The sequence below is a fragment of the Bradyrhizobium sp. BR13661 genome (assembly GCF_029892425.1).
GTDB lineage: Bacteria > Pseudomonadota > Alphaproteobacteria > Rhizobiales > Xanthobacteraceae > Bradyrhizobium.
This window is the reverse complement of the sequence record NZ_JARXWB010000029.1, coordinates 1-55285: the sequence shown is the minus strand read 5'-3', so window position 1 is coordinate 55285 and position 55285 is coordinate 1. Positions and strand designations below refer to the sequence as shown.

The 55285-nt window shown below is 64.3% G+C and carries 56 protein-coding genes; 29 read left to right on the top strand and 27 right to left on the bottom strand.

Features of this window, described 5'->3' with window-relative positions:
• The first annotated feature begins 14 nt into the window (after window positions 1-14).
• The gene (locus M2427_RS33320; protein ID WP_280711053.1) at window positions 15-608 is read left to right on the top strand and encodes a DUF4337 domain-containing protein; all 594 of its coding nucleotides are present in this window, start codon (window positions 15-17) and stop codon (window positions 606-608) included.
• 184 nt (window positions 609-792) lie between these two features.
• Here M2427_RS33320 and M2427_RS33315 read toward each other — a convergent pair whose 3' ends face one another.
• The 12 genes from M2427_RS33315 to M2427_RS33260 form a co-directional block, all read right to left on the bottom strand.
• On the bottom strand, window positions 793-1323 hold the full coding sequence (locus tag M2427_RS33315) for a hypothetical protein (protein ID WP_280711052.1): 531 nt from the start codon (window positions 1321-1323) through the stop codon (window positions 793-795).
• A gap of 34 nt (window positions 1324-1357) precedes the next feature.
• Complete coding sequence (gene lpdA, locus M2427_RS33310; RefSeq protein ID WP_280711051.1) at window positions 1358-2758, bottom strand: dihydrolipoyl dehydrogenase; 1401 nt, start codon at window positions 2756-2758, stop codon at window positions 1358-1360.
• 57 nt (window positions 2759-2815) lie between these two features.
• Entirely contained in the window at window positions 2816-3577 is a 762-nt protein-coding gene (locus tag M2427_RS33305; RefSeq protein WP_280711050.1) for an SDR family oxidoreductase, read from the bottom strand.
• A 55-nt stretch (window positions 3578-3632) separates the two neighbouring features.
• A complete protein-coding gene (odhB, locus tag M2427_RS33300) occupies window positions 3633-4868 on the bottom strand; it encodes a 2-oxoglutarate dehydrogenase complex dihydrolipoyllysine-residue succinyltransferase (RefSeq protein ID WP_280711049.1) in 1236 nt (411 codons plus the stop codon).
• A 180-nt stretch (window positions 4869-5048) separates the two neighbouring features.
• Window positions 5049-8006 carry a 2-oxoglutarate dehydrogenase E1 component gene (locus tag M2427_RS33295; protein ID WP_280711048.1) on the bottom strand — a complete coding sequence of 986 codons (2958 nt, stop codon included), beginning with the start codon at window positions 8004-8006 and terminating at the stop codon, window positions 5049-5051.
• Between the two features lie 136 nt (window positions 8007-8142).
• On the bottom strand, window positions 8143-9027 hold the full coding sequence (gene sucD, locus M2427_RS33290) for a succinate--CoA ligase subunit alpha (protein WP_280711046.1): 885 nt from the start codon (window positions 9025-9027) through the stop codon (window positions 8143-8145).
• A gap of 33 nt (window positions 9028-9060) precedes the next feature.
• Window positions 9061-9540 (bottom strand): DUF1579 family protein, encoded by a 480-nt coding sequence (locus M2427_RS33285; RefSeq protein ID WP_280711045.1) that lies wholly within the window; start codon window positions 9538-9540, stop codon window positions 9061-9063.
• A gap of 4 nt (window positions 9541-9544) precedes the next feature.
• Window positions 9545-10741, bottom strand: a complete 1197-nt coding sequence (gene sucC, locus M2427_RS33280) for an ADP-forming succinate--CoA ligase subunit beta (RefSeq protein ID WP_280711044.1) — start codon at window positions 10739-10741, stop codon at window positions 9545-9547.
• 200 nt (window positions 10742-10941) lie between these two features.
• A complete protein-coding gene (gene mdh / locus M2427_RS33275; protein WP_008145224.1) occupies window positions 10942-11910 on the bottom strand; it encodes a malate dehydrogenase in 969 nt (322 codons plus the stop codon).
• Window positions 11911-12157: 247 nt separating this feature from the next.
• Window positions 12158-13342 carry a cell division protein ZapE gene (zapE, locus tag M2427_RS33270; RefSeq protein ID WP_280711043.1) on the bottom strand — a complete coding sequence of 395 codons (1185 nt, stop codon included), beginning with the start codon at window positions 13340-13342 and terminating at the stop codon, window positions 12158-12160.
• 210 nt (window positions 13343-13552) lie between these two features.
• The gene (gene thpR / locus M2427_RS33265) at window positions 13553-14089 is read right to left on the bottom strand and encodes an RNA 2',3'-cyclic phosphodiesterase (protein ID WP_280711042.1); all 537 of its coding nucleotides are present in this window, start codon (window positions 14087-14089) and stop codon (window positions 13553-13555) included.
• Between the two features lie 173 nt (window positions 14090-14262).
• Entirely contained in the window at window positions 14263-14898 is a 636-nt protein-coding gene (locus M2427_RS33260; RefSeq protein WP_280711098.1) for an arylesterase, read from the bottom strand.
• A 55-nt stretch (window positions 14899-14953) separates the two neighbouring features.
• On the opposite strand from M2427_RS33260, the gene M2427_RS33255 reads away from it, so the two are divergent.
• The 4 genes from M2427_RS33255 to M2427_RS33240 all read left to right on the top strand — a co-directional run bounded on the left by M2427_RS33255 (window position 14954) and on the right by M2427_RS33240 (window position 20086).
• Window positions 14954-15676 carry an ABC transporter ATP-binding protein gene (locus M2427_RS33255; RefSeq protein ID WP_280711040.1) on the top strand — a complete coding sequence of 241 codons (723 nt, stop codon included), beginning with the start codon at window positions 14954-14956 and terminating at the stop codon, window positions 15674-15676.
• Complete coding sequence (locus tag M2427_RS33250) at window positions 15673-18273, top strand: FtsX-like permease family protein (RefSeq protein ID WP_280711039.1); 2601 nt, start codon at window positions 15673-15675, stop codon at window positions 18271-18273. Before M2427_RS33255 ends, M2427_RS33250 begins: the two co-directional genes overlap by 4 nt.
• Before the next feature lie 283 nt (window positions 18274-18556).
• Window positions 18557-19348 carry a Bax inhibitor-1/YccA family protein gene (locus M2427_RS33245; protein ID WP_280711037.1) on the top strand — a complete coding sequence of 264 codons (792 nt, stop codon included), beginning with the start codon at window positions 18557-18559 and terminating at the stop codon, window positions 19346-19348.
• Between the two features lie 207 nt (window positions 19349-19555).
• Window positions 19556-20086 carry an N-acetyltransferase family protein gene (locus M2427_RS33240; protein ID WP_280711097.1) on the top strand — a complete coding sequence of 177 codons (531 nt, stop codon included), beginning with the start codon at window positions 19556-19558 and terminating at the stop codon, window positions 20084-20086.
• Window positions 20087-20092: 6 nt separating this feature from the next.
• On the opposite strand, the gene M2427_RS33235 is transcribed toward M2427_RS33240, so the two are convergent.
• The 3 genes from M2427_RS33235 to acnA all read right to left on the bottom strand — a co-directional run bounded on the left by M2427_RS33235 (window position 20093) and on the right by acnA (window position 24808).
• Entirely contained in the window at window positions 20093-20464 is a 372-nt protein-coding gene (locus tag M2427_RS33235; RefSeq protein WP_280711036.1) for a DUF2794 domain-containing protein, read from the bottom strand.
• Between the two features lie 624 nt (window positions 20465-21088).
• Window positions 21089-21868 carry a DUF1223 domain-containing protein gene (locus tag M2427_RS33230; RefSeq protein WP_280711035.1) on the bottom strand — a complete coding sequence of 260 codons (780 nt, stop codon included), beginning with the start codon at window positions 21866-21868 and terminating at the stop codon, window positions 21089-21091.
• Between the two features lie 219 nt (window positions 21869-22087).
• Window positions 22088-24808, bottom strand: coding sequence for an aconitate hydratase AcnA (acnA, locus tag M2427_RS33225; RefSeq protein WP_280711034.1), 2721 nt, complete (start codon window positions 24806-24808; stop codon window positions 22088-22090).
• A 243-nt stretch (window positions 24809-25051) separates the two neighbouring features.
• On the opposite strand from acnA, the gene ccmA reads away from it, so the two are divergent.
• From ccmA to M2427_RS33200, 5 genes are all read left to right on the top strand, one after another.
• Entirely contained in the window at window positions 25052-25654 is a 603-nt protein-coding gene (gene ccmA / locus M2427_RS33220; RefSeq protein WP_280711033.1) for a heme ABC exporter ATP-binding protein CcmA, read from the top strand.
• A gap of 85 nt (window positions 25655-25739) precedes the next feature.
• Window positions 25740-26408: a heme exporter protein CcmB gene (ccmB, locus tag M2427_RS33215; RefSeq protein ID WP_280711032.1), complete on the top strand. Its 669-nt coding sequence runs from the start codon at window positions 25740-25742 to the stop codon at window positions 26406-26408.
• 77 nt (window positions 26409-26485) lie between these two features.
• Window positions 26486-27217 (top strand): heme ABC transporter permease, encoded by a 732-nt coding sequence (locus tag M2427_RS33210; RefSeq protein ID WP_280711031.1) that lies wholly within the window; start codon window positions 26486-26488, stop codon window positions 27215-27217.
• On the top strand, window positions 27214-27399 hold the full coding sequence (ccmD, locus tag M2427_RS33205) for a heme exporter protein CcmD (RefSeq protein WP_280711030.1): 186 nt from the start codon (window positions 27214-27216) through the stop codon (window positions 27397-27399). Before M2427_RS33210 ends, ccmD begins: the two co-directional genes overlap by 4 nt.
• Window positions 27396-27989: a DsbE family thiol:disulfide interchange protein gene (locus tag M2427_RS33200; protein ID WP_280711029.1), complete on the top strand. Its 594-nt coding sequence runs from the start codon at window positions 27396-27398 to the stop codon at window positions 27987-27989. The genes ccmD and M2427_RS33200 overlap by 4 nt, the downstream gene beginning before the upstream one ends.
• Window positions 27990-28023: 34 nt before the next feature.
• On the opposite strand, the gene M2427_RS33195 is transcribed toward M2427_RS33200, so the two are convergent.
• The 3 genes from M2427_RS33195 to ftsY all read right to left on the bottom strand — a co-directional run bounded on the left by M2427_RS33195 (window position 28024) and on the right by ftsY (window position 30997).
• Window positions 28024-29223 carry a hypothetical protein gene (locus tag M2427_RS33195; RefSeq protein ID WP_280711027.1) on the bottom strand — a complete coding sequence of 400 codons (1200 nt, stop codon included), beginning with the start codon at window positions 29221-29223 and terminating at the stop codon, window positions 28024-28026.
• Window positions 29224-29443: 220 nt separating this feature from the next.
• Complete coding sequence (locus tag M2427_RS33190) at window positions 29444-30046, bottom strand: septation protein A (protein ID WP_280711026.1); 603 nt, start codon at window positions 30044-30046, stop codon at window positions 29444-29446.
• Window positions 30047-30049: 3 nt separating this feature from the next.
• Entirely contained in the window at window positions 30050-30997 is a 948-nt protein-coding gene (gene ftsY / locus M2427_RS33185) for a signal recognition particle-docking protein FtsY (protein WP_280711025.1), read from the bottom strand.
• Between the two features lie 60 nt (window positions 30998-31057).
• On the opposite strand from ftsY, the gene M2427_RS33180 reads away from it, so the two are divergent.
• Together M2427_RS33180 and M2427_RS33175 are read left to right on the top strand one after the other, a co-directional pair.
• Window positions 31058-31759: an RNA pseudouridine synthase gene (locus tag M2427_RS33180; protein WP_280711024.1), complete on the top strand. Its 702-nt coding sequence runs from the start codon at window positions 31058-31060 to the stop codon at window positions 31757-31759.
• Between the two features lie 104 nt (window positions 31760-31863).
• Window positions 31864-32973, top strand: a complete 1110-nt coding sequence (locus M2427_RS33175) for a DUF2336 domain-containing protein (RefSeq protein ID WP_280711023.1) — start codon at window positions 31864-31866, stop codon at window positions 32971-32973.
• Between the two features lie 181 nt (window positions 32974-33154).
• Here M2427_RS33175 and mtaB read toward each other — a convergent pair whose 3' ends face one another.
• The gene (mtaB, locus tag M2427_RS33170; RefSeq protein WP_280711022.1) at window positions 33155-34411 is read right to left on the bottom strand and encodes a tRNA (N(6)-L-threonylcarbamoyladenosine(37)-C(2))-methylthiotransferase MtaB; all 1257 of its coding nucleotides are present in this window, start codon (window positions 34409-34411) and stop codon (window positions 33155-33157) included.
• Window positions 34411-35286, bottom strand: a complete 876-nt coding sequence (gene dapF, locus M2427_RS33165) for a diaminopimelate epimerase (protein WP_280711021.1) — start codon at window positions 35284-35286, stop codon at window positions 34411-34413. The genes mtaB and dapF overlap by 1 nt, the downstream gene beginning before the upstream one ends.
• A 218-nt stretch (window positions 35287-35504) precedes the next feature.
• On the opposite strand from dapF, the gene M2427_RS33160 reads away from it, so the two are divergent.
• Both M2427_RS33160 and M2427_RS33155 read left to right on the top strand, forming a co-directional pair.
• Window positions 35505-36272: a GyrI-like domain-containing protein gene (locus tag M2427_RS33160; protein WP_280711020.1), complete on the top strand. Its 768-nt coding sequence runs from the start codon at window positions 35505-35507 to the stop codon at window positions 36270-36272.
• Between the two features lie 5 nt (window positions 36273-36277).
• On the top strand, window positions 36278-36979 hold the full coding sequence (locus M2427_RS33155; protein WP_280711019.1) for an SIMPL domain-containing protein: 702 nt from the start codon (window positions 36278-36280) through the stop codon (window positions 36977-36979).
• A 163-nt stretch (window positions 36980-37142) separates the two neighbouring features.
• Here the strand turns inward: M2427_RS33155 and M2427_RS33150 are convergent, their stop codons facing one another.
• Window positions 37143-38123: an MBL fold metallo-hydrolase gene (locus tag M2427_RS33150; RefSeq protein WP_280711018.1), complete on the bottom strand. Its 981-nt coding sequence runs from the start codon at window positions 38121-38123 to the stop codon at window positions 37143-37145.
• Window positions 38124-38437: 314 nt separating this feature from the next.
• Between M2427_RS33150 and ffh the strand changes: the two genes are divergently transcribed.
• The 7 genes from ffh (at window position 38438) to M2427_RS33115 (ending at window position 44255) form a co-directional block, all read left to right on the top strand.
• Window positions 38438-39985 carry a signal recognition particle protein gene (gene ffh, locus M2427_RS33145; protein ID WP_280711017.1) on the top strand — a complete coding sequence of 516 codons (1548 nt, stop codon included), beginning with the start codon at window positions 38438-38440 and terminating at the stop codon, window positions 39983-39985.
• Between the two features lie 86 nt (window positions 39986-40071).
• Window positions 40072-40404: a 30S ribosomal protein S16 gene (gene rpsP / locus M2427_RS33140; protein WP_212082134.1), complete on the top strand. Its 333-nt coding sequence runs from the start codon at window positions 40072-40074 to the stop codon at window positions 40402-40404.
• A 9-nt stretch (window positions 40405-40413) separates the two neighbouring features.
• A complete protein-coding gene (rimM, locus tag M2427_RS33135) occupies window positions 40414-40947 on the top strand; it encodes a ribosome maturation factor RimM (protein WP_280711016.1) in 534 nt (177 codons plus the stop codon).
• Window positions 40948-40980: 33 nt separating this feature from the next.
• The gene (trmD, locus tag M2427_RS33130) at window positions 40981-41736 is read left to right on the top strand and encodes a tRNA (guanosine(37)-N1)-methyltransferase TrmD (RefSeq protein WP_280711015.1); all 756 of its coding nucleotides are present in this window, start codon (window positions 40981-40983) and stop codon (window positions 41734-41736) included.
• A gap of 110 nt (window positions 41737-41846) precedes the next feature.
• Window positions 41847-42230 carry a 50S ribosomal protein L19 gene (gene rplS, locus M2427_RS33125; RefSeq protein WP_280711014.1) on the top strand — a complete coding sequence of 128 codons (384 nt, stop codon included), beginning with the start codon at window positions 41847-41849 and terminating at the stop codon, window positions 42228-42230.
• A gap of 325 nt (window positions 42231-42555) precedes the next feature.
• Window positions 42556-43962: a 3-isopropylmalate dehydratase large subunit gene (leuC, locus tag M2427_RS33120; protein ID WP_280711013.1), complete on the top strand. Its 1407-nt coding sequence runs from the start codon at window positions 42556-42558 to the stop codon at window positions 43960-43962.
• 83 nt (window positions 43963-44045) lie between these two features.
• Entirely contained in the window at window positions 44046-44255 is a 210-nt protein-coding gene (locus M2427_RS33115; protein ID WP_280711012.1) for a hypothetical protein, read from the top strand.
• Between the two features lie 52 nt (window positions 44256-44307).
• Here M2427_RS33115 and M2427_RS33110 read toward each other — a convergent pair whose 3' ends face one another.
• Both M2427_RS33110 and M2427_RS33105 read right to left on the bottom strand, forming a co-directional pair.
• Window positions 44308-44844: a hypothetical protein gene (locus M2427_RS33110; protein WP_280711011.1), complete on the bottom strand. Its 537-nt coding sequence runs from the start codon at window positions 44842-44844 to the stop codon at window positions 44308-44310.
• Window positions 44845-44932: 88 nt separating this feature from the next.
• Window positions 44933-45193, bottom strand: a complete 261-nt coding sequence (locus M2427_RS33105; protein WP_280711010.1) for a hypothetical protein — start codon at window positions 45191-45193, stop codon at window positions 44933-44935.
• 227 nt (window positions 45194-45420) lie between these two features.
• On the opposite strand from M2427_RS33105, the gene M2427_RS33100 reads away from it, so the two are divergent.
• Window positions 45421-45630 carry a hypothetical protein gene (locus M2427_RS33100; RefSeq protein ID WP_280711009.1) on the top strand — a complete coding sequence of 70 codons (210 nt, stop codon included), beginning with the start codon at window positions 45421-45423 and terminating at the stop codon, window positions 45628-45630.
• 8 nt (window positions 45631-45638) lie between these two features.
• On the opposite strand, the gene M2427_RS33095 is transcribed toward M2427_RS33100, so the two are convergent.
• A complete protein-coding gene (locus M2427_RS33095) occupies window positions 45639-45917 on the bottom strand; it encodes a hypothetical protein (protein ID WP_280711008.1) in 279 nt (92 codons plus the stop codon).
• Window positions 45918-46083: 166 nt separating this feature from the next.
• Here M2427_RS33095 and M2427_RS33090 point away from each other — a divergent pair, with 166 nt between their 5' ends.
• A complete protein-coding gene (locus tag M2427_RS33090; protein WP_280711007.1) occupies window positions 46084-46482 on the top strand; it encodes a metallopeptidase family protein in 399 nt (132 codons plus the stop codon).
• Here M2427_RS33090 and M2427_RS33085 read toward each other — a convergent pair.
• Entirely contained in the window at window positions 46470-47288 is an 819-nt protein-coding gene (locus M2427_RS33085; RefSeq protein ID WP_280711006.1) for a helix-turn-helix transcriptional regulator, read from the bottom strand. The two genes, M2427_RS33090 and M2427_RS33085, sit on opposite strands and share 13 nt — an antisense overlap.
• An 88-nt stretch (window positions 47289-47376) precedes the next feature.
• On the opposite strand from M2427_RS33085, the gene M2427_RS33080 reads away from it, so the two are divergent.
• The 4 genes from M2427_RS33080 to M2427_RS33065 all read left to right on the top strand — a co-directional run bounded on the left by M2427_RS33080 (window position 47377) and on the right by M2427_RS33065 (window position 50233).
• Window positions 47377-47946, top strand: a complete 570-nt coding sequence (locus tag M2427_RS33080; protein ID WP_280711005.1) for a pyridoxamine 5'-phosphate oxidase family protein — start codon at window positions 47377-47379, stop codon at window positions 47944-47946.
• An 86-nt stretch (window positions 47947-48032) separates the two neighbouring features.
• On the top strand, window positions 48033-48638 hold the full coding sequence (gene leuD / locus M2427_RS33075) for a 3-isopropylmalate dehydratase small subunit (protein ID WP_280711004.1): 606 nt from the start codon (window positions 48033-48035) through the stop codon (window positions 48636-48638).
• A gap of 81 nt (window positions 48639-48719) precedes the next feature.
• Complete coding sequence (locus tag M2427_RS33070; RefSeq protein ID WP_280711003.1) at window positions 48720-49505, top strand: hypothetical protein; 786 nt, start codon at window positions 48720-48722, stop codon at window positions 49503-49505.
• Between the two features lie 308 nt (window positions 49506-49813).
• Entirely contained in the window at window positions 49814-50233 is a 420-nt protein-coding gene (locus tag M2427_RS33065) for a hypothetical protein (protein ID WP_280711002.1), read from the top strand.
• A gap of 27 nt (window positions 50234-50260) precedes the next feature.
• Here the strand turns inward: M2427_RS33065 and M2427_RS33060 are convergent, their stop codons facing one another.
• Entirely contained in the window at window positions 50261-51937 is a 1677-nt protein-coding gene (locus tag M2427_RS33060) for a PAS domain-containing methyl-accepting chemotaxis protein (protein ID WP_280711001.1), read from the bottom strand.
• A 521-nt stretch (window positions 51938-52458) separates the two neighbouring features.
• Here M2427_RS33060 and M2427_RS33055 point away from each other — a divergent pair.
• Complete coding sequence (locus tag M2427_RS33055; RefSeq protein WP_280711000.1) at window positions 52459-53430, top strand: AraC family transcriptional regulator; 972 nt, start codon at window positions 52459-52461, stop codon at window positions 53428-53430.
• Between the two features lie 73 nt (window positions 53431-53503).
• On the opposite strand, the gene M2427_RS33050 is transcribed toward M2427_RS33055, so the two are convergent.
• Window positions 53504-54385 carry a CoA ester lyase gene (locus tag M2427_RS33050; protein ID WP_280710999.1) on the bottom strand — a complete coding sequence of 294 codons (882 nt, stop codon included), beginning with the start codon at window positions 54383-54385 and terminating at the stop codon, window positions 53504-53506.
• Window positions 54386-54494: 109 nt separating this feature from the next.
• Here M2427_RS33050 and M2427_RS33045 point away from each other — a divergent pair, with 109 nt between their 5' ends.
• Entirely contained in the window at window positions 54495-55139 is a 645-nt protein-coding gene (locus M2427_RS33045; RefSeq protein WP_280710998.1) for a carbonic anhydrase, read from the top strand.
• The last annotated feature ends 146 nt before the right edge of the window (window positions 55140-55285 follow it).

The following is a 55285-nucleotide window of genomic DNA, read 5'->3' as shown; positions in this document are numbered from 1 at the left end:
ACAGGAGGGGATTCATGAGCGCACACGAAAGCATGGAGCACGCCGAGCATGCCGAGCACGCATCGGGCGAGAACAAGAAGATCGCACTTCTGATCGCGGTGCTGGCGCTGTTCCTGGCGATCTCGGAAACGCTCGGCAAGGGCGCTCAGACCGAGTCCATCAGCAAGAACGTCGAGGCCTCCAATCTCTGGGCGTTCTTCCAGGCCAAGAGCATTCGCCGCACGGTGGTCCAGACCGCGGCCGACCAGGGCAAGCTGACGCTGGGCAGCGCCACCGACGAGGCCACCAAGGCCGCGGTGCAAAAGCAGATCGACGACTGGACGAAGACCGCGGCGCGCTACCGCTCCGAACCCGAGACCGGCGAAGGCACCGAGCAGCTCGCCGAGAAGGCCAAGCATGCCGAGCACGAGCGCGACGAGGCGACCGCGAAATACCACCACTTCGAGCTGGCATCGGCCGCATTCCAGATTGGCATCGTGCTGGCATCGGCGACGATCATCACCGGCATGCTGCCGCTCGCTTGGGTCGCGGGGCTCTTGACGCTCGCCGGACTTGGCATGACCGTGCTGGGTGCGTGGGCTCCGCATCTGTTGCATCTGCACGGGTGAGGCAGCTGTTGTTCTCAGCCGTCGTCCCGGCGAAGGCCGGGACCCATACCGCGTGATCTATCAATTGCGATAGGTAGCAGTACAGAACGACGAGTCTTCGCCAAACTTCTCCCTGGGGTTATGGGTCCCGGCCTTCGCCGGGACGACACCTGAGGGTTGGCGCGAGTGGCGCCAAACAACAACGCTACCGCGCCTCGTGCACGCTCTTGCGGAAGCGCTGGATCAGGCGGAGCGTGCGCGAGGACCAGCCTTCGCCGTTGCCCTTGATCAGCTCGCGGATGCGCTGCTTGACGGGTTCGACGAGCTCGGTCGCCTTGGCGCGCAGCCGCAGCACCCACTCATAGAGCCGCTCGAACCAGTGCATCTCCAGCAGCTTGTCGCGCGTGACATCGAACAGGAATGCGGTGACGCCGACGCCGAGCATCTTGGCGAACAGGAAGGTGGAGACGCCGGTCAGCCAGTATTCGTGGGTGAGCAGCCAGAGGCCGACCAGCTTCAGCGGAAACAGCGGAATGATCGGCACGGCGAAGACGATCAACGTCATCGCCGGCGACAGCGCATCGACACGGTCCGCCAGCCATTCCTTCAAGCGCGCGAGCGGGATGAGTGCGACCACCCACGCGACAACAGGCTCAAGATGGTCCCACAGCCAGGCTTCGATCAGGAAGATGATCGCCAGCAGGACCCAGACCGGTTGAAGAAGGCGGCGCAGCATGTGATGTCCCGCCCGATTCGGCTTTGGGCGCGCCCTACATATGGATGGCCCGCTTGCCGACTGCAAGCGCGGCTTCCTTGACGGCCTCCGAGCGGGTCGGGTGCGCGTGGCAGGTGCGGGCGAGATCCTCCGCACTGCCACCAAACTCCATCAGCACGCAGGCCTCGTGGATCATCTCGCCGGCCTCGATTCCGATGATGTGCACGCCGAGCACGCGATCGGTCTTCGCATCTGCGAGAATCTTCACGAAGCCGTCAGTGGTCTGGTTGACCTTGGAGCGGCCGTTGGCGGTAAAGGGAAACTTCCCGACGGTGTAGGCGACGCCGGCCTGCTTCAGCTCTTCCTCGGTCTTGCCGACGGAGGACACTTCCGGCGTTGTATACACGACGCCTGGGATAATGTCGTAGTTCACGTGGCCGGCCTGGCCTGCGATGATCTCCGCAACGGCCACGCCTTCATCTTCGGCCTTGTGCGCGAGCATGGGACCGGCGACGACGTCGCCGATGGCATAGACGCCCTTCAGGCTGGTGGCGAAATGCGGGTCGATCTGCACGCGGCCGCGGGGATCGAGCGCGACGCCGGCTTCCTTCAAGCCGAGCCCGTCGGTGTAGGGCACGCGGCCGATGCAGACCAGCACGACATCGGCCTCGAGCGTCTCGGCGGCGCCGCCGGCCGCGGGCTCGATCGTCGCCTTCAGCGTCTTGCCTGAGGTATCAACGGCCGTGACCTTGGCCCCTAGCTTGAACGCAAAACCCTGCTTCTCGAGGATGCGCTGGAATTGCTTTGCAATTTCGCCGTCCATGCCGGGCAGGATGCGATCGAGGAATTCGACGACGACGACTTCGGCGCCGAGACGCTTCCACACCGAGCCGAGCTCGAGGCCGATCACGCCGGCGCCGACGATCAGGAGCTTGCCGGGGACCTTGTCCAGCGACAGCGCGCCAGTGGACGAGACGATGCGCTTCTCGTCGATCTCGATGCCCTTGAGGCGCGCGATGTCGGAGCCCGTGGCGATGACGATGTTCTTCGTTTCGATCACCTGCGACTTGCCGTCGACGGAGACTTCGACCTTGCCGGTGCCCAAGATCTTGCCGGCGCCCTTGAGCACGTCGACCTTGTTCTTCTTCATCAGGAACTCGACGCCCTTGACGTTGCCGTCGATGCCCTGTTGCTTGAAGTTCATCATCGCCGGCAATTCGAGCTTCGGCGCGGAGACGCTGATGCCCATCTTGGCGAAGGAATGCGCGGCTTCCTCGAACATTTCGGAGGCATGCAGCAGCGCCTTCGAGGGCATGCAGCCGACATTGAGACAGGTGCCGCCGAGCGTGGCGTTCTTTTCGACCACGGCGACTTTCATGCCGAGCTGGCTGGCGCGCACCGCGCAGACATAACCGCCAGGTCCGGTGCCGATGACAACGAGATCGTAGGTAGCCATGAGAGAAAGTCCCGTAGGTTTAGCGTTGTGAGGATGTGTCAGCGTCCGCGCGGCGCGTCAGCGTCCACCGGACACATCGAGCGTGGCTGCAGTCACGTAAGAGGCCTCGTCCGACATCAGCCAGACGATGGCATTGGCGATTTCATCGGCGGTGCCGACGCGCTTCATCGGCACCATGTGGGCCAGTCGATGATGCCGGTCGGGCTCGCCGCCGGAGGCATGAATTTCGGTATCGATCAGGCCGGGGCGAATGCCTGCGACGCGAATGCCCTCGCCCGCAACCTCATAGCCGAGGCCGGTGGTGAAGGAATCGATCGCGCCCTTCGACGCAGCGTAGTCGACATAGGTATTGGGCGCGCCGAGCTTGGCAGCAACCGATGACAGATTGACGATGACGCCGCCCTTGCCGCCATGCCTGGTCGACATGCGCTTCACCGCCTCGCGCGCGCAGAGGATGGAGCCGGTGACGTTGACCGCCAGCACGCGCTGGATACGCTCGGCCGACATCTCGTCAACACGCACACCACTCTTGCCGACGATGCCGCCATTGTTGACGAGCGCGGCCAGCGTGCCGAACTTGTCGGCCGCCTTGAACAGGTCGATGATGTCGCGTTCCTCGGCGACGTCGCATTTCACCGCAATCGCCTTGCCGTTGCCGGCCTCGATCTGGCTGACCACCTCGTCGGCGGCTTGCTTGTTGCTGGCATACCCGACCACGACGCGATAGCCGCGCGCAGCCGCCGCAAGCGCGGTTGCCCGCCCGATGCCACGGCTGCCGCCGGTGATGACAACGACTTTATCGGTCACGCGCCCCTCCATGGTTCGACAGGCGCCGTCGCACCTGAGGGCGACGGCGCTGGCAGAGCATCAGCGATCAGAGATCGAGCACCAGACGCGCCGGATCTTCCAGGCTCTCCTTGACGCGAACCAGGAAGGTGACGGCTTCCTTGCCGTCGATCACGCGGTGATCGTAGGACAGCGCCAGATACATCATCGGGCGCACCTCGATCTTGCCGCCGACCACCATCGGACGATCCTGGATCTTGTGCATGCCGAGGATGCCGGATTGCGGCGCGTTCAGGATCGGGGTCGACATCAGCGAGCCGTAGATGCCGCCATTGGTGATGGTGAAGGTGCCGCCCTGCATCTCGTCGATCTTGAGCTGGCCGTCGCGGGCGCGGCGACCGAAATCGGCGATGCCCTTCTCGATATCGGCGATCGACTTGTGGTCGCAGTCGCGCACGACGGGCACGACGAGGCCCTTGTCGGTGCCGACGGCGACGCCGATGTGATAGTAGTTCTTGTAGATCAAATCGGTGCCGTCGATCTCGGCGTTGACGGCCGGGATGTCCTTCAGCGCCTGCACGACGGCCTTGGTGAAGAAGCCCATGAAGCCGAGCTTGGAGCCGTGCTTCTTCTCGAACGCATCCTTGTAGTGGGCCCGCAGCGCCATCACGTTGGTCATGTCGACCTCGTTGAAGGTCGTCAGCATCGCCGCGGTGTTCTGCACGTCCTTGAGACGGCGCGCGATGGTCTGGCGCAGGCGGGTCATCTTGACGCGCTCTTCGCGGGCGGCGTCATCGGCCGGCGACGGCGCACGGACCTGCACGGCAGCGGCAGGCTGGTTGACCGGGGTCGGCGCGGAGGCCGCACGCTCGATCGCAGCGAGCATGTCGCCCTTGGTAACCCGGCCATCCTTGCCTGAACCCGGAACGGTCGAAGCATCGATGCCGCTTTCGGCCGAAATCTTGCGCACGGAGGGAGCGAGCGGCGCGTCGGCCGGCGGTGCCTTCGTCGCAGCAGCCGGGGCAGCGGCGGCGGCCGCCGGAGCAGCAGCGGGTTTGGCGGGCGCGGCGGCAGGCTTGGCAGCGCCGGCACCGTCGGTGATCTGGCCAAGCAGCGCGCCCACAGCGACAGTCGCGCCATCGGCGGCGATGATCTCGCTCAGCGTGCCGGCGGAGGGCGCCGGGACCTCGATCGTGACCTTGTCGGTTTCGAGCTCCACCAAGGGCTCGTCGACGGCGACCGGGTCGCCGGCCTTCTTGAACCAGCGGCCGATGGTGGCCTCGGTGACGGATTCGCCGAGCGTCGGCACACGAATTTCAGTCATGGTCTTTTCCTTAAGGGATCGCCAATGCGGTCATGAATTCCTGATGTCACGGCCAGCGAAAAGCAGGCCACCCAGCAAGCCGGGACGCATCGCATTCACGAGGACGTCACGTCTGACCGGATGCTCCGCCCTCGTGCGCAAGAGCGCACTGGGGCGGGGCATGACGCAGTTCGAAGAAGTTCAGCTCAGTGCTTCGTCCAGGAACGCCTTCAGCTGAGCCTGATGCTTGGACATCAGGCCAGTCGCGGTCGCAGCGGAAGCGGCGCGGCCGACATAACGCGGACGCCGGCTCACGCCGTTCACCTGGTTCAGCACCCATTCCAGATAGGGCTCGATGAAGTGCCAGGCACCCATGTTGCGGGGCTCTTCCTGGCACCAGATCACTTCCGCCTTCTTGAAGCGGGACAGCTCGGCCACCAGCGCCTTCAGCGGCACCGGATAGAGCTGCTCGACACGCATCAGGTAGATGTCGTCGATGCCGCGCTTCTCGCGTTCCTCGTAGAGGTCGTAATAGACCTTGCCCGAGCACAGCACGATGCGGCGGATCTTCTCGTCCGGAACGAGCTTGATCGGCTCGTTCGGCAGCATCTGGGCGTCATCATAGAGGATGCGGTGGAAGGTCGTGCCCTTGGCGAGCTCCTCCAGACGCGAGACCGCCCGCTTGTGACGCAGCAGCGACTTCGGCGTCATCAGGATCAGCGGCTTGCGGATCTCACGATGCAGCTGGCGGCGCAGCACGTGGAAGTAGTTCGCCGGCGTCGTCGGATAGACCACCTGCATGTTGTCTTCGGCGGACATCTGCAGGTAGCGCTCCAGACGCGCCGAGGAATGCTCGGGTCCCTGGCCCTCATAGCCGTGCGGCAGCAAGCAGACGAGACCGGACATGCGCAGCCATTTGCGTTCGCCCGAGGAGATGAATTGGTCGAACACGACCTGCGCACCGTTGGCGAAGTCGCCGAACTGGGCTTCCCACAAGGTCAGCGTGTTCGGTTCGGCGAGCGAGTAACCGTATTCGAAGCCGAGCACGGCTTCTTCCGACAGCAGCGAGTTGATGACCTCGTAATGGCCCTGCTCGCTGCCGAGATGGTTGAACGGCGTGTAGCGGCTCTCGTCCTCCTGGTCGATCAGGACCGAGTGGCGCTGCGAGAAGGTGCCGCGCTCGGAGTCCTGTCCGGACAGACGGACGTGATGGTTTTCAGCGAGCAGCGTGCAGAACGCCAGCGCCTCACCGGTCGCCCAGTCGATGCCGGCGCCAGTGTCGATCGCCTTCGCGCGGTTGTCGAGGAAGCGCTGGATGGTGCGGTGGACGCGAAAACCGTCCGGCACCTTGGTGATCTTGCGGCCGATGTCCTTCAGCTCGGCGACGTCGACGCCGGTGACGCCGCGACGCGCATCCTCTTCCTGGTCGGCGATCTTGAAGCCCGCCCACTTGCCATCGAGCCAGTCGGCCTTGTTCGGCTTGTAGCTGGTGCCGGCCTCGAACTCGGCATCGAGACGCGCGCGCCAGTCGGCCTTCAGCTTGTCGACCTCACCCTCGGTGACGACGCCTTCGGCGATCAGGCGCTTGGAATAGAGCGTGAGGGTCGAGGGATGGGCCGCAATCCGCTTGTACATTACCGGCTGGGTGAAGGCCGGCTCGTCGCCCTCATTGTGGCCGTAGCGGCGATAGCACCACATGTCGATGACGACGGGCTTGTGGAACTTCTGCCGGAATTCGGTCGCGACCTTCGCGGCGAACACCACCGCTTCCGGATCGTCGCCGTTCACGTGGAAGATCGGCGCGTCGATCATCTTCGCCACGTCGGACGGATAGGGCGAGGAGCGCGAGTAGCGCGGATAGGTGGTGAAGCCGATCTGGTTGTTGACGATGAAGTGCACGGAGCCGCCGGTGCGGTAGCCCTTCAGGTCCGACAGACCGAAGCATTCCGCGACCACGCCCTGGCCCGCGAACGCCGCGTCGCCATGCATGAGCAGCGGCATCACCGAGATGCGCTGGTCCGGCGGATCGCCATGCTGGTCCTGCTTGGCGCGAACCTTGCCGAGCACGACGGGATCGACGATCTCGAGATGCGAGGGGTTGGCGGTCAGCGACAGATGGATGCGGTTGCCGTCGAACTCGCGGTCCGAGGAGGCGCCGAGGTGGTACTTGACGTCGCCGGAGCCTTCGACGGCATCAGGGTTGGCCGAGCCGCCCTTGAACTCGTGAAACAGCGCGCGATGGGCCTTGCCCATCACCTGCGTCAGCACATTGAGGCGGCCGCGATGCGGCATGCCGACCACGATTTCCTTCACGCCGAGATTGCCACCGCGCTTGATGATCTGCTCGAGCGCGGGGATCAGCGCTTCACCGCCGTCGAGGCCGAAACGCTTGGTGCCGGTAAACTTGGTGTCGCAGAACTTTTCGAAGCCTTCGGCCTCGACCAGCTTCATCAGGATGGCGCGGCGGCCTTCGCGGGTGAACGAGATTTCCTTGTCCGGGCCCTCGATGCGCTCCTGGATCCACGCCTTCTGCGCGGCATTGCTGATATGCATGAACTCGACGCCGAGCGTCTGGCAGTAGGTGCGCTCGCAGATCGCGGTGATCTCGCGCAGGCTGCCATATTCGAGGCCGAGCACGTGATCGAGGAAGATTTTTCGGTCGAAATCGGCTTCGCTGAAGCCGTAGGTGCGCGGGTCGAGCTCTTCACGGTTGCGCTGGGCTTCGATGCCGAGCGGATCGAGCTTGGCGTGGAAGTGGCCGCGCATGCGGTAGGAGCGGATCAGCATCAACGCACGGACGGAATCGCGCGTGGCCTGGAGCAGGTCGGCGGAGGAGATGTCGGCTCCCTTGGCTTGCGCCTTGGCCGCAATCTTGGTGCCGACCGCCTTCTCGACTTCGGCCCAGTTGCCGTCGAGCGCCGAGGTCAGGTCGTCCTTCGGGGTCAACGGCCAGTTATCGCGCTCCCAGGACGGGCCCTCGGCGTTCTTCCGGACGTCAGCGGGCTGGTCGTTGAGGCTCTTGAAGAACTCCTGCCACTCGGCGTCGACCGAGGACGGGTCCTTCTCGTAGCGGGCGTAGATTTCGTCGATATAGGTGGCGTTGGTGCCCTGCAAAAACGAAGAAAGGGCAAAGGCTGCGTTCGCGTCCTGGCGAGACATACTGGGTTCCTGGCGATTTCGGTTCGCGCATAACAAACGGCGCTGGCGTCGGGCTCCCCGGCAGAGGCCCGACGCGATTGGCACCATTTACCCTATTTGCCGCGAAACTTCGCCCGGAAAAGCACGAAGAAGTGAATTACGCCTTCAACTTTTCGGCAAGCGTATGGCCGAGGCGCGCCGGCGACGGGGACACTGTAATCCCAGCGGATTTCATCGCCTCGGTCTTGGAACCGGCGTCGCCCTTGCCACCCGAGATGATCGCGCCGGCATGGCCCATGCGGCGGCCGGGAGGTGCGGTGACGCCGGCGATGAAACCGACCATCGGCTTCTTGCGGCCGCGGTTGGCTTCGTCCTTGAGGAACTGGGCGGCGTCCTCCTCGGCGGAACCGCCGATCTCGCCGATCATGATGATCGACTCGGTCTTGGGGTCGGCCAGCAGCATTTCCAGCACGTCGATGAACTCGGTGCCCTTGACCGGGTCGCCGCCGATGCCGACCGCGGTGGTCTGGCCGAGGCCTTCCTGGGAGGTCTGGAACACGGCTTCATAGGTCAGCGTGCCGGACCGGGAGACGATGCCGACCGAGCCGGTCTTGAAGATGTTGGCGGGCATGATGCCGATCTTGCACTCGCCGGCGGTCATGACGCCCGGGCAGTTCGGTCCGATCAGGCGCGACTTGGAAGCGGCGAGCGAACGCTTCACGCGCACCATGTCGAGGACGGGAATGCCCTCGGTGATGCAGACGATCAGCGGGATCTCGGCGTCGATGGCTTCGCAGATCGCATCCGCCGCGCCCGGCGGCGGCACGTAGATCACCGACGCGTCGGCGCCGGTCTTCTCGCGCGCCTCACGGACGGTGTCGAACACCGGCAGGTTCAGATGGGTCGAACCGCCTTTGCCGGGCGAGGTGCCGCCGACCATCTTGGTGCCGTAGGCAATGGCGGCCTCCGAGTGGAAGGTGCCGTTCTTGCCGGTAAAACCCTGGCAGATGACCTTGGTGTTCTTGTCGATCAGGATGGACATGAGGTCTGCTTTCGCGAACTAGCTAGTGAGAGGTCAGTGGATGCGGCGGTAGACGCCGGTGAGCACGTCAGCCCAGCCTTCCGCGTCCGGAGAAAACTGGATCTTCAACGAGTAGGAGGCGTCGTCGATGATCTCGTAGACGTGGCGCGCATTGCCGCGGAGCGAGCCGCGCACCAGCGTGAGCGTGTTGCCGACCCACCCGCCGGAGGCGGGCGAGGGCGGCGTGTAGCCGAGCGAATCGTACCAGAACAATTTGTAGGTCCGGTCCTCGCGATCGTAGGTGAAGAGGCCGTGGGTGGCGAAGACCTGCTTGCCGTCGCGCATCTGGACCGAGTCCTGGATCAGATAGAACCCGTTGAGATCCATGCGCGCGACGGTGCGCGAGGTGGCCGGCCCGCCCGCAGTCCAGCGCGACGGGAAGACCATCTCTTCACCATTCCATTCGCCGGCGAACGCGGCGAGGCGCGCATGCTCTGCAAGTGGGGATGATGCGGCGAGATGGTCCTGGGCCATGGCCTTAGCCTCCCTTGACGGCCTTCACGATCTTCTGCGCGGCGTCATCGAGATTGTCGGCCGGCACCACGTTCAGACCGGATTCACGGATGATCTTCTTGCCGAGCTCGACATTGGTGCCCTCGAGACGGACCACCAGCGGCACGCTGAGGCCGACTTCACGAACCGCAGCCGTGACGCCTTCGGCGATCACGTCGCACTTCATGATACCACCGAAGATGTTGACCAGGATGCCCTTCACGTTGGGATCCGCGGTGATGATCTTGAACGCGGCCGCGACCTTCTCCTTGCTGGCGCTGCCGCCGACGTCGAGGAAGTTCGCCGGCGCCATGCCGTAGAGCTTGATGATGTCCATCGTCGCCATGGCAAGACCGGCGCCGTTGACCATGCAGCCGATATTGCCGTCGAGGGTGACGTAGTTGAGGTCGTACTTCGACGCCTCGATTTCCTTTGCGTCTTCCTCAGTCTCGTCGCGCAGCGTGAGCACCTCGGGGTGACGGAACAGGGCGTTGTCGTCGAACGACACCTTGGCGTCGAGCACGCGGAGCTGGCCCTGCTTGGTCACGACCAGCGGGTTGATCTCCAGCATCGACATGTCCTTGGCGACGAAGGCCGCAAAGAGCTGCGCGGTGAGTTTTTCAGCCTGCTTGGCGAGATCACCTGATAGCTTCAGCGCGTTGGCGACGGTGCGGCCGTGATGGCCCATGATGCCGGTCGCGGGATCGACCGAGAAGGTCACGATTTTCTCAGGCGTGTTGTGCGCGACGTCCTCGATGTTGACGCCGCCTTCGGTCGAGACGACGAAGGAGACGCGCGAGGTCTCGCGGTCGACCAGGATCGAGAGATAGAACTCCTTGTCGATGTCGGAGCCGTCCTCGATGTAGAGGCGGTTGACCTGCTTGCCGGCGGGGCCGGTCTGGATGGTCACCAGCGTGGCGCCGAGCATCTGCTTGGCGAATTCGGCGACCTCCGCGGGCGACTTGGCGATGCGGACACCGCCCTTGTCGCCGGCCGAGGCTTCCTTGAACTTGCCCTTGCCGCGGCCGCCGGCATGGATCTGGCTCTTCACCACATAGACCGGACCCGGCAGCGCCTTGGCGGCGGCGTCAGCGTCGCTCGCCTTGAGGACCGGTACGCCCTTGGAGATCGGCACGCCGAACTCGCCCAGCAGCGCTTTGGCCTGATATTCATGGATATTCATATGGTCGCTCCCTGAACCCGCGGGCGGTGACCCCTCAGGGCCCACCTCAGTCTTGTGGCTGGCATACCATATACCACAGGAACTGCAACCCGGATTCGTTGACATCGAGATCTTGGACCCGGAACCCGCCCCGGTCAGCCGGGGTCCGGAAATGAAACCGCCGAAGACCGGGTTTCGATCTTCGGCGGGGATTGCTTGCCTTAGCGGCCGAGAAGATCGGGTGCGATCTTCTTGCAGGCGTCGACCAGGCCCTGCACCGCGCCGACCGACTTGTCGAAGGCCTCGCGGTCCTTGCCGGCGAGCTCGATCTCGACGACGCGCTCGACGCCCTTGGAGCCGATCACGACGGGCACGCCGACATACATGTCCTTCACGCCGTATTCGCCGTTGAGGTAGGCGGCCGACGGCAGCACGCGCTTCTTGTCACGCAGATAGCTCTCGGCCATTGCGATCGCCGAGGCAGCCGGGGCGTAGAAGGCGGAGCCGGTCTTGAGCAGGTTGACGATCTCGGCGCCGCCGTTGCGGGTGCGATCGACGATCTCGTCGAGGCGCGCCTGCGAGGTCCAGCCCATCTTGACGAGGTCGGGCAGCGGGATGCCGGCGACGGTCGAGTACTTCACCAGCGGCACCATGGTGTCGCCATGGCCGCCCAGCACGAAGGCGGTGACGTCCTCGACGGAGACGTTGAACTCGTCGGCCAGGAAGTAGCGGAAGCGGGCGGAGTCGAGCACGCCGGCCATGCCGACGACCTTCTTGTGCGGCAGGCCGGAGGCCTTCTGCAGCGCCCAGACCATCGCGTCGAGCGGGTTGGTGATGCAGATGACGAAGGCGTCGGGGGCGTACTTCTTGATGCCGGCACCGACCTGCTCCATGACCTTGAGGTTGATGGAGAGGAGGTCGTCGCGGCTCATGCCGGGCTTGCGCGGCACGCCGGCGGTGACGATGCAGACCTTGGCGTTGTCGAGAGCCTCGTAGGAGTTGGCGCCGGTATAGTGCGCGTCGAAACCGTCGACCGGCGAGGACTGCGCGATGTCGAGCGCCTTGCCCTGCGGCACGCCCTCGGCGATGTCGAACATCACGACGTCGCCCAGTTCTTTCAGCCCGATGAGGTGAGCCAGCGTTCCGCCGATCTGGCCGGAGCCAATCAAAGCAATCTTGTCGCGCGCCATGTGAACCTGTCCTTTAGACACGTGAGGAGGGAAAACTGATGGGTGGTTATCCCTTTCGCTTCCCCCGTTCAAGTCGGTGGATGCCCAATTGTCGGGCTTGACGAGAAAGCAGCCAGCATACCCGCTCCGTCATTCCGGGATGCGCCGGCAGGCGCAGGCCCGGAATCCATCGGGCGGCAGAGTTGGTGGCGCGATGGATTCCGGGCTCGCGCTCCGCGCGCCCCGGAATGACGGGCAGAGATAGGACTTAAGTCTCGACCAGGCCTTTGGTCGAGCCGCTGGCGGTGGAATCCTTGCGGCCGTGAGGCAGCGCCAGATAGGATTCCGAACTCATCTCGATCAGGCGCGACGAGGTCCGCTTGAACTCCATCGCCTCGGTGCCCTCATGGGCGAGGTACAGCGAGATAGGGTTGGCATCGGCCGAGGCCATCAGCTTCACGGCATTGTCATAGAGCGTGTCGATCAGCGTGATGAAGCGCTTGGCGGCGTTGCGCTGGGAGAAGTCCATCACTGGAATATGGTCGACCAGGATGGTGTGATAGTCGTGCGCCAGCCTGAGGTAATCGGATGCACCAAGCGGCTTCTCGCAGAGATCGGCAAAGCCGAAGCGCGCGACACCATGGGCCGAGCACGGCACGTGCAGGGTGCGCCCCTTGATCTGGATGTCGCGCGACTTGCACTTGGCGTTGCCGGTCATCTTCACCCAGGCCTTGTTGAGCGCAGCGTCGGCATCGCCATCCGCAGGCGTCAACCACATCGGTACGCCCTGAAGTTTTTCCAGCCGGAAGTCGGTGCGCGCATCGAGACGCGAGACGTCCATGTGGTCGGTGATCTGCTTGATGAAGGGCAGGAACAGCGCGCGGTTCAAACCGCCCTTGTAGAGATCGTCGGGCGCGACGTTGGAGGTTGCGACCACGACGGTGCCAAGCTCGAACAGCTTTGCGAACAGGCGGCCGAGGATCATCGCGTCGGCAATGTCGGTGACGTGGAATTCGTCGAAGCAGAGCAGCCAGCTCTCCTCGAAGATCGCATGCGCCGTCAGCGCGATGACATCGCCATCCGGAATCTGTCCGCGGGCAATGCCCTGGCGATAGTCGTAGATGCGCTCATGCACATCGGCCATGAATTCGTGGAAATGCGCGCGGCGCTTGTGCTCGACATTGGAGTGCTGGAAGAACAGGTCCATCAGCATGGTCTTGCCGCGGCCGACCTCGCCGTGGATGTAGAGTCCGCGCGGCGCCTCATCCTTGTCGCCGCTGAACAGGCGGGCGAGCAGGCCCTGCTTGCGCTTGGGGCTGTAGTTGGCGAGCCGCAAATCGAGCGCCGCATAGGCCTCGGCCACTTCGGCCTGCGCAGCATCGGGCTCGATCGCGCCGGAGGCGATCTGGGCTTGGTAGGCTTCGCTGAAGGAGGAATTTGGGGTGGAGAGCATCGCCCTTTACCGCCAGAGACCGGCGGAAATTGCAAGCCGTCAATTGGTGGACGGGCTATGCGTTCCGTGTCCCCGGACGCGCCGCAGCGTGTAACGCTGCTGCGCAGAGCCGGGACCCACTGTTTCGTACATCACCATCGTGGAGAGATGGGTCCCGGCTCTGCAGCGCAACGCTTCGCGCTGCGCAGCGTCCGGGACACGAGAACCAGGCTACTCACACAGCTCGTACGCGTCCTCGACCACGTACGGGCCGCCGCCGGTCGACGCGCGCGACGAGAACAGGACGAAACGCTCCGCCATGAAGGCTTTGCTCGGGAAGTAGCCGCGGATCGAGAGGTAGTCGGCGACATCGCGGTCGGTGGCGTCATACAGCCGGGCCAGCGTGACATGCGGAATGAATTTGCGGCCTTCCGGATCAAGGCCGATCCGCTGCATCATGCGTTCGAGCTCGGCCTGCAAATCCATCAGCGGCTTGCTCGGCGCGATGGTGGCGACCACCGCGCGCGGCTTGCGGCCGCCGAAGCTCTGCAACCCCTGCACCTTCACCTCGAACGGCTTGCGATCGACGCGAAACAGCATCGATGCGATCTCGTTGGCGGAGGCGCCATCGATGTTGCCGATGAAGCGTAACGTGACGTGATAATTTTCGGGATCGATCCACCGGGCGCCGGGAAGGCCGCCCCTCAAGTTGGAAAGCGACTGGCCGATCTCGGCCGGAATTTCCAGACCAGTGAACAAACGCGGCATCGTTTCGCACTCCCGATGCTTGGGTACAGTCCTCGAGAAAGGACCCTATCCAAATTAGAGCCGGCGTCGAATCACCGGTACTCTGATTCCTATCGCAGTTGTGTGACTCTGCGAAGCGTGCCCAAAGCTACACCGGGAAAACCCCGGTTGTTAGGGTTAGCATTGCCTGCTTTTCAACGGCGTTGCTCGCCGATCGTGCGCACGAATGCCTCCACCGTGGGCAGCATCCTGCCAACGACGATGTCGACGCCTTCAGCGGTCGGATGAATGCCGTCGGCCTGGTTGAGCCTGGCGTCGGCGGCGACGCCGTCGAGGAAGAACGGATAGAGCGGGACATCGAACTGTTTCGCCAGATCCGGATAAATCGAATTGAAGCGCGCGCCATAGTCCGCGCCGAAATTCGGCGGCGCCAGCATGCCACACAGCATCACGGCGATCTTGCGCGCCTTGAGACGTTGAACGATGTCGGTCAGCGCCGCCCGCGTCAAGTCGGGGTCGATGCCGCGCATCGCATCGTTGGCGCCGAGCTCGATGATGACGCCCTCGGTTCCGTCGGACACCGACCAGTCGAGCCGGTCGCGGCCGCCGGACGAGGTGTCGCCCGACACCCCGGCGTTGATCATATCGGCCTCTATACCTTTGGTTTGCAAGGCTTTTTGGAGTTTCGCGGGAAACGCGTCCTGAGCCGGGAGGCCAAGACCCGCACTCAAGCTATCGCCCAGAACGACAAGCTTGATCGGCTTCGTCGCCTGCGCCCACGCCGGATTTACGACCGTCATCAAAGCGAGCATCAACACGGCTATGTGCATGAACATTCCGTAACGCCTCTCGACCGCGCGTGCGGAGTTGCCATATGACCGGACCATGGACATCAGCATCTCTCCCTCTTCGCTCGCCGGCACCACGCCGGACACCATCGCCATCTCCAACGTCAATCTCTCCTTGGGGTCGGGGGCGGCACGCGTTCACATCCTCAAGGATATCAGCTTGCGCATCGGCTCGGGCGAGACGATCGGCCTGATCGGCCCGTCAGGTTCGGGCAAATCCACGCTGCTGATGGTCATGGCGGGGCTGGAGCGTCCTGATAGTGGAGAGGTGGTGGTGTCAGGCACGCCTTTCAATGCCCTCGACGAGGACGCGCTCGCGCGCTTCCGCGGCCGCCAGGTCGGCATCGTGTTCCAGTCCTTCCATCTGATCCCGACCATGACCGCGCTGGAGAATGTCGCGGTGCCGCTCGAGCTCGCCGGCAACCCCGATGCCAACAAGCGCGCGGCTGAAGAGCTGCAATCGGTCGGGCTCGGCGATCGCCTGCATCATTATCCGACGCAGCTCTCCGGCGGCGAGCAGCAGCGCGTTGCGCTCGCGCGCGCGCTGGCACCCGATCCCGCCATCCTCGTCGCCGACGAGCCGACCGGCAATCTCGACGAGACCACGGGAAAACAGATCGTCGACCTGCTCTTCACCAAGCATGCCGAGCGCGGCATGACGCTGGTGCTGGTGACGCACGATTCCTCGCTCGCGCATCGCTGCGATCGCGTCATCCGCCTGCGCTCCGGGCGCATCGACACGCAGACGACCAACGCATGAGCCTCGCTGTCGAACCGTTTGCCAAGCCTCACTTTGCCAAGCCTCACTTTGCAAAGCCGAACGGCATCGCGCTGTCGCTCCGTTACGCTTTGCGCGAATTGCGCGGCGGCCTGCGCGGCTTCTACGTCTTCATCGCCTGCATCGCACTCGGCGTGATGGCGATTTCCGGCGTCGGCTCAGTGTCGGCGAGCTTGAGCGAGGGTCTTGCGCGCGAAGGTCGCACGCTGCTCGGCGGCGACGTCTCCTTCGTGCTGTTCCAGCGCGAGGCGAAGCCGGAGGAAGTCACCTTCCTGCGTTCGCGCGGCACCGTCTCCGTGGCCTCGACCCTGCGCGGCATGGCGCGCTCGGCCGAGGGCAAGCTGGCACTGGTCGAGATGAAGGCGGTCGACGACACCTATCCGATGCTGGGACAGTTGACGCTGGCGCCGCCGCTGCCGATGTCCGATCTGGTCGCGGAGCGTGACGGTGCCTTCGGCGCGGCTGCCGATCCGACGCTGCTGGCGCGGCTGTCGCTGAAGATCGGCGACCGTGTCACCATTGGCTCTGCGACCTTCCAGATCCGCAGCTCCGTCGAGGCCGAGCCCGACAAGCTCGCCGGCGGCCTCGGTTTCGGCCCGCGCTTCCTGATCAGCGAGGCGGCCTTGCGTGCCACCGGTCTCATTCAGCCCGGCAGCCTGGTGCGCTGGGTCTATCGCGTGAAGCTGCCCGACACCGCCAATAGCGACCGCGCCACCGACGCCTTCATTGCGGATGCGCGCGACGCCGCGCCGCAGGCCGGCTGGGAGGTCCGCAGCCGCTCCAACGCCTCGCCGCAGCTCGAGCGCAATATCAGCCGCTTCACGCAGTTCCTGACGCTGGTCGGCCTCGCCGCGCTTCTGGTCGGCGGCGTCGGAGTCGCCAATGCCGTGAAGAGCCATATCGACCGCCGGCTCGAGGTGATCGCGGCCTTCAAGGCCGTCGGCGCCACGGGGCGCGACGTGTTCGGCATTTATCTCGCGCAAGTCGTCCTGCTCGCCGCGATCGGATCGGTGATTGGCCTCGCGCTCGGCGCGGCGATGCCGTTCGCCATCGTCGGCGTCTTCGGCAAGCTGCTGCCGCTGCCGGTGGTGCCGGCCGTGCATGCCGACGAGCTCGCGCTGTCCTTCCTCTATGGCCTGCTCACCGCGCTCGCTTTCGGCCTGTGGCCGCTCGGGCGCGTGCATGACGTGCCGGTGGCGGCATTGTTCCGCGACACCGTAGCTGCCGAATGGCACCGGCCGCGCGTGGGCTATCTCGCCTTCATGGGCGTCGTCGTCGCTTTGCTGGTCGCCGTCGTGATCGGCCTGTCCTTCGACAAGCGCATTGCCGCGGTGTTCGTCGCCTCCTCCGTCGTCGTGTTCGCGGTGCTGCGCGGCGTTGCCGCCGTGCTGATGGCCATCGCGCGAAAGCTGCCGCGCACGCGCTTCACCATGCTGCGGCTGGCGATCGCCAACATCCACCGGCCGGGCGCGCTGACACCGTCCGTCGTGCTCTCGCTCGGCCTGGGCCTCGCCGTGCTCGTCACCATCACCCAGATCGACGGCAATCTGCGCCGGCAGTTTCTCGCCGCGCTGCCCGACCGGGCGCCGTCGTTCTATTTCATCGACATTCCGAGCACGCAGGCCGCGCCCTTCGACGATTATCTGCGCCAGATCGCCCCTGGCGCGAAGATCGAGGACGTGCCGATGCTGCGCGGGCGTATCGTCGCCGCCCGCGGCGTTCGCGCCGAGGACCTCAAGCCATCAACCGATTCCGAATGGGTCCTGCAGAGCGACCGCGGCCTGACCTATACCGGCGAATTGCCCAAGGGATCCAAGGTGGTCGAGGGCGAATGGTGGGGCGCCGATTATTCCGGCCCGCCGCAGGTGTCGATGGAAAAGAAAATCGCCGACGGGCTTGGCTTGAAGCTCGGCGACGAGGTCGTGGTCAACGTGCTCGGCCGCGACATCCCGGCGAAAATCGGCAATCTGCGCACCATCGACTGGCAGGGGCTCGGCATCAATTTCGTGCTGGTGTTCTCGCCGAACGCGTTCAAGGGCGCGCCGCACACCCATATCGCAACGCTAACCGAGGCTGGCGGTGATGCAACCGGCGACGGCAAGATCATCAAGCAGGTCGCGGACGCTTACCCAATGGTGACGAGTGTGCGCGTGCGCGAGGTGATGGAGACGGTCGGTGCGGTGGTGACCAATCTCGCGCTCGCCATTCGCGGCGCCAGTGCCGTGACGCTGATCTCGGCAATCCTGGTGCTGGGCGGCGCGCTCGCCGCCGGTCATCGCCACCGGGTCTATGATGCGGTGATCCTGAAGACGCTCGGCGCGACACGGCTGCGGCTGCTCGGCGCCTATGCACTCGAGTACCTGCTGATCGGCCTTGCCACTGCCGTGTTCGGCGTGATCGCCGGCAGCATCGCAGCCTGGATGATCGTGACGCGGCTGATGACGCTGACTTTCGTCTGGCAAGCCGGCAGCGCAGCCGGCGTGGTTGCGGCCGCCCTGGTCGTCACCGTCGGGCTCGGGCTCGCCGGCACGCTGCTGGCGTTGAACAAAAAGCCCGCCACGGTGTTGCGGAATTTGTGACAAAAGGTAGCGGTTGATAGCGCCGGACCGGAATCGCGGGATTTCCGGGATTAACCACGTTTATTTGTCAGGCTCGCGTCAGGAATGTGCGACAAGGGCGACATTCAGCCGCGCGTGGACCGTTGCACCGAATGTGTTAGTTTCCCACATATCGGATGGGTTCGGAGCCCCGATTGTTATGCAAATTTAATGTCGGCAGACGTCGGTATCCGAGATAGAATTTGACGAACCGGCGGCATGGCGACCCTCATGCCGGACCGGACCAACCAACGGGAATTCGACCATGTCGGACCTAGACCGCAATTACGCTTCTCCTTTCGGCAGGGCCGCCGGGCGTGTTGACGCCGCGACGGTCGACGCCGGTCTGCGCGCCTACATGCTGCGCATCTACAATTACATGAGCATTGGCCTGGCCATCACCGGCCTGGCCGCACTCGGTGTCTACATGGCTGCCGTCACTGACGTTCCGACCCCGGAAGCCGTCCGCGTCGGCAAGCTGTTCCTGACTCCGTTCGGCTATGCGATGTTCGTGAGCCCGCTGAAATATCTGTTCATGCTGGCACCTCTCGCCATGGTGTTCGTGATCTCGGCCGGCATCAACCGTCTGGCACCCTCGACCGCCCAGATCCTGTTCTGGGTGTTCTCGGCGCTGATGGGCATCTCGCTGTCGACCATCTTCCTGGTCTACACGCATGACTCGATCGTGCGGGTGTTTTTCATCACTGCAGCGACCTTCGGCGCGCTGAGCCTCTACGGCTACACCACCAAGCGCGACATGAGCGGCATGGGCTCGTTCCTGTTCATGGGCCTGATCGGCATCATCATCGCAAGCCTGGTGAACCTGTTCCTGGCAAGCTCGGTGCTGCAGTTCGTGGTGTCCGTGGTCGGTGTTCTCGTGTTCGCGGGCCTCACCGCTTGGGATACCCAGCGCCTGAAGAACGACTACATCTACGGCTACGCTTCGGCCGGCGGTGACATCGCAGAGCGTGCGGCGATCTCGGGTGCGCTCTCGCTCTACCTGAACTTCATCAACCTTTTCACGCTGCTGCTGCAGCTCCTCGGCCAGCGCGACTAAGCGCCAGACCAGAGGAAACGGACACGAACCCCGGCCGCGAGGCCGGGGTTTTTGCTTTCAAGGGGTATCCGTCCCGGGCTTGTCCCGGGCATCCACGAACTTTGCAACTACATATGCGCAAGAACGTGGATGGCCGGGACAAGCCCGGCCATGACGCATGCGGAAATGGCGTTGCTCGCAACAAGGTCCCTGCTAATCTTCTCCCCTATGTCCGCACCCGAAATCAGGCCCACGACCGCGGCCGACCTTCCCGCCATCACCGCCATCTACCAGCAGGCTGTCCGCGAGGGCACCGCGACGTTCGAGCTGGATCCGCCCGATCTCGCCGAGATGACGCGCCGCTACCGCGCTCTCGTCGACGGTGGTTTCCCCTATTTCGTCGCGATCATCGACGGCCGCATCGCCGGCTATGCCTATGCCGGGGCCTACCGGCCGCGGCCGGCTTACCGCTTCACGGTCGAGAACTCGATCTATCTCGATCCCTCGTTCCACCGCCGCGGCATCGGCTCGTTATTGCTGGAGCGGTTAATCAGCGAATGCGAGGCGCGCGGCTACCGGCAGATGATCGCGGTCATCGGCGATTCCGCCAATGCCGGCTCGATCGGCGTGCACGCCAGGGGCGGCTTCAAGATGATCGGCACGCATCCGAATGTCGGCCTGAAATTCGGCCGCTGGCTGGATACGGTGATGATGCAGCGCGACCTTGGCGAGGGCGCGAAGAGCGTGCCTGCGAAGTAATCGCCGCTAAACCACCGCCAGCTTCCTGTCGATCACCAGCAGCACGCGCTCGAGCTCGTGGCCGCGGCGCAGGATCAGGCCGGTCGCGGAGATCACGCTGTACATGCCTTGCTTGCGCGCTAATCGCGGATCTTTCTCGATGCGATAGATCGGCACTTCCGAGGCGCGGCGATAGACCGAGAACACCGCGCGGTCTTTCAGGAAGTCGATCGCATAATCGCGCCATTCGCCGTCGGCGACCATGCGGCCATAGAGATTGAGAATTCGGTGCAGCTCGAGCCGGTTGAAGGTCACCCGGCCGGGCTGTGCATTCGCAGCGGCGGGGCGCGCCGCCGCGCGCTGCTCGCTCGGATCGGCATCCTCCGACGTCAAACTCATGGGGCGCCTCCTCTTCGCATCAAGCATGACCCCCGTCCGCGAAGACCGTCCCCGGAGCCGCGGATCATGACATCTGTATGATTGCGCCAACTGTTCCCCGCTGCAAGAGGCTCGTCACGGAGCCCTGGAGGACTCTGGGCCGCCTTGCCAATCGGATCCGATTCATGACACACGCAACGGTGGAACTTCTCAGCGGCAATCCGTCACGGGATCGTTAGCAGGAATCACAGGATCGCCGCTTTTCCGCCCACCGCGTGCCGCCCTGCATTGCGAAAAGATGTGTGTGCGTTGACCCGGTCCTTTCGGTTCCGGATTCCTCAGCCCCCAGCCCCCCGGGGTCGAACAGGATCGGGTCTGTACGCATGACAAGGAGGGCCAACGCGAGTTGGTCCTTTTTTGTTTGTGTCGGGGTGTTTCTGGCGGCTGGACGAACGCCTCTCAGAACATCTGCGCGAAAACTCTCGCCCCTCATCCTGAGGGCCGCGCTCTTGGGCGCGGCGTCTCGAAGGATGCGAGGCCGAGCTACGCACCAGCGGGGCCTGCATGGTTCGAGACGCGCGCAAGGGCACGCTCCTCACCATGAGGAGTTAGAGCGAGTACGACGCCTATAGAGAGAAAAACGAATTAGTGCAGCGACGTGTACGCCGCGCCCAGCATTGGACCGGGCTTCTCGCGGCTGCCGTCCTGGACATAGACCACCGCGCCGTCGACGCCCTCGCGCGAGGTCAGATTCTCGATCGGCACCGTCCAGGTTTCCTGACGTCCGTTCCAGTCGCCGACCTTGAGCAGATTGCGCACGACGTTGTGGTAGGTGATCTGCTGTCCACGGTTCTCGCCGCGGCTGATCTCGATCGGCACCGATTTCATGATGGAGCAGATCCAGACCTCGCCATGCGAGACCGCCGGCTCAGTGCTCGCGGCCACCGACACGTTGATCTGCTTGCCTGCGATCGACATCGTTACCGGCACGCTCATCACGCCCGTGCTCGTGTCGGTCTTGTCGATGGCGTTTTCGATGCCGGGCCGGTCGCTGCCGATGACATGCGCGGCGCCGTTGACCACGACTTGCGGCGTATAGATCTCGCGGTCACCGCGCATGCGCGAATAGGCGCGCTGCCGCGCCGAGAAGCGTGAGTCCGCCAGCGTGTCCTTCCAGCCGAGATAATCCCAATAGTCGATCGGCATGCTCAGCGCGATGATCGAGGGATCCTTGGCGAGGTCGCCGATGACCTTGTCGGCGGGCGGGCAGGAGGAGCAGCCCTGCGAGGTGAAGAGCTCGACCACGGCACGAGGATCGGCCTCAGCAGGACGGATAACGGCGACGATCGCGCAGATGCCGAGTGCTCCCGACCAGAGCGCCCCGGACCAGCGCGAAACGAAATTAGAAGCCATCAATGCAGTCATGTCGATCGTCACACATGGTAGCGCGTTGGGGGGAGATCTTATCGCCTGATGGTCACCGTAGTCTTACGGGCGCGGTACATTCAACCGTCCGGAGCGAGGTCTCTGCCGGGCGGGCCCATCCGAAACATACCGCAAACGAGCGAAGGCGGCCTTGTGATAGGCCGCCTTCGCTTAACCTTCTACTCACGTCGCGGTGAGCCACTGTTCACAAATTCGCGCTTACGCGGCCAGCTTGCGCAGCACATAGTGCAGGATACCGCCGTTCCGGTAGTAATCGAGCTCGTCCAGCGTATCGATGCGGCAAAGCAGCGAAACGCGCTGCAACTTACCGTCGCCCGACACGATCTCCGCGGTCAGCTTCTGGCGCGGCTTGAGGTCGCCGACCAGGCCACGCAGCGTGACCTTCTCGTCGCCCTTGAGGCCGAGCGACGACCATGAGGTGCCGTCCTCGAAGATCAGCGGCAGCACGCCCATGCCGACCAGGTTGGAGCGATGGATGCGCTCGAAGCTCTGGCAGATCACGGCGCGCACGCCGAGCAGACGGGTGCCCTTCGCAGCCCAGTCGCGCGAGGAGCCGTTGCCGTATTCGGCGCCGGCGAACACGACCAGCGGCACCTGCTCCTGCTGGTACTTCATCGCGGCGTCGTAGATCGACATCTGCTCGCCATCGGGCCAGTGTTTTGTCAGACCGCCTTCGGGGATATTTCCATCCGCGCCCTTGAGCATGAAATTCTTGATGCGGATGTTGGCGAAGGTGCCGCGCATCATCACTTCATGGTTGCCGCGGCGCGTGCCGTACTGGTTGAAGTCGGCCGGACGCACCTGGTGCTCGCTGAGATATTTGCCGGCGGGCGAGGTGAGCTTGATCGAACCGGCCGGCGAGATGTGGTCGGTGGTGATCTTGTCGCCGAACATGGCGAGGATGCGCGCCTCGACGATGTCGGTAACCGGCTCCGGCTCCTTCTTCATGCCTTCGAAATAGGGCGGGTTCTGCACATAGGTCGAAGACATGTTCCAGCGATAGGTCTCGCTCTCGACCGTCTTGATCTTGCGCCAGTTGGTGTCGCCCTTGAACACGTCGGCATACTTCTTCTTGAAGATCGACGCGGTCACGAACTTCTTCATGAAGGCGTTGATTTCCTTCGTCGTCGGCCAGATGTCCTTGAGGTACACCGGCTTGCCGTCCTTGCCTTCGCCGAGCGGCTCGACGGCGAGATTCTTGGTGACGCTGCCCGCGAGCGCGTGCGCGACGACCAGCGGCGGCGAAGCGAGATAGTTCGCCTGCACGTCCGGCGAGACGCGGCCTTCGAAGTTGCGGTTACCTGACAGCACGGCGGCGGCGACGATGCCGTTCTCGTTGATCGACTTCGAGATCTCTTCCGGAAGCGGACCGGAATTGCCGATGCAGGTGGTGCAGCCGAAGCCGACCAGGTTGAAACCGACCTTGTCGAGATCGGCCTGCAGGCCGGAATCGGCGAGATAGCCCGCGACGACCTGGCTGCCCGGAGCGAGCGAGGTCTTCACCCACGGTTTTGCCTTCAAGCCCTTCGCGGCGGCGTTACGTGCGAGCAGACCCGCGCCGATCAGCACGCTCGGGTTCGAGGTGTTGGTGCAGGAGGTGATGGCGGCGATGACGACGTCGCCATGGCCGATCTCGTACTTCTTGCCTTCGACGGGGAAGCGCTTGTTGGGCTCCTCGGCCTTCTTGTACTCGGTGCCGAGTGCGAGCGAGAAACCTTCGGCGACCGACGGCAGCGCGATGCGGCCTTCGGGACGCTTCGGACCGGCCATCGACGGCACGACGTCGGCGAGGTCGAGGGTCAGCGTTTCCGTGAACACGGGGTCAGCCGACTTGGCGGTGCGGAACAGGCCCTGCGCCTTGGCATAGGCCTGCACCAGCGCGACGCGCGCCGGGGCGCGGCCGGAGGTCTTGAGATAGTCGAGCGCGGCGGCGTCGACCGGGAAGAAGCCGCAGGTCGCGCCATATTCGGGCGCCATGTTGGCGATGGTCGCCTTGTCGGCGACGGAGAGATTGTCGAGGCCGGGGCCGAAGAACTCGACAAATTTGCCGACCACGCCGAGCTTGCGCAGCATTTGCGTGACGGTCAGCACGAGGTCGGTCGCGGTGACGCCTTCCTTCATCGCACCCTTCAGCTTGAAGCCGACGACGGTGGGCAGCAGCATCGACAGCGGCTGGCCGAGCATGCAGGCTTCCGCCTCGATGCCGCCGACGCCCCAGCCGAGCACGGCAAGACCGTTGACCATGGTGGTGTGGGAGTCGGTGCCGACCAGCGAGTCAGGGTAGGCGACCTCGAAAGTGCCGGTCTTCTTGCCGACCGTCATCTTCTCCTTCTTGGTCCACACCGTCTGGGAGAGATATTCGAGATTGACCTGGTGGCAGATGCCGGTGCCGGGCGGCACGACCGAGAAGTTCGAGAACGCCTTCTGGCCCCACTTCAGGAACTCGTAGCGCTCCTGGTTCTGCTTGTATTCTTCCGCGACGTTCTTGCCGAAGGCCTTGTTGTCGCCGAAGAAGTTCACGATCACCGAGTGGTCGATGACGAGATCGACCGGGACCAGCGGGTTGATCTTCTCGGCATCGCCGCCGAGCTTCTGCATCGCGTTGCGCATCGCGGCGAGGTCGACGACGGCAGGAACGCCGGTGAAATCCTGCATCAGCACGCGGGCCGGGCGGAACGCGATCTCATGCTCCAGCGACTTCTTGCGCAGCCACTTCGAGACCGCCGCGATGTCTTCCTTCTTGACCGTGCGGCCGTCCTCGTTGCGCAGGAGGTTCTCGAGCAGGACCTTCATCGAATAGGGAAGTTTCGAAATTCCCTTCAGACCATTCTTCTCGGCCGTGGGCAGGCTGTAATAGACATAGGTCTTGGCGCCGACCTTGAGGGTCTTTTTGCATTTGAAGCTGTCGAGCGAGGTCATGTAGGAATCCCAATTGTTAGTTATACCCGGCACAGGGTATTTTAACACCGTCAGCGAGTCCGGCTGGGGGTCGCTTGCAGGGGCAGGTTGAGTTGCTGCATCAAGTAGTTCCGGGCTTATAGAAGCTTTCTAACCGCGCCGCCACAGCCACAACAGTACCGAGCAAGTCGCGAGCCAAAAATTCTGATGCGCTACCCCAAGATTTCCTGAGGCCCGGCTGTGAACGTGACGGTACCAGGCCAGATGCAGCTGACCGGACACGCGGTGACTTGCGTGCGCGGCGGCCGCGAGGTGTTTTCCGGGCTCGATTTCGAGGCAGCCTCCGGCGAAGCCGTCGCGGTCGTCGGCCGCAACGGATCGGGCAAGACCTCGCTGCTGCGGCTGATTGCGGGCCTGCTCATTCCGGCTGGCGGCACGATCGTACTGGACGGGGGCGACGCCGACATGACGCTGCCCGAGCAGTGCCACTATCTCGGTCATCGCGATGCCCTGAAGCCGGCGCTGAGCGTGGCGGAAAATCTATCATTCTGGGCTGATTTCTTGGGCGGCGAGCGTTTTGACGCGGCCGAAAGCCTGGCCACAGTCGGCCTCGACCACGCCGCTCATTTACCCGCTGCCTTCCTGTCCGCCGGCCAGCGCCGCCGGCTCTCGCTGGCCCGGCTGCTGACGGTCCGCCGCCCGGTCTGGCTGCTGGACGAGCCGACCACGGCGCTGGACGTCGCCGGCCAGGACATGTTTGGCGGGCTCATGCGGGAGCATCTTACGCGTGGCGGGATGATCATCGCGGCCACCCACGGGCCGTTGGGGGTCGAATCGCGGGAGCTGCGGATCGGGGGTGTGGCGTGAGAGAGTCCGACCCTCAGTTTTCCAAGCGGCTGGGCTCCGCTCTCTCCGTTCCCTCCCCCCTCTTGTCCGCCGAAAGGGCCTCCCCATGACCGCCCTCGCCGCCCTGATCCGCCGGGACTTCAGGATCGCGCTCCGCGTCGGCGGCGGGGCGTTGATCGGCGTGCTGTTCTTCCTGACCGTGGTGGTGCTGATGCCGTTCGCGGTCGGGCCGGACCTGGCGCTGCTGTCGCGGCTGGGGCCGGCGATCCTGTGGCTGGGCGCGCTGCTGGCGAGCCTGCTGACGCTGGACCGGCTGTTCATGGCCGACCATGAGGATGGCTCGCTCGACCTGATCACGATGAGCCGGACGCCGCTGGAACTGGCCTGCGCCGCCAAGGCGCTGGCGCATTGGCTGGCAGCCGGCCTGCCGCTCATCGTCGCAACCCCCGTGCTCGGCCTGCTGCTCAACCTCGATATGGTCGCAACCGGCGCGGTGGCGCTGACGCTGCTGGCCGGCACCCCGGCGCTGACCTTCACCGGCATGATCGGCGCGGCACTGGCCGTGACGTTGCACCGGGGCGGGCTGCTGATGGCCGTGCTGGTGCTGCCGCTGTCGATTCCCGTCCTGATCTTCGGGGTCGCCGCCTCGCAGGCCGCGATCACCGGGCCGCTGTCGTTCGGCGCGCCGTTCTCGATCCTGTGCGCGCTGTCGCTGGTCAGCCTCGTGATCGGCCCGTTTGCGGCGGCGGCGAGCCTGAAACATGGCTTGGATTGACCTTGACCCCGATCAACTTTCGCTGCGCGCTTTCATGTTGATTGCGTGAGCAGTCCCCGGTGATTATCAGGATACCAATGTCGCTGATCGACCTCGCCAACCCCACACGGTTCCTCGCGCTCTCGGCGCGGGTGCTGCCGTGGCTTGCGGCCGCGACACTCATCCTGCTCGCGATCGGCCTCTATCAATCCGCTGTTGCGCCCGACGATTATCAGCAGGGTGCGACCGTGAAGATCATGTTCATCCACGTGCCCAATGCGTGGCTGTCGATGTTCGTGTGGGGCGTGATGAGCGTCGCCTCGCTCGGCACGCTGGTGTGGCGGCATCCGCTCGCCGACGTCGCGGCGAAGGCGGCGGCCCCGATCGGCGCCAGCTTCACCTTCCTCGCGTTGCTGACGGGCTCGCTGTGGGGCCGGCCGATGTGGGGCACCTATTGGGAATGGGATGCGCGGCTGACGTCGGTGCTGATCCTGTTCCTGATGTATCTCGGCCTGATGGCGCTGTGGCGCGCGGTGGAGGATCCCACGCGCGCGGCGCGTGCGGCTGCGGTGCTGACATTGGTCGGCGCGCTCAATCTTCCCATCATCAAATTCTCGGTCGACTGGTGGAACACGCTGCATCAGCCGGCCTCGGTGATGCGCATGGGCGGCTCGACGCTCGACAAGGCGTTCCTGATTCCGCTGCTGGTGATGGCCGTCGCCTTCACGCTGCTGTTCGTCACGCTTCATTTGGCTGCCATGCGCAACGAGATTTTGCGCCGGCGCGTGCGATCCCTGCAGATGATGCAGGCAGGTCAGAAAGCTGCATGACGATGTCGTTCGGTCCCTATGCGTCCTTCATCGTGGCGTCCTATGCCGCAGCAGCCATCGTGGTCGTGATGTTGATCGGCTGGGTCATCATCGACTATCGCAACCAGACGGAGCGCTTGCGTGAGCTCGAGCGCAGCGGCGTTACGCGCCGCTCGGGCCGCAGCGCCGTGGATACACAATGAGCGATCAAACGACCTCCGCGCCGACCCAACGCCGCACCTTCCTGATGGTGCTGCCACTGCTCGCCTTCATCGGGCTTGCCGCGCTGTTCTGGTTCGGGCTCAGCGGCGGCGACCACTCGCGCATTCCCTCCGCACTGATCGGAAAGCCCGCGCCGCAGATCACGCTGCCGCCGCTCCAGGGATTGCAGGCCGGCGGCGCGCAGGTGCCCGGCCTCGATCCCGCCGCGTTCAAGGGCAAGGTCAGCCTCGTCAATGTCTGGGCGTCCTGGTGCGTGCCCTGTCACGACGAAGCGCCGCTGCTGACCGAGCTCGCCGCGGACAAGCGCTTCCAGATGGTCGGCATCAACTACAAGGATGCGCCCGACAATGCGCGGCGTTTCCTCGGCCGCTACGGCAACCCGTTCGGCCGCGTCGGCACCGACGCCAACGGCCGCGCCTCGATCGAATGGGGCGTCTACGGCGTGCCGGAGACGTTCGTCGTCGGCCCCGAAGGCACCATCGTCTACAAGCTGGTCGGCCCGATCACGCCGGACAATTTCAAAGCCGTGCTCTTGCCCGAACTCGCCAAGGCGCTCAGGGCGGGCAGCTGACGATGGCGCGGACGAATTCCTCCGCGAACTGAGGTCACGATACGTTGTCGCGACGATGGGTCGTGTCGATGTTGCCTGCAAGCAAGCCGGTCACGACGTCCCAGCCCTTCTCGAACATATGGCCGACCTTGTGGCTGAAGGAATGGTCCGGGCGCAACCGCGGCGATTCCAGAATGTGCGTCAAGTGCCGGTGATCGCTCGGAATGCTGCTGATCTCCGCGTCGATGGCGATCCGGACGGCGCTCATCAGGTCGTCCAGCTGCCGGGCCCAGTCGGACCCTTTGAGCTCGATCTGAGTCCGCAGCGCCTCCTCGATCCGGTAGATTTCGGCAACGATCTCCTTGGCCCGCACCGGACGGTTGTTCCTGAGCGCAAAGAGCAGGAGGAGATGCTTCTCCTCGATCTGATCGAGCACCATCGAAACCGCAATCGCGAAGGGAGACGCCGCGATCCGCGCCGCACTCCGGTCGTCGGCCGGACCGGTCGCGACGGATAGCAGCTCCCAAGGCATTTCCAGACGCTTTGCGACGATCGTGAGCGCGAACGGCACGACATCGACGCACTTGGTCTTGAGCGCGCACAAGAGGCGGAGGACATTGTCGAGGCTGACGCCCTCGAGTCGGGCAATCTTCGGCGGGAGCGTACGGCCAAACTCCTCAAGCTCCCGCTGCATGTCGAGGCAGCGCAGCATCTTCTTGAGGTCGTCGAACGTCGCATGCGAACTGGTATAGGCCATCAGCCCGTTCCGAACATTGGCGGCGCCTTCGGCAGAATCAAGCAGGCCGCTGAGTGAGATCACGACCTTCTTCTGGAACGCTCGGGCCATCTGCCGCGCCTCGGGCTGCTTATCGGCGGAGATGGCCTTGGTCGCATTGGCGATGTAGTCGGCGGCCATGCTGCGCAGCAATTGCTCGGTCACGAGGCTCCAGATCGGCGCGAGCGATCCACGGGCGATCTGGCCGCTATTGGCTCGCTCCGGCGCCTTATCGACCATGACCGGCTCGAGAGGCTCGAAGAAGTAGCGTGAGGGATTTCCGACGCGATAATGATTCTGCCCCGTGTTGCGGAACTCGGCGCGGAGCGCCGCGATCAATGGTTCGGAATGCGGAATATCCTCGCCGAGGAGATGCAGCCGTTCCAACTCGGCAAGCAGGCGGCGCCGGACCTGCGGAGCGAGCTGCCGGAGGTACTGAATCAGGTGTTCAGCAGTGTGGTCCTGTTTGTTCGCGCTCACCACCGTGCCCTCCGGCGTGCCACCATGCCTTGACGGGAAAGGCTACCGCCTTCGACCCTTCAGGTCAGGTAAAGCGCTGAATAATTTCAGCTTGCAGTTACAGAGCCGTGAAGAAGCTGATCGGATCCGCCGCCCGATCCGACCATGACGCGCGCGCGAAGTGCACTGCAGCGTGAATAGGCTTGATCGGCGTTGGCAGGCGGGAACCACAAGCCGGGCGTCACCCCTTCCTGATATCCCCCGCCTCGGCCTCACTGGTCTCCAGCGACACCGGCTCGGCGCCATAGCGCTTGGTCAGCGGCATCTGGGCGATGGCGAAGATCATGGTGATGGGCGTGACGCCGAACACCTTGAAGTTCACCCAGAAGTCCGTGCTCTGGGTGCGCCAGACAATCTCGTTCAGCACCGCCATGCCGGCGAAAAACAGCGCCCAGCGCAGGGTGAGGATACGCCAGCCCTGCGGCGTCAGATTGAACATCTGGTCGAACATGACAGCGATGAAGGAACGGCCGAACAACAGGCCGCCGCCGAGGATCGCAGCGAACAGGCCGTAGATGATGGTCGGCTTGACCTTGATGAAGGTCTCGTCGTGCAGCACCAGGGTCAGCGTGCCGAACACCAGCACGATCACGCCCGTGACGATCGCCATGATCGGAATGTGGCGCGTCACCACATAGGAGGCGATCATCGCCGCCACGATCGCGACCATGAAGGCGCCGGTCGCGGCGAACAGATTGAACTTCGCATTGACGAAGAAGAACACGAGCAGCGGACCGAGCTCGGTCGCAAGCTTGAACAGCGGATGCGGCTGGGTCTTGTCCATACTCTAGCTTTCGATTCCGGCAATGGCGCGGGCGAAATCGCGCGCGGTGAACGGCGCGAGATCGTCGACGCCTTCGCCGACGCCGATGAAATGCACCGGCAGTTTGAACTTTTCCGCGAGCGCCACCAGAATGCCGCCGCGCGCGGTGCCGTCGAGCTTGGTCATCACCAGGCCCGTGACCCCTGCCGCCCGATGGAAGGCCTCGACCTGCGACAGCGCGTTCTGGCCGACGGTGGCGTCGAGCACGAGGAGCACCGCATGCGGTGCCGACGCGTCGACCTTGCGGATGACACGGACGACCTTCTCGAGCTCGTTCATCAGCTCCGACTTGTTCTGCAGGCGGCCGGCGGTGTCGATCAGGAGCACATCGATGGTCTGCTCTTTCGCCGCGGTCAGCGCATTGAAGGCGAGGCTCGCTGAATCCGATCCCTGCGCGCCCGAGATCACAGGCGTTCTGGTGCGCTCGCCCCAGACCTTGAGCTGCTCGATGGCGGCCGCGCGAAACGTGTCGCCGGCGGCCAGCATCACCTTGCGGCCTTCGGAGGCAAATTTCTGCGAGAGTTTTCCAATCGTCGTGGTCTTGCCGGAGCCGTTGACGCCGACCACGAGGATCACGAACGGCTTCTTGCTGGCGTCGATCTCGAGCGGCTTGGCGACAGGGGCCAGCACCTTCTCGACCTCGGTCGCGACCACGTCCTTGACCTCGTCGGCCGAGATCGCCTTGTCATAGCGCCCGGTGCCGACGGCATCCGCAATCCGCACAGCGACTGACGTGCCGAGATCGGCGCGCAGCAGCACGTCCTCGATGTCGTCGAGCATGGCGCGGTCGAGCTTGCGCTTGGTGACGAGGTCGGCAACTGCGGTCCCCAGCGAGGACGAGGTGCGCTTCAGCCCGTTGGACAGGCGGCGCCACCAGCTCAGCTTGGGGGGATCTGACGTGGTATCGTTCATGGCGGGGGTGTGTTAGCCGTTCCCGCCCCCAAACGAAAGTCTTGTCCGAAAGTCCTGCAATTGCTCGATGTTCCCGAATTGACCGCCGAGGAGATCCAGGCGCGTGTGCTCCACCGCGACGGATTGATGCTGATCATCGACAAGCCCTCCGGGCTGCCGGTGCATCGCGGCCCCAAGGGCGGCGCCAATCTGGAGGACTCCTTCACGGCGCTCTGCTTCGGCCTGCCGCGGCCGCCGGTGCTGGCCCACCGGCTGGACAAGGACACTTCCGGCTGCCTCGTGCTCGGCCGCCATCGCAAGGCGACCGCCTCGCTCGGCCTCCTGTTCAAGCACGGCAAGATCGGCAAGACCTACTGGACCGTGGTCGAGGGCGGCCCAGCCGAGGACGAAGGCACCATCGACATGCCGCTCGGCCGGCTCAATGCCGAACGCGGCTGGTGGCAGAAGCCCGACCCCGAGGGCCAGAAGGCGGTCACCAACTGGAAGGTGATGGGCCGGGGGGAGGGTTTTACCTGGCTCGCCATGGAACCGGTCACCGGGCGGACCCATCAATTGCGCGTGCATTCCTCAGCGACCGGCTGGCCGATCTTCGGCGATAACATTTACGGCAACGGCCCGCGCTTCGGCGAGCCGAAGCTGCATTTGCATTCCCGCGAGATCGTGGTGCCGATTTCGAGGAACAGGGAGCCGATTCGCGTCGTCGCGCCGGCCCCGCCCCACATGCACGAGAAGCTCCGCGCCTGCGGCTGGAACGGGGAATAGTGGCCTCAAGGAGGCATGGTTTACGAAACGTTCAGTGCTCGCCTCTAATGATAGCGCCTGCTTAGAAGAAGCATCCATCATCCGCTCAGGACGAGCCGCGCGTCATGTCTACCGCCCAGCTATCGATCATCGACGAGGTCGAATCCGCGATCCGGACCGGCTCGGCGGAAAAGGGGCTGGAGACCGCCCGGCGCGTCACGGACCTGTTCCTCTCCTCCGCCGGCAGCTTCAACGACGAGCAGATCGCGCTGTTCGATGACGTGCTCGAGCGCCTGATCGGCACCATCGAGCTGCGCGCCATCGCCGACATGGGCGCGCGCATTGCGCTCGCCGAAATCAGCGCCCAGCTCGCGCCGATCACGCAGGCGCCGCCTTCGGTGATCCGCCGCCTCGCCAACAATGACGAGATCCGCATTGCCGGTCCGGTGCTGCAGGAATCCGCGCGGCTCGACGACGGCGATCTGGTGAAGATCGCCTCCAGCAAGGGCGAGCCGCATCTGCTCGCCGTTGCCGGCCGCTGGTGGCTGAAGGAGATCGTGACCGACGCGCTGCTGGCGCGCCGCTATCCCAGTGTCAGCCGGCGCCTTGCTGCCAATCCCGGCGCGCGCGTCTCGGGCAACGGCTTTGCCATCATCGTCGGCCAGGCAGAAAGCGATCCGGAGCTCGCCGTCAGCGTCGGCGTGCGCGTCGACCTGCCGTCGGAGCTGCGCCGCAAATTGCTGCGCTCGGCGACGGACGCGGTCCGCACGCGATTGCTGTCGCGCGCGCCGCCGCATCTGTTCGAGGAAATCCAGAGCGCGATCGCCGCCGTCACCGTCGGCGTCGAGCGCGAGATGTCGGGTGTGCGCGATTTCGAGGGCGCCAAGCGGGCGATCGCGAACCTCAAGGCATCGGGCCAGCTCACCGAAGCGACGCTGCTCAATTTCGCAAAACACCGGCGCTACGAAGAGGCGGTGGCCGCGCTGGCGGCGCTGTCAGGATCGACCGTGGAAGTGATACGTCCGCTGATGCAGAGCCTGCGCGAAGACGGCCTGCTGGTGCCGTGCAAGGCGGCACAGCTGAGCTGGGAAACGACCGCCGCCGTGCTCGAAAGCCGCTTTGCGAGTGGAGCGATGAAGCCGGCGGATGTCGCGAGAGCGAAAAACAATTTTGCACGCATGTCGCCGGAGAACGCGCGACGGACGTTGCGCTTCTGGCAGGTGCGGGCGTCGTAGGATCGCGCAATTTAAGCACTCTAAATCCACACCCTCGGTGTCGTCCCGGCGAAGGCCGGGACCCTTAACCACAGGGTGTAGTTTAGCGAAGACTCGCAGTTGCTCAGCTCGGCTGGGGCAAGCACCGCGCGCGACCGATAGATCACGCGGTATGGGTCCCGGCCTTCGCCGGGACGACAGTTCAGTGTGTGATCAGCCGCTCGCCATCATTACCAACAATCCTTCGCGGCACGACGCTACCGACGCGCTCGCCTGCGATCGCGACCGGGAGATAGTGCTCGGTGCGCCCCTGACCATCGCTCTCGATCAGCACATCGCGCGTCGCGCCGATCTCGGCCTGCAGCCGTTGTCGTAACGCCACTTCTCCAGCCGCACGCAACCGCTTCGCGCGTTCCTTGATCGCGCCACCCGCCACCTGCGGCATCTTTGCGGCTGGCGTGCCCGGGCGCGGTGAATAGGGGAAGACGTGCAGGAACGTCAGGCCGCATTCCTCGACGAGATCGAGCGAGCGCGCAAACATCTCCTCGGTCTCGGTCGGAAAGCCCGCGATGATGTCGGCGCCGAAGGCGATATCCGGGCGCAGGCGCCGCACCTGATCGCAAAATGCAATCGAATCGCTGCGCGAATGCCGCCGCTTCATCCGCTTCAGGATCATGTCGTCGCCGGACTGCAGCGACAGATGCAGATGCGGCATCAGCCTGATATCGTCGGCAATGGCATCCAACAGATCGCTGTCCGCCTCGATCGAATCGATCGAGGAGATGCGCAGCCGCTTCAGCTCCGGCACGTGTCGCAAGATCTGCCTGGTCAGCAGGCCAAGCTTTGGCGCGCCCGGCAGGTCAGCGCCATAGCTGGTGAGATCGACGCCTGTCAGCACGATCTCGGCATGGCCGCGCTCCACCAGCGTCCGCACCTGATCCACCACAGCGCCCATCGGCACCGAGCGGGAATTGCCGCGGCCATAGGGAATGATGCAGAAGGTGCAGCGGTGGTCGCAGCCGTTCTGCACCTGCACGAACACGCGCGGCAGGCCGCTGGCATAGCCGTCGATCAGATGCGGCGCCATGTCCTTCACGGCCATGATGTCGCTGACGGCGATCTTCTCGCTGGCGCCGAGATCGAAGGCATCGCGGGCCGCGCGCCAGGCATCACCGCGCATCTTGTCGTCATTGCCGACGACGCGATCGACCTCGGCCATGTCGGCGAACATCGCGCTCTGCGTCTGCGCCGCGCAGCCGGTGACGACGATGCGCGCTTCCGGCCGCTCGCGCTTCAATTTTCGGATCGACTGCCGTGCCTGCGCCACCGCCTCGTTGGTGACGGCACAGCTGTTGATGACGATGGTATCGGAAAGGCCGGCACCTTCCGCCTCGCGGCGGATCACCTCGGCCTCGAAAGCGTTGAGGCGGCAGCCGAAGGTGACGATGTCGACGGCCATCAGCCCACCGGCGCGAACAGCGCCGGATCGAAATGGCCTTCATATTCGAAGGTCGCGGTGCCTGTCATCAGCACGTGATCGTCGCGCTCGCGCCATTCGATGCCGAGCTTGCCGCCCGGCAGCGTCATCTCGACCTTGCGCTCGGTGCGCTTCAGCCGCGCCGCTGCAACGGCCGTCGCGCAGGCCGCCGAGCCGCACGCACGGGTGAGCCCCGCACCGCGCTCCCAGGTGCGCATCGTGATGTGCTCGCGGTCGACGATATGGGCGAGCGTGATGTTGGCGCGCTCAGGGAAGATCGGATGATTTTCCAAGAGCGGCCCGAAGCGCTCGAGATCATACGCGCTGACGTCGTCGACCCAGAAGATCGCATGCGGATTGCCCATGCTGACCACCGACGGCGAATGCAGGATCGGATTGTCGATCGGCCCGATCTGCAATTCGATGTAGCGGGTGTCGCGAAACTCCTCCGCCAGCGGAATGTCCTGCCAGCCGAACTTCGGCGCGCCCATGTCGACGGTGTAGAGATCAGGCGCCGGACCCTGCCAGGCATTGAGCAGGCCGGCTGCGGTCTGGAAGGTCGCCGTGGCCTGTCCGGTTTTTTCGAAGATGCGGCGAACCACGCAACGCATGCCGTTGCCGCAGGCGCCGGCTTCCGAACCGTCGCTGTTGTAGATGCTGATGAAGGCTTCGGTGCCATCGAGCCGCGGCTTCTGCAGCACCATGAGCTGGTCATAGGGCACACCGCCATCCGCGGACGCCACCGCGCGGGCATCACCAGGCGTGACCTTGCCCGCGGAATCGCGCATGTCGACAACGACAATCTCGTTGCCGATGCCGTTCATCTTGGCAAATGCGTGGTTGGCCAGCGCGCTCATGAAAATTCCTGAATTTCGCCTGCCTTATATGGCGATCCTTGGCGGCTTGGCCAGTGATTTGGCATCCGAGGCCTGGGCGTCTGCCATGACGCATCTGTCATGGGACGAATTTGGCGCTCGCGTGTTAGAACGGCGCAGTTCGCGCGATCCGGGATGCGCGGCCGGATTTGGGCCTGGGCGCTCAGGCCTTGATGCGGAAGTTTCTTGGGGAGAATAAAATGATCGGGTTTCGTCGTCTTGCTCTGGCCGCGCTGATCCCGGCAGCGGCCCTGTCGTTCGGCCTGTCAGGCGCTCTCGCGCAGACGCCGAGCCCGGCGCCGGCGGCCTCAGCGAGCCCCTCGCCTGCCCCGTCGGCCTCGCCCTCCCCGGCCGCGAGCGCTTCGCCCGCGCCAGTGGCAACGCCGTCTCCGGCAGCCAGCGCATCGCCGGCGCCTGCCACAACGCCTTCACCCGCAGCCAGCGCCTCGCCGAGCCCGGCGGCACCGCCCCCGGCGGCGGCCGCCACCCCTGCTCCGGTTCAGACCGCCGATCCCTTTGGCCTGGAAACCACGCTCGAAGCCAAGAAGGTCGTGATGGTCAAGGGCACCGCCAACTGGGACTCGGCCTTCGACACCCTGGTCGACGCCTTCAAGGCGTTGAACACGCTGCTCGACAAGCAGGGCATCAAGCATGCCGGCAATTCGATGATCGTCTACACCTCGACTGACGACACCGGCTTCACCTTCCTCGCCGAGATCCCGGTCGAGCAGGACCCGAAGAACCTGAGCAAGGACATGAGCATCGGCAAATCGCCGGAGGGCAAGGCGCTGAAATTCGTCCATCGCGGCTCTTACGACAACATGGACAACACCTATGAGGCGATCACCAATCACCTCGACGACAAGAAGCTGGAAGCCAAGGACACCTTCATCGAGGAGTACCTCACCGATCCGCTCAAGACGGCCGAGGACAAGCTCGTGATCAACGTGTTCGTGCCGCTGAAGTGAGACCGATGAAGAAGCCTGTCGCCGTTGTTGCCCTTTTCGCCGCCACGCTGCTGGCGACGCCCGCGCTCGCCGAGGATTTTCCGTCCGCCATCTCGGTGAGCGGCGAGGCGACGGTCTCGGCGGCGCCTGATCTGGCGCAGATCGATGCCGGTGTTGCCAACGACGCCAAATCGGCGAAGGAAGCGTCTGACGCCAACAACGCTGCGATGGGCAAGGTGCTGCTGGCGCTGAAGGGCGCAGGCATCCCGGAGAAGGACTACCAGACCTCGCGCCTGTCGTTGCAGCCGCAATATGCGCCGAACCGCTCGAGCGGTGCCTCGCCAGTGGTCGGCTTCCGTGCCTCCAACCGCGTCACGGTGAAGATCCGCGACGTGACCAAGGTCGCCGGCATCATCGACACGCTGGTCAGCGCCGGTGCGAACGACATCGGCAACATCTCGTTCGAAGTGACGCAGGCCTCAAAGCTGCTCGACGATGCGCGCGAGCAGGCGGTCGCGGACGCGCGGCGCAAGGCCGAGATCTATGCCAAGGCCAACGGCGTCACGCTGGGCGCGCCGCTCAGCGTCTCTGAGGGTGGCGCGCCGATGCCTCTGTTCAAAGGCCGCATGGCTGCAGCGCCGATGGCAGCCCCTGCCGCGGTTGCGCCGGGCGAGGAAACGCTGTCGGTGACGGTGAATGTGAGTTGGGCGATCAAGCAGGGGCAGTAAGTCTTGTGTCCCGGACACGCTGCAACGCGCCAGCGTTGCTGCGCAGAGCCGGGACCCAGCAAGCAACACGGCACACCACTGCGACATGGGCCCCGGCTCTGCAGCGCACCGCTAAAGTAGCGCTGCGCTGCGTCCGGGGCACGAGCGGTGTGCGTAGAGAGACCTAAATCTCCACCACCTGTCCCGGCTTCATCGCCACGAACCGCTCCTGCGGAATCTTCGCGGCATCGAGCGCTTCCACCAACGCTTTTGCCGGCGCGTCGATCGCCTCATCCGTCAGCTGGAACGTGCCGTGATGATGCCCGAGGGCTTGCTCTGCGCCGCAATCCGCCAGAGCCTTCACCGCATCTTCCGGGTTCATGTGCTGGTCGCGCATGAACCAGCGCGGCTCGTAGGCACCGATGGGCAGGATCGCCAGACGCAACTTCCCGTGCTGCTCGGCGACGCGGCGGAAATGGCTGCCATCGCCATAGCCGGAATCGCAGACGACGTAGATTTTCCCGGCCGGCGTCTCCAACACAAAACTCGCCCACAGCGCCTTGTTGCGATCGAACATGCCGCGCGCGGTCCAGTGCCGTGTCGGCACGAGATGCGCGGCAATGCCACCACCGAGCTCGACGCGATCATGCCAGTCGAAGGCCTCCACCTTGATGGTGGAGTCGGCGCTGCGCATCGTCACGTCATTGCCGAGCGGGGTGACCACGCGCGGCGCGAAATTCTTTGCGAGCCGCGACAATGTCGCGATGTCCAAATGATCGTAGTGGCCGTGCGAAACCAGCACGACGTCGATGTCAGGCAGCTTTTCGAAGGCGATGCCGGGATCGTTGTGCCGCTTCGGCCCGGCCCAGGCGACCGGCGAGACCCGCGAGGACCAGACAGGATCGACGAGGATATTGAGGCCACCGGTCTGGATCAGCCAGCTGGCGTGGCCGACGAAAGAAAGCCGGACCTTGTCGCCGTCGACCCGCTCCGGCGGAGTGTCGGCGTGAGGGCTCGGAACCCACACGGGCCATCTCGCGCGCTCCCGCCCACGGCTGAGCTGCCAGCGCAGCACCTCGCTGAGCGATTTTGGCGGCGAGCCGTCCGGGTCGAAGAAATGCAGACCATTGAAATGGTCGGAGACGGGGCCGTCATAGGTTTTCATGCGAGACATCAAGGTTGGTGGCAGAGGTAAGACATCACCGGCTATATGGGCGGGGCCGCCGAAAAAGGAACCCATCGGCGGAAAGCGCCCGTTTTCAAGGCCTTGCCCCGGCAGAGGCGCCCCGCCCCCCTAACTTTCCTTGACTTTCAGGCCTGAGCGGCGTTTAACCCCGCCACTTTCTCGGAAAGGCTTTCTTTTCGACCCGCCGACTGGCCCTGGAGGCCAGAGGTCAACGCCCGACAGCGCTATGCGCCCTCGGGCGCAAAGGTGTTTGGAAGATCGCCATTCTGGCGAGCAGGACAAGGACAACTTCATTGTTCGACAATCTGTCGGAACGGCTTGGTGGCATTCTCGATCGTCTGACGGGGCGCGGTGCGCTGACCGAAAAGGACGTCGATGCTGCGATGCGCGAGGTGCGCCGCGCGCTGCTCGAGGCTGACGTCGCGCTCGAGGTCGTGCGCAGCTTCACCGAACGCGTCCGCGAGCAGGCGATCGGCGCCACCGTCGTCAAGTCGGTCACGCCAGGCCAGATGGTGGTCAAGATCGTCCATGACGAGCTGATCAACACGCTCGGCGCCGAAAGCCAGACCATCGACGTCAATTCCGTGCCGCCGGTGCCGATCATGATGGTCGGCCTGCAAGGCTCCGGTAAGACCACCACCACCGCCAAGCTCGCCCGCCGCCTGGTCCAGCGCGACAAGCGCAAGGTGCTGATGGCCTCGCTCGACGTCTATCGCCCGGCGGCGATGGAGCAGCTCGCGGTGCTCGGACGCGACCTCGACATTCCGACGCTGCCGATCGTCGCGGGCCAGCAGCCGCCGCAGATTGCGAAGCGCGCGTTAGAGGCCGGCAAGCTCGGCGGCTACGACATCGTGCTGCTCGACACCGCCGGCCGTACCACGCTCGACGAAGAGATGATGGCGGAAGCGGCCGCGATCAAAGCGGCCGCCAACCCGCACGAAGTGCTGCTGGTCGCGGACTCGCTGACCGGCCAGGACGCCGTGAATCTCGCGCGCTCCTTCGACCAGCGCGTCGGCCTCACCGGCATCGTGCTGACGCGTGTCGACGGCGACGGCCGCGGCGGCGCTGCGCTGTCGATGCGCGCGGTCACCGGCAAGCCGATCAAGCTGATCGGCACGGGTGAAAAGACCGACGCGCTGGAAGATTTTCATCCCGATCGTATCGCCGGCCGCATCCTCGGCATGGGCGACGTCGTCTCGCTGGTCGAGCGCGCCGCCGCCAATATCGACGCCGAGAAGGCCGCGCGCACTGCCGAGCGCATGCGCAAGGGTCAATTCGACCTCAACGACATGCGCGAGCAGCTGCTGCAGATGGCCAACATGGGCGGCATCAGCGGGCTGATGGGCATGATGCCCGGCATCTCCAAGATGAAAAATCAGATCGCCGCGGCCGGCATCGACGACAAGATCCTGAAGCGCCAGGTCGCGATCATCGATTCCATGACGCGCGACGAGCGCCGTCATCCCGACGTGCTCAAGGCCAGCCGCAAGAAGCGTATCGCCGCTGGTTCCGGCCAGAGCGTCGAGCACGTCAACAAGCTGCTGAAGATGCACCGGAACATGGCCGACGTGATGAAGGCGATGGGCTCGGGCAAGCGCGGCCCGCTCGCCGGCATCGCGCAGGCGATGGGCTTCGGCGGCGGCATGAAGATGCCGTCTCCGGACGAGATGAAGGCGCTGCAGGAGAAGATGCAGAGCGGCGGCGGTCAGGGTCTACCCAGCCTGCCGAAGGATTTGCCGGCCGGTCTTCGCACCGGCCTGCCGAACGTTCCTGGACTGACCGGTCTGAGCGGCAAGCCGACGCTGCCGGGCCTCGGCGGATTTCCAGGCAAGAAGAAATGAGGAATTCGTCGCGAGGGATCGCATCGGTCTCGCGCAACGCGAAAATACCAATCAGCCAAACAGACTGTACTTTAAAGGAGAACTCAATGTCCGTCGTTATCCGCCTCGCCCGCGCAGGCACCAAGAAGCGTCCCGTCTATCACGTCGTCGTCGCCGACTCCCGCTTCCCCCGCGATGGCCGATTCATCGAGCGTCTCGGCCATTTCAACCCGCTGCTGCCGAAGGACAACGAGACCCGCCTGAAGCTCGACATGGACAAGGTGAAGGCCTGGCTCGCCAAGGGCGCGCAGCCGTCGGACCGCGTCGCCCGTTTCCTCGATGCCGCCGGCGTCAAGAAGCGCGAAGCGCGCAACAACCCCGAGAAGGCCGTGCCGCGCAAGGAGCGCAAGGCGCAGGCTGAAGCCGCTGCGAAGGGCTAAGGCTAGGCCATGTCGGCGCTGATCTGCGTCGCGCGGATCGGCGCCGCGCATGGTGTGCGCGGCGCGGTCAAATTGTGGACCTTCACCGAAGATCCCTTTGCCGTGAAGCGCTACGGTCCGCTTCTCACCAAGGACGGCAAGCGCCAGTTCGAACTGGCGCAGGCCCGCGAAGCCAAGGACCATCTGGTAGCGACGTTCAAGGGCGTCACGACCCGCGATGAGGCGGAACGCCTCAACGGCATCGAGCTCTACGTCGCGCGCGAAAAACTGCCCGCGACCGATGACGACGAATATTATCACGCCGATCTGATCGGGCTCGCCGCCGTCACCATCGATGGCGATGCGCTCGGCCGCGTGCTCGCCATCCATAATTTCGGCGCCGGCGACATCATCGAGATCGCACCGCTGAAGGGCGCGACGATGCTGCTGCCGTTCACGAACGCGGTCGTGCCCGAGGTCGACATCGCCGGCGGCCGCGTCGTGATCGCGCTGCCGCAGGAGATCGAAGGCGATGATCCCTCCGGCAAAGGCAGGGACCCATAACCACACGCCGTGGTTTTGGCTAAGCTGACTGACATGACCAACCCTTCCCCCTGGCGCGCGACGGTGCTGACGCTGTTTCCGGAGATGTTTCCGGGGCCGCTCGGCGTCAGCCTGGCCGGCCGGGCGCTGGCCTCCGGCCTCTGGCAGATCGAGGCGCGGGACATCAGGGCCTCCGCCACGGACCGCCATCGCAGCGTTGACGACACCCCGGCCGGCGGCGGCCCGGGCATGGTGCTGCGGGCTGACGTTCTGGCGGCAGCGATCGATGCCGCGGCGATCGGACCGGACCGCCCCAAGCTGCTGATGAGCCCCCGAGGTCGGCCATTGACCCAGACCCGCGTCAGGGAGCTGGCCCAGGGCCCCGGCCCCCTGATCGTCTGCGGGCGGTTCGAGGGCATCGACCAGCGGGTGATCGATGGCCGCGGTCTGGAGGAGGTCTCGATCGGCGATTTTGTGCTGTCGGGGGGCGAAATCGCAGCCCTGGCCCTGATTGACGCCTGCGTCCGGCTGCTGCCGGGCGTCATGGGCAAGGAAGCCTCGGGAACCGAGGAGAGCTTTTCCGACGGCCTGCTCGAATACCCCCAATACACCCGGCCGCAGCTGTTCGAGGGCGTTCCGATCCCGGAGATCCTGACCTCGGGCGACCACGCCAAGGTCGCCAGCTGGCGGCGGGCGCAATCCGAGGCCCTGACGGAGGCCCGACGGCCCGATTTATGGGCCCAAATCCCGCCGAAGGCACCGAATCGGCCCCGGCGCCAAAAAACGCCAAAAAACAAGACAGACGGGTGACAAACGCTCCGGCTTGCCTTATAGGAGCGGCCACATCCGCAATGGCTGGATAAACGAATTTCGCGCGGCCCCCGTTTCGCAAGGCTGGGCGCGTCGATGGAGATTTACCCATGAACCTGATCAAGCAGCTCGAGCAAGAGCAATTCGACAAGCTCGCCGCCGGCAAGGACATTCCGGAATTCGGTCCCGGCGACACCGTGATCGTCAACGTGAAGGTCGTCGAAGGCGACCGCACCCGCGTGCAGGCCTATGAGGGCGTTTGCATCGGCCGTTCCGGCGGTGGCCTCAACGAGAGCTTCACCGTCCGCAAGATCTCCTACGGCGAAGGCGTCGAGCGCGTGTTCCCGGTGATGTCGCCGATGATCGACTCGATCAAGGTGGTGCGTCGCGGCAAGGTGCGTCGTGCCAAGCTCTATTACCTCCGCAACCTCCGCGGCAAGTCGGCCCGCATCGTCGAGAAGACTGAGCACGCCAAGGCCGCCGTCAACGAGTAAGCTTGCGCTTACAGTCGAATTTCGAGAGCGCGGGGCCACACCCCGCGCTTTTTTGTTGCGTCAGCCGTGCGCGTCAAGGCACTCGCGCTTCCAATTCGGCCTGCTATATATGCTTGGAATGTTTCCAGATCTGACCAGCTTCGTCTCGCCCCGGCGCGTCGTCATCGACGATCGCTCCCGGCTGCCTGGCCGGTTCTTCGGACGCTTCGCGACCTCGGCAACGTCAGAGCTTAGTTCCGCAGCTTAAAGGCTGCGCTGCATACGACTCTGTTGCCCCGCGCGTGACCGCGCTTTTCCGTTACCAACATTCCCGGAGCTTAAGCTCATGTCCAAGCCGACCACCCTGTACGACAAGATCTGGAACGACCATCTGGTGCACGAAGCCGAGGACGGCACCTGCCTGCTCTATATCGATCGCCATCTGGTGCACGAAGTGACCTCGCCGCAGGCGTTCGAAGGCCTGCGCGCCACCGGTCGCAAGGTCCACGCGCCCGAGAAGACGCTCGCCGTCGTCGATCACAACGTGCCGACCACCGACCGCACCAAGCCGAATCCGGACCCTGAGAGCATCGAGCAGATCAAGGCGCTGGCCGACAACGCCAGGGAATTCGGCATCGAATATTTTAACGAGTTCGACAAGCGCCAGGGCGTCGTCCACGTCATCGGCCCCGAGCAGGGTTTTACGCTGCCCGGCACCACCATCGTCTGCGGTGACAGCCACACCTCGACGCATGGCGCGTTCGGCGCGCTCGCGCACGGCATCGGCACATCGGAGGTCGAGCACGTGCTGGCGACGCAGACGCTGATCCAGAAGAAGGCGAAGAACATGCGCGTCACCGTCGACGGCAAATTGCCTGATGGTGTGACGGGCAAGGATATTATTTTGGCCATCATCGGCGAGATCGGCACCGCGGGTGGTACCGGCTACGTGCTGGAATACGCCGGCGATGCGATCAGCGCACTCAGCATGGAAGGCCGCATGACGGTCTGCAACATGTCGATCGAAGGTGGCGCCCGCGCCGGCCTCGTTGCGCCAGACCAGAAGGCGTTCGACTTCCTGCGCGGCCGCCCCAAAGCCCCGAAGGGCGCCGATTGGGATGCGGCGATGCGCTACTGGGAGCGCTTGCGCTCCGACGAGGGCGCGCATTTCGACAACGAGCTGCGCCTCGACGCCGCCAAGCTGCCGCCAATCGTGACCTGGGGCACGTCGCCTGAGGACGTCATCTCGGTGACCGGTGTCGTGCCCGACCCCGACAAGATCACTGATGAAGCCAAGCGCCTCTCCAAGCATCGCGCGCTGAAATACATGGGCCTGACGGCGGGCACGAAGATCACCGACATCAAGGTCGACCGCATCTTCATCGGCTCCTGCACCAACGGCCGCATCGAGGACCTGCGCGCCGCTGCGAAGATCGCCGAGGGCAAGACCGTTTCGGCGCATGTCAACGCCATGGTCGTGCCGGGCTCCGGCATCGTGAAGGAGCAGGCGGAAGCTGAGGGTCTGGACAAGATCTTCATCAAGGCCGGCTTCGAATGGCGCGAGCCGGGCTGCTCGATGTGCCTCGCGATGAACCCGGACAAGCTGGCTCCGGAAGAGCGTTGCGCCTCGACCTCGAACCGCAACTTCGAAGGCCGCCAGGGCTTCAAGGGCCGCACGCATCTGGTGTCACCGGCGATGGCGGCAGCAGCGGCGATCGCGGGTCACTTCGTCGACGTCAGGGATTGGCGCTGAGCTGGTCCCACAATTGTAACTGATGCGGTAAACCGCCGTTAATCGGCTGCGCCGACACTGCGTCCTCGCGAGGACGCAGTGTCATGGCCAACAAGCCTGAATATGTCGATCTGATCAGCGATGCGACCCGCCAGCACCGGCGGCGCGCCACGCCGCTCCGTATCGTCGCCAAGCCCGAGGTGGAGGAGACCTCGCGGTTGAGCCGCTGGCCGCCCGCGATGTTCAAGAAGTGGAAGATCGAGACGCTGATGCGGTGGAAGCCGTCATCCTGGAATGTGAAGGGCTGGCTTTGAGCCACGCAATGAAAAGGGCGCCGCGACGGCGCCCTCTTCATTTCGACCGCACTTACCAATAGCGGTACGGGTAATGCCAGCGATGCCAGCGGCAGATGCGGCGCGGACCGTAATAGGTCCAGATGATCCGGCAGCGGCGCGGATAGTGGTAGTAGGGATAGTAGCCGCCGTCATAATAGCGCCGGTGGAAGTGGCGATAGCCGTAATGCGGGCGATAGTAGCCGCCGCCCCAATGACGGTGATAGCCGCCATATCCGCCATAGCGGAAGCCGCCATAACGATAGCCGCCGCCATGGAAAGCCGGCGCGGCGTGGAAGCCACCGCCGTGGTAGCCACCGAAGTGACCTCCGCCACCATGGAAGCCGCCGAAATGTCCGCCGCCTCCGTGAAAGCCTCCACCACCGCCGCCATGGCGGACCTGGATCATCATGTCGTCGCTTGCAGCCTGCGCCGCGGGCAGCGCCGTCGGATTGATCGGCGTCATCGCTTCAGCGCGGCGCGCGGTCCCTGACGACAGCATCAGAACGGCAAATGCGGCAAGCCCGAGCAAGCGCAACGAGCTTGTCCGGGGACGCAAGGTCCTCAGCATGGAATCTCTCCCTGTCGTTCCCTCGATGAAGCTAAGGACAACGACGTGAACGCGCCATGAATGAACGACGCTCCGCTGGCAAGCCGCGTCACCAAAACGGCCCGTAGCCGATCACGAACGGTGCGGGCACGCCATAGGGATAGGGACGGTAGTAGACGGGCCGCGCGTAATAAGGCGGATCGGGACGCGGAACGTATCGCGTGGCGTCGTATCGAACATGCCGTCGCCCATCGAACACCGCGCGCCCCGCGGAGGCGTCCGGCAGCTTCGTCACCTTCTGCGCGGCGGACATTTGAGGCAGGCTTGCGGAAAGCCCAACGGCAACGGCCAACGCGATCCATCTCGTCATGACGACCTCCGCACGTAACATGAGAGGATCACGCGGCCGCCCGCAAGTTAAAAGCACCCGATCTGGAATGCCGGGCCTGAATCTGTTATGGCTGAACGCGCCCCATGGATGAATGCAGAGGGGCACAGGCAAAGTTCCTGAACATCGGCGCAACATTCCGGACGCCGACGAAAACCAGCCGTCAGCGACACGCGTATCTTCTGGTCGAGCGCATGCAGGAGATGGTCATGCCACAGCTACAGGGATTGCGGATATCCGGCCTCGCGATCGCGGCGGGCATCTTGCTCGGCGCGGGTTCGGCGCTGGCCTCGCAAGGGCCGGGCGTCCAGGGCGGCACGGCAAGCCCGCTGACGCAGCTCGTGATGGCGATCCTGGTTTATGGCGCCTCGGCGATCGTCGTCGGCGCGGGCCTGATCGGCGCGCTGCGCGGGCACTAGGCTCTCGATCAGCCGCGACGCCAGTAGCAGCTCATATGCGGCACGATCACCGTGCCGCTCGGCCGGTATTCCTGAACATAGGTGGCGTTGCATTCGCGGACCGCATCCGGGCCCGGATTGTAGCGCGGATAGACGCCGTCAGGTGAGTAATAGGGCGTGACGCGCAGGCGCGTCTGGGGCCGCTTCCGCGGTGGCGGAGCGTCGGGTGAGACCGCCTGGGCCATGCGGACCACCGTGCCGGCCGTTTCCGCCTGGGCGCTCACGCCGACTTGCGAAAACAACCCCATGCACAGTAGAGCCACCGTTGTTTTTGCTCGCATTTTCCCGCCCACCTGAACCGCCCTCGCATTGGGCTCCCACCGGCCCCACGCTCCCCGTTTTGGCAGCGCGCGTCAACCTCGCGCGCTTATAAAGCCGGATGCATCACCGCGAAACCCGCGCTAAGAGGTGCCCATGTGGACCGACCTGAAAGCGCCCTCGCTGGCCGAGATGGAAGTGACGGCGCACGACATTTTCGAGCGCCTGCCGGCGGAGTTTCGTGGGCTCTGCGAAGGCCTGATCATCCGCGTCGACGACTTCCCCACCGAGGAGGTCCTCGACGAGATGGAATGCGAGAGCGAGTTCGACCTGCTCGGCCTGTTCCAGGGCGTCGGCCTGCCCCAGCAGAGTTTGGGCGACGTGGCGCGGCTGCCCAACTTGGTTTGGCTCTATCGCCGGCCGATCCTGGACTACTGGGCCGAGCACGACGAGAGCCTCGGCCATATCGTCCGCCACGTCCTGATCCACGAGATCGGCCACCATTTCGGCCTTTCGGACGACGATATGGCTGATATCGAGGCTCAGGCAGAGTAGGGCGCGGACTGATCAACGCGCGGTGCAGGGAGGAGCATCGTCAGTCGATAGTCGGGCCATCCCGCGAGAGACAGCGACACCTGCTGATAGTGCAGCCGCCCCATGGTCGGATGATCGAACGCACGTTCGCCGCCTTCGCGCGCCAGAACGCCCTGCGCTTCCCAGCAGCGTTCGAAGTCGGGGCTTCCCAGTCTCAGCTCCTCGACCAGCCGGCGAATCTCGGGGTCGTCAGAATAGACTGTCACGGCCGCGCGGAACTCTGCGACGACGCGACGCGCGCGCGAGGTCCAGTCAAGGATCAGGGTTCGCGCCTCAGGCCTGAGGAAGATGTAGCGCAGCAGATTTTTTTCGCCGTCGGCATCGAGCCATCCTGCAAACAGGAGCGACGCTTTCGCGTTCCAGCGACGCGCGCGCCATGTGCGATCGAGGATGTAGGCGGGCCCATCGATCGCATCGACGCAGGCGAGGACCTCGTCGGGCGGATCATCGGTGTTGCCGGGGCGCTCGGGATCGCGCTTACCCGCAACTTCGAAGAGGTAGCTGCGCTCGGCCCGTGACAGGCGCAATCCGTTGGCGAGACGCGCAAGTGCCGGAGCGGAGACGGAGACATCGCGCCCCTGCTCGATCCACGTGTACCATGTGACGCTGAGGCCGCAGAGCTGGGCCACCTCCTCGCGCCGCAGGCCGGGGGTGCGCCGCCGTGGTCCGGCGGCGAGGCCGAATTCTGCCGGCGACTGGCGCTCCCGGAGCGCCCGCAAGAACGCGCTGAGCGAGAGTGCCGGAGCGATGGGGTCCTGTCCTTTCATGGTGGTTTTTATACCAGCATAAAATTGGTCCTTAAACCGGTATCAACGGCGTGCTAGCTTTTGTTCCGGCTTCGAAGGACGCACAGACATGGGCAAGCAATTTGCTGGGATCGAGCCCGAGCACAGGGCTTTCATCGAGCGGCAGAAGATCTTCTTCGTCGCGAGCGCCCCGCCGAAGGGACGCATCAACGTGTCCCCCAAGGGCCTATCCTCGTTCCGGGTGCTCGGGGACAATGATGTCGCCTACCTCGATTGCACCGGCAGCGGCAGCGAAACCCGCGCGCACCTGATGGCTTCCGATGACAAGCGCCTGACCATCATGTTTTGCGCCTTCGAGGGCCCGCCGGTTGTCCTGCGGCTCTATGGCCAGGGCCGATCGTTGATGCGCGGCACGCCTGAATACGCCGATCTCGCTCCTCGGTTCGAAGAGATGACAGGCGCCCGCCAGATCGTGCGCCTCTCGGTCGACCTCGTGCAGACGTCGTGCGGCATGGGCGTGCCACTGTTCGACTACAAGCAAGAGCGTGGCAGCCTGGTGCGCTACTGGACGGCGCAGGGCATCAAAAACTTACGAAAATACTGGGGCCTGAAAAACGTGAAGAGCATCGACGGCCTACCGACCGGCTTTGTCCCCGACAGCATGGCTCCGCCAACCTGACAGACCAAGATTGCCGAATCCGGCCTAGGATTCGTGCACCAACCGGGCTAAACAGCCGTCCCTGAATTCGAACCAGGAAGCCCACAATGGACAAGTTCACCACGCTGGAAGGCGTCGCGGCGCCGCTGAAGATCATCAATGTCGACACCGACATGATCATTCCGAAGCAGTACCTCAAGACCATCAAGCGGACCGGCCTTGGCAAGGGGCTCTTCTCCGAGCAGCGCTACAAGGACGACGGCAGCGAGAACCCGGATTTCGTCCTCAACCAATCAGCCTATCGCAATGCGAAGGTGCTGGTTGCCGGCGACAATTTCGGCTGCGGCTCGAGCCGCGAGCATGCGCCCTGGGCGCTGCTCGATTTCGGCATCCGCTGCGTGATCTCGACCTCGTTCGGCGACATCTTCTATAACAACTGCTTCAAGAACGGCATTCTGCCGATCCGCGTGTCGCAGGAAGACCTCGACAAGCTGTTCGACGACGCCGAGCGCGGCGCCAACGCGACGCTGACGATCGACCTGCCGAACCAGGAGATTCGCGGTCCCGATGGCGGCAAGGTCAAATTCGAGATCGACCCGTTCCGCAAGCACTGCCTGATCAACGGCCTCGACGACATCGGTCTGACGATGGAGAAGAAGTCCTCGATCGACACCTATGAAGAAAAGCTCAAGCGCGAACGCGCCTGGGCGTAGTTTCAGATTTTCGTTCGAGCCCCGGTGCGAGCCGCGCCGGGGCTTTTTCTTTGCCCCTGATATCCCGTATAGCTCTGCCTCATGCTGCCCGAGATCGTCACCTTCTGGCATGGCCCGATGGACGCGCTGCGCCAGACCTGCCTGCGCTCGCAGCTGGCTGCCGGCCACAAGGTCACAGTCTATAGCTTCGACACCATTCCAGGCCTGCCCGCGGGCGTCGACAACGCGGATGCCGAAGCGATCCTGCCGCACACCTTCTCCGAACGGTTGCGGCCGCCGCAGCCGGACGGCAGCTGGCGCGACTGGACCACGCTGCAGTTCAGCGACTTCTTCCGCATGAAGCTGATGGCGAAGAATCTCGGCCTCTGGCTCGATGCCGACGTGCTGCTGCTGAAACCCGTCGAGATCGATCCGGCCAAGCCCTACTTCGCCTGGGAGCGATCCCGCCGGCTCGGCAACTCCGTTCTCTATCTGCCAAAGGATCATCAGATCGTCGGCGCCTTCGAGAATCTGATGGAGCAGGAGGAGCTGACGCCGGAATGGCTGTCGCTGAGCCATCGCCTGAGCTTTGCGATCAAGCGCCTGAGCGGCGGCTCGCAGCGTCTGTCCGACCTTCGCATCGCCATCTTCGGGCCTCCGGCCTTGACCATCCTTGCACGCCGGTCTGGCGATCTGCAGCGCGCGTTGCCGAAGCGATCGTTCTACGCGGTGCATTCCGAGCCGAAGCTGTTCTTCGAGCCGTCGAGCTATCTCGGCATCGTCACCGATCCCGACGTGATCGGCCTGCACATCTCCGGCAAGGGGCGCTCGCTGCAGCCACCGATGCCGGGCAGCCTGTTTGCTTGGGCGGTGGAGCGGTTCGCGTAGCGGCCGCTCTCCTGCACTCCGAGGCAGCATCGTACGAGGTCGTCATGCCCGGGCTCGTCCCGCCTGCGCGGCCGAAGCCGCTTCGGCGCGGCGAAGGCCCGGGCATCCACGTTCTTCGCGCCAAGAGGCAAGGCGTGGATGGCCGGGACAAGCCCGGCCATGACGGCTGGGAAAGTTCAGTGCCCCAGATACGATTGCGATGCACCTATGGCCTGCGGCTAAGCGATCCGAGTTTGATCCAGCGCAACGCGCTCCTGCATCATTTTGCCTAGTCTTGCTGCATCGCACGACGCCATTGGAGCTTCGCCATGAGCACCGCAAGCAGGCCTTATCCCATCGTCCAGGACCTCATCGAGTCCTTTGCCGGCTGGCTGAAGCACCGCCGCGAGCTGAACGAGATGCGGCAGCTCGACCGCTCCGATTTCGACCGGATCGCGAACGACCTCAGGATCGCGCCTGAGGATCTCGAGGAGTTGGTCCGTCACGGCCACCACGCTGCCGACGAGCTGCCGAAAATGCTGGAGCAGCTCGGCATCAGCGAAGAGCGGCTCGGACAGGCACAACCGCTGTTGCTGCGCGACATGGAGCGGGTCTGCGCGCTCTGCGCTCACAAGGCGCAATGCAATCGCGATCTCGCCGACGGCACGGCCGCGGAGAACTATCACGGCTATTGCGGCAACGCCGCCACGCTGGAAACGCTCGATCGGGCCGAGGTCGCCCAGCACTGAGACGGCGCGCCGATCGCTTCGTCGCGGTCAGCTGCGGCTGGCCATCGCGGCGGCTTCTGCCGCTGCCCGCTGCATGCTGGTCGACATTTCGTTCGTGACCGTGCTCTGCTCCTCGATGGCGGCAGCAGTCGAGGTGACGTATTCGCTGACGTTGTTGATCGCCTGCTTGATCGAGCTCAGCGCGCTGACGACGTCGCCGGAGATGCCGTTGAGGCTGCCGATCTCCGCGCCGATCTTGTCGGTCGCCTGCTTGGCCTGGTTGGCAAGGCTCTTCACTTCGGACGCCACCACTGCAAAACCACGACCGGCTTCACCCGCGCGCGCCGATTCGATCGTGGCGTTGAGCGCCAGCAGGTTGATCTGCCCGGTGATGTTGTTGATGAGTTCGACGATGCCGCTCATCGCCTGCGCGGCTTCGGTGAGGCGCTGGGCCTGCGCATCGGCGGCGGCGACCTGATCCACCGCACTGCTGGCGGTCTCGCGCGACTTGGTCATGGCCTCGGAGATCTCCCGGACCGAAGCGTTCAATTCCTCCGAGCCGGCGGCGACCGATTCCATCATGCCGCGGACGCGCTCGTTGCCCATCCGGACCAGCACCTGCTTGGTGGTGTCGGTGGCATATTTCACGACCTTGAACGGCTTGCCGTTGAGATCCATGATCGGATTGTAGGACGCCTGGATGTAGACCTCCTTGCCGCCCTTGCCGATGCGCTTGTACTCCGCCGCCTGGTACTGCCCGCGGTTGAGCGCGGCCCAGAACTCGCGATAGCCCGCGCCGTCGCGCTCGCTCGGCTCGACGAACATGCTGTGATGCTTGCCCTTGATCTCGGCCAGCGAATAACCGACCGTGTGCAGGAAGTTCTCGTTGGCGGTGATGATCGTGCCGTCCATGTTGAACTCGATCACGGCCTGCGCCTTGTCGATGGCCGCGATCTGGCCGGCAGAATCCGCGCTCTTGAGCTTCTCGGTGGTGACGTCGGTCGCGAACTTGACGACGCCGAACGGCTTGCCGTCCTCGTCCAACAGCGGGTTGTAGCTGGCGAGAATCCAGACCTCGCGGCCGCCCTTGCCGATGCGCTTGAACTCGCCGGCCTGGTACTCACCGCGGTTGAGCTTCGCCCAGAACTCGCGATAGGCAGCGCCGTCACGCTCGGCGGGCGCGACGAACATGCTGTGATGCTTGCCCTGGATCTCCGCGAGCGAATAGCCGAGCGCGTTACAGAAGTTCTCGTTGGCGGTGACGATGGTGCCATCGAGCTTGAATTCGATCACGGCCTGGGCCCGGCCGATCGCCGCGATCTTGGAGGCATCGGCGAGGCTGCGGATCTTCTTCTGGGTGATTTCAGTCGCGATCTTGGCGACCATCACCGTCTTGCCGTTGCCGTCCAGCACCGGGTTGTAGGAAGCTTCGATCCAGACTTCGCGACCGCCCTTGGCGATCCGCTTGAACTCGCGCGCCTGATACTCGCCACGGTTCAGGGCAGCCCAGAACGCCTTGTACTCGGCACTGTCCCGCTGGGCGGCCGGCACGAACATGGAGTGGTGCTTGCCCTGGATCTCGTCGAGCCGATACCCGAGAGCGTCGAGAAAATTCTTGTTGGCCGTGATGATCGTGCCATCCGGGTTGAATTCGATCATCGCCTGCGAACGGCCGATGGCGTCGAGCCGCGCTGATGCATCAATCCGGGACTTGCGACCGAACATTTTCCTGCTCCGAAATAGACGCAGGGTCCGCAGCACATGCGCGAACCTGCGTTCAGTATTCATCGAATTGCTGCGGCCCCAGCCTCGTTCGAATTTCACCCAATCGCGGGGCCGTGCGTATGTCTGGATATCTCAATCGAATTATCAGAGTATTTGTCCGATCGCAGACACTATGGCCGCATTTTGCCACGGCGTTTAACCTGACAGCCACACGGCGCCATCTCGGCGGCCCCTTGGGCCCTGAGGTGCGACAGTCCTGCTGAGAACAGTATCGATATTCGGCAGAAGGCCAGCGTCGAAACGTCACAAGTGCAGTTCGCAATTTCGTCCGTAGCCGGTGTGCCCGCGAAATATGTGATCCATTCGACTGAGCCGAACGTTTCGCTGACCAGGCTCAATTTCCGTAACCGTTGTTCGTCGCCGACACCGGATCAGTCACCCACGCCCTACCCTTCCATACAATCTCCAATTGGTAGCGCCCGGACTCCGATTCGGTAGTTATTCATGCTGAGGAATCTGCTGTGAGCGCCGTCTCATATCTTGACCGCTATCCGTTGTTTCGGTCGCGCGACAGCGAGGTCGCGCGCGAGCGACTGTTCACGGAGTATGGCGCCGATCGATTCGACAAGCGCGGTCGCGAATTCGGCGTCCAGGCCAATTTCGTTCGCCTGGAGTCCATCGGGCTCGCGTTCTGCGCCTATGACGGCGCAACATCGCTGTCCTTTCCCGAATCGCAAATCTTCCGCCAGCTCTTCTCCATCCAGGGAGCTGCCGCCTTCAACACCGATGGGAAGAGCGGGCCTATCGGGGCCTGGAGTCCGATCATCTCCGGCGACGCCAAGCTGGATCTGGATTTCGCACCCGGTTACCGCCAGCTTGTGCTGAGAATAGACGCCTTTGGGATCGCCCGCCTGTTGAGGAGCCTGCTCGGCGACGCCAGCGACGCGACCTTGCGTTTCGACTCGAGCGAAGCCGATCCTGTGCTGATGACCCAGGTGCGCCATGACGTTTTCAGGCTCGCCGAGGAACTGGAAAGATTCGGGCAGGATTACTCACCCATCGCCATTGCCGAACTCGAGCGCGCCATGATGGTCCGGATGCTTCTCGCGCACCGGCACAATTTCTCCGACCGGCTCCAGCGCCCCGCGCCGAGAGCCGGCCGATCGGTGGTCAACGTCGTGGAGTCCTACATCGAAGCGCATTGGGACCGGCCACTCGATCTGGAGAGGATCGCCGAGGTCGCCAAGGTGAGCGTGCGAACCGTTTTCCGCGAATTCTCAGATTCCGGACGGGGATCACCGGGCCAGTTCGCGCGGCGCATCCGGCTTCATCGTGCCGCAGAACTGTTGCGACGGCCTGATGGACAGACCAGCGTCCTTGCTGTCGCGTTCAAATGCGGCTTTCAGAATCTGGGGCGATTCGCATCCGAATATCGTCGGGAAATCGGCGAGTTGCCTTCCGAGACGTTGAAGAATGCGCGAAGAAGGCAATAGCCGCGCAGGCGGCAGCAGCATCTCGCCGAACATACAGCCTTCGACCTGAGCGACAGGGCGCCCGGCTATAAACTCAGCCCTTCCCCATCGCAGCAATCGCATCCGCGATTTCGATCGTACGCCTGGCCATGTCCGCGTGCAGGCGCTCGACCATCGCGCCGTCGAGGCGGATCGCGCCGCGCGAGACGTTTTCGGGCAGCTCGAACGCCGCGATGATTTTTCGGGCGCGTGCGACATCCTCTTCGGGCGGCGTGAAGATCGCGTTGCAGGCTTCGATCTGCGAGGGATGGATCAGCGTCTTGCCGTCGAAGCCGAGGTCGCGGCCTTGCGCGCATTCGGTGGCGAAGCCATCGGGGTTGGCGATGTCGCTATAGGGGCCGTCGAGGATCTCGAGGCCGGCGGCGCGCGTCGCCAGGATGCAATGGGTGATCATCGGAATCATCGCGGCGCGGCCGGGCATCATCTTGATGCGCGTCTCGCGCGAGATGTCGTTGGGGCCAAACACGAAGCCCGACAGGCGCGTGTTGGGATCGCGCCCGGCCTCGGCCAGTTCCTCGGCATGCAGCACGGCGCGGGCGGTCTCGATCATCGCCCAGACCTTCACTGATGGCGCGGCGCCGAGGTGGGCGAGATCGCGGTCAATGGTCTTGAGATCCTCGATGCTTGAAACCTTGGGAACCAGGATGCCATCGGGCGAGGCCTTGGCGGCCATCGCGACGTCTTCGGCCCACCATTGCGTGTCCAGGCCGTTGGTGCGAATCAGGATCTCGCGCTTGCCAAAGCCCTTGGCCGCAATCGCGGCGGCGATGCCGTCGCGCGCAGCCGACTTGGCGTCCGGGGCGACGGAATCTTCGAGGTCCAGGATCAGGCCGTCGGCCGCCAGATTCCGCGCCTTTTCCAGCGCGCGGGGATTGGAACCAGGCATGAACAGATGGCTGCGGCGCGGGCGGGTCATGCGAGCGGTCCTTCCGGTTTCCTCGTCTATTATGACCGAAGCCGATAGCATCTGGCATGCCCATTCGAAAGGCTTGTCCGCGCTACCGGTATATGGTTAGGCATAGGCCATGATCACATTCCCGAAGCACTTGCTGGAAGGCTACAACGCCTTCGCCACCCAGCGGCTGCCGGCCGAGCAGCACCGCTATCGCGAGCTGTCAGTCAGGGGACAGTTCCCTGAAGTGATGGTGATCGGCTGCTGCGACAGCCGTGTCGCGCCGGAAACCATTTTCGACGTCGGCCCGGGCGAATTGTTCGTGGTCCGCAACATCGCCAACCTCGTGCCGGTGTACCAGCCCGACGGCAACGCGCACGGCGTCTCGGCCGCGCTGGAATATGCCGTGACGGTGCTGAAGGTGAAGCACATCGTCATCCTCGGCCACGCGCAATGCGGCGGCATCCGCGCCTTCGTCGACAAGATCGAGCCGCTCACGCCGGGCGACTTCATCGGCAAATGGATGCAGATGTTCATCAAGCCGGGCGAAGTGGTCGAGCAGCGCGACCACGAGAGCATGGCCCAATTCGTCGAGCGCATCGAGAAGGCCGCGGTGTTCCGCAGCCTGGAAAACCTGATGACGTTCCCGTTCGTTCGCAAGGCCGTCGAAGGCGGCCAGATGCAGCTGCACGGCGCCTATTTCGGCGTCGCCGAGGGAACGCTGTTCGTGCTGGACAAGGGAAGCAAGGAATTCAAGAGCGCGCGCAGCGTGGTGTAGCTGATTTCGTAAACTGCCGCGTCAAACGAGATCGTCGTCCCGGACAAGCGCAGCGCCGATCCGGCAACTGTTATGTCGATGGGGCGATCATATAAGGTTTTCGGTCGCGCATCATTGCGTTGAGCACGGTTAGAAGCTTCCTGGCG

What these genes read in the sequence shown, in the direction of transcription:
- M2427_RS33320 (WP_280711053.1), top strand. Translation starts at nt 15, where the DNA reads ATGAGCGCACACGAAAGCATGGAGCACGCCGAGCATGCCGAGCACGCA.
- M2427_RS33315 (WP_280711052.1), bottom strand. Translation starts at nt 1,323, where the DNA reads ATGCTGCGCCGCCTTCTTCAACCGGTCTGGGTCCTGCTGGCGATCATC.
- lpdA (WP_280711051.1), bottom strand. Translation starts at nt 2,758, where the DNA reads ATGGCTACCTACGATCTCGTTGTCATCGGCACCGGACCTGGCGGTTAT.
- M2427_RS33305 (WP_280711050.1), bottom strand. Translation starts at nt 3,577, where the DNA reads ATGGAGGGGCGCGTGACCGATAAAGTCGTTGTCATCACCGGCGGCAGC.
- odhB (WP_280711049.1), bottom strand. Translation starts at nt 4,868, where the DNA reads ATGACTGAAATTCGTGTGCCGACGCTCGGCGAATCCGTCACCGAGGCC.
- M2427_RS33295 (WP_280711048.1), bottom strand. Translation starts at nt 8,006, where the DNA reads ATGTCTCGCCAGGACGCGAACGCAGCCTTTGCCCTTTCTTCGTTTTTG.
- sucD (WP_280711046.1), bottom strand. Translation starts at nt 9,027, where the DNA reads ATGTCCATCCTGATCGACAAGAACACCAAGGTCATCTGCCAGGGTTTT.
- M2427_RS33285 (WP_280711045.1), bottom strand. Translation starts at nt 9,540, where the DNA reads ATGGCCCAGGACCATCTCGCCGCATCATCCCCACTTGCAGAGCATGCG.
- sucC (WP_280711044.1), bottom strand. Translation starts at nt 10,741, where the DNA reads ATGAATATCCATGAATATCAGGCCAAAGCGCTGCTGGGCGAGTTCGGC.
- mdh (WP_008145224.1), bottom strand. Translation starts at nt 11,910, where the DNA reads ATGGCGCGCGACAAGATTGCTTTGATTGGCTCCGGCCAGATCGGCGGA.
- zapE (WP_280711043.1), bottom strand. Translation starts at nt 13,342, where the DNA reads ATGCTCTCCACCCCAAATTCCTCCTTCAGCGAAGCCTACCAAGCCCAG.
- thpR (WP_280711042.1), bottom strand. Translation starts at nt 14,089, where the DNA reads ATGCCGCGTTTGTTCACTGGTCTGGAAATTCCGGCCGAGATCGGCCAG.
- M2427_RS33260 (WP_280711098.1), bottom strand. Translation starts at nt 14,898, where the DNA reads ATGCACATAGCCGTGTTGATGCTCGCTTTGATGACGGTCGTAAATCCG.
- M2427_RS33255 (WP_280711040.1), top strand. Translation starts at nt 14,954, where the DNA reads ATGGACATCAGCATCTCTCCCTCTTCGCTCGCCGGCACCACGCCGGAC.
- M2427_RS33250 (WP_280711039.1), top strand. Translation starts at nt 15,673, where the DNA reads ATGAGCCTCGCTGTCGAACCGTTTGCCAAGCCTCACTTTGCCAAGCCT.
- M2427_RS33245 (WP_280711037.1), top strand. Translation starts at nt 18,557, where the DNA reads ATGTCGGACCTAGACCGCAATTACGCTTCTCCTTTCGGCAGGGCCGCC.
- M2427_RS33240 (WP_280711097.1), top strand. Translation starts at nt 19,556, where the DNA reads ATGTCCGCACCCGAAATCAGGCCCACGACCGCGGCCGACCTTCCCGCC.
- M2427_RS33235 (WP_280711036.1), bottom strand. Translation starts at nt 20,464, where the DNA reads ATGAGTTTGACGTCGGAGGATGCCGATCCGAGCGAGCAGCGCGCGGCG.
- M2427_RS33230 (WP_280711035.1), bottom strand. Translation starts at nt 21,868, where the DNA reads ATGACTGCATTGATGGCTTCTAATTTCGTTTCGCGCTGGTCCGGGGCG.
- acnA (WP_280711034.1), bottom strand. Translation starts at nt 24,808, where the DNA reads ATGACCTCGCTCGACAGCTTCAAATGCAAAAAGACCCTCAAGGTCGGC.
- ccmA (WP_280711033.1), top strand. Translation starts at nt 25,052, where the DNA reads ATGCAGCTGACCGGACACGCGGTGACTTGCGTGCGCGGCGGCCGCGAG.
- ccmB (WP_280711032.1), top strand. Translation starts at nt 25,740, where the DNA reads ATGACCGCCCTCGCCGCCCTGATCCGCCGGGACTTCAGGATCGCGCTC.
- M2427_RS33210 (WP_280711031.1), top strand. Translation starts at nt 26,486, where the DNA reads ATGTCGCTGATCGACCTCGCCAACCCCACACGGTTCCTCGCGCTCTCG.
- ccmD (WP_280711030.1), top strand. Translation starts at nt 27,214, where the DNA reads ATGACGATGTCGTTCGGTCCCTATGCGTCCTTCATCGTGGCGTCCTAT.
- M2427_RS33200 (WP_280711029.1), top strand. Translation starts at nt 27,396, where the DNA reads ATGAGCGATCAAACGACCTCCGCGCCGACCCAACGCCGCACCTTCCTG.
- M2427_RS33190 (WP_280711026.1), bottom strand. Translation starts at nt 30,046, where the DNA reads ATGGACAAGACCCAGCCGCATCCGCTGTTCAAGCTTGCGACCGAGCTC.
- ftsY (WP_280711025.1), bottom strand. Translation starts at nt 30,997, where the DNA reads ATGAACGATACCACGTCAGATCCCCCCAAGCTGAGCTGGTGGCGCCGC.
- M2427_RS33175 (WP_280711023.1), top strand. Translation starts at nt 31,864, where the DNA reads ATGTCTACCGCCCAGCTATCGATCATCGACGAGGTCGAATCCGCGATC.
- mtaB (WP_280711022.1), bottom strand. Translation starts at nt 34,411, where the DNA reads ATGGCCGTCGACATCGTCACCTTCGGCTGCCGCCTCAACGCTTTCGAG.
- dapF (WP_280711021.1), bottom strand. Translation starts at nt 35,286, where the DNA reads ATGAGCGCGCTGGCCAACCACGCATTTGCCAAGATGAACGGCATCGGC.
- M2427_RS33160 (WP_280711020.1), top strand. Translation starts at nt 35,505, where the DNA reads ATGATCGGGTTTCGTCGTCTTGCTCTGGCCGCGCTGATCCCGGCAGCG.
- M2427_RS33155 (WP_280711019.1), top strand. Translation starts at nt 36,278, where the DNA reads ATGAAGAAGCCTGTCGCCGTTGTTGCCCTTTTCGCCGCCACGCTGCTG.
- M2427_RS33150 (WP_280711018.1), bottom strand. Translation starts at nt 38,123, where the DNA reads ATGAAAACCTATGACGGCCCCGTCTCCGACCATTTCAATGGTCTGCAT.
- rpsP (WP_212082134.1), top strand. Translation starts at nt 40,072, where the DNA reads ATGTCCGTCGTTATCCGCCTCGCCCGCGCAGGCACCAAGAAGCGTCCC.
- rimM (WP_280711016.1), top strand. Translation starts at nt 40,414, where the DNA reads ATGTCGGCGCTGATCTGCGTCGCGCGGATCGGCGCCGCGCATGGTGTG.
- trmD (WP_280711015.1), top strand. Translation starts at nt 40,981, where the DNA reads ATGACCAACCCTTCCCCCTGGCGCGCGACGGTGCTGACGCTGTTTCCG.
- rplS (WP_280711014.1), top strand. Translation starts at nt 41,847, where the DNA reads ATGAACCTGATCAAGCAGCTCGAGCAAGAGCAATTCGACAAGCTCGCC.
- leuC (WP_280711013.1), top strand. Translation starts at nt 42,556, where the DNA reads ATGTCCAAGCCGACCACCCTGTACGACAAGATCTGGAACGACCATCTG.
- M2427_RS33115 (WP_280711012.1), top strand. Translation starts at nt 44,046, where the DNA reads ATGGCCAACAAGCCTGAATATGTCGATCTGATCAGCGATGCGACCCGC.
- M2427_RS33110 (WP_280711011.1), bottom strand. Translation starts at nt 44,844, where the DNA reads ATGCTGAGGACCTTGCGTCCCCGGACAAGCTCGTTGCGCTTGCTCGGG.
- M2427_RS33105 (WP_280711010.1), bottom strand. Translation starts at nt 45,193, where the DNA reads ATGACGAGATGGATCGCGTTGGCCGTTGCCGTTGGGCTTTCCGCAAGC.
- M2427_RS33100 (WP_280711009.1), top strand. Translation starts at nt 45,421, where the DNA reads ATGCCACAGCTACAGGGATTGCGGATATCCGGCCTCGCGATCGCGGCG.
- M2427_RS33095 (WP_280711008.1), bottom strand. Translation starts at nt 45,917, where the DNA reads ATGGGGTTGTTTTCGCAAGTCGGCGTGAGCGCCCAGGCGGAAACGGCC.
- M2427_RS33090 (WP_280711007.1), top strand. Translation starts at nt 46,084, where the DNA reads ATGTGGACCGACCTGAAAGCGCCCTCGCTGGCCGAGATGGAAGTGACG.
- M2427_RS33085 (WP_280711006.1), bottom strand. Translation starts at nt 47,288, where the DNA reads ATGAAAGGACAGGACCCCATCGCTCCGGCACTCTCGCTCAGCGCGTTC.
- M2427_RS33080 (WP_280711005.1), top strand. Translation starts at nt 47,377, where the DNA reads ATGGGCAAGCAATTTGCTGGGATCGAGCCCGAGCACAGGGCTTTCATC.
- leuD (WP_280711004.1), top strand. Translation starts at nt 48,033, where the DNA reads ATGGACAAGTTCACCACGCTGGAAGGCGTCGCGGCGCCGCTGAAGATC.
- M2427_RS33070 (WP_280711003.1), top strand. Translation starts at nt 48,720, where the DNA reads ATGCTGCCCGAGATCGTCACCTTCTGGCATGGCCCGATGGACGCGCTG.
- M2427_RS33065 (WP_280711002.1), top strand. Translation starts at nt 49,814, where the DNA reads ATGAGCACCGCAAGCAGGCCTTATCCCATCGTCCAGGACCTCATCGAG.
- M2427_RS33060 (WP_280711001.1), bottom strand. Translation starts at nt 51,937, where the DNA reads ATGTTCGGTCGCAAGTCCCGGATTGATGCATCAGCGCGGCTCGACGCC.
- M2427_RS33050 (WP_280710999.1), bottom strand. Translation starts at nt 54,385, where the DNA reads ATGACCCGCCCGCGCCGCAGCCATCTGTTCATGCCTGGTTCCAATCCC.
- M2427_RS33045 (WP_280710998.1), top strand. Translation starts at nt 54,495, where the DNA reads ATGATCACATTCCCGAAGCACTTGCTGGAAGGCTACAACGCCTTCGCC.